At 72.0% G+C, this 57,023-nt stretch carries 50 protein-coding genes, 1 tRNA gene and 1 riboswitch (2 of these 52 running past the window's edge); of the genes, 18 read left to right on the top strand and 33 right to left on the bottom strand.

From position 1 onward, the window contains the following. The 3 genes in view from ACFYMM_RS30335 to ACFYMM_RS30325 are tightly spaced (at most 31 nt apart) and all read left to right on the top strand, a layout consistent with a single transcriptional unit that may run on beyond the window. Window positions 1-584, top strand: partial view of a transcriptional regulator gene (locus tag ACFYMM_RS30335; protein WP_388392069.1) — the 3' portion only. The gene continues 226 nt to the left of window position 1, outside the view; the window shows 584 of its 810 coding nt (coding positions 227-810); the start codon falls outside the window, past its left edge; it ends in the stop codon at window positions 582-584. Between the two features lie 31 nt (window positions 585-615). Next, window positions 616-1,170, top strand: a complete 555-nt coding sequence (locus tag ACFYMM_RS30330) for a roadblock/LC7 domain-containing protein (protein WP_388392067.1) — start codon at window positions 616-618, stop codon at window positions 1,168-1,170. A gap of 25 nt (window positions 1,171-1,195) precedes the next feature. After that, window positions 1,196-1,570 carry a hypothetical protein gene (locus ACFYMM_RS30325; RefSeq protein ID WP_388392065.1) on the top strand — a complete coding sequence of 125 codons (375 nt, stop codon included), beginning with the start codon at window positions 1,196-1,198 and terminating at the stop codon, window positions 1,568-1,570. Window positions 1,571-1,577: 7 nt separating this feature from the next. Here the strand turns inward: ACFYMM_RS30325 and ACFYMM_RS30320 are convergent, their stop codons facing one another. Continuing rightward, window positions 1,578-2,162 carry a hypothetical protein gene (locus tag ACFYMM_RS30320; protein ID WP_388392063.1) on the bottom strand — a complete coding sequence of 195 codons (585 nt, stop codon included), beginning with the start codon at window positions 2,160-2,162 and terminating at the stop codon, window positions 1,578-1,580. 127 nt (window positions 2,163-2,289) lie between these two features. After that, a complete protein-coding gene (locus tag ACFYMM_RS30315; protein WP_388392061.1) occupies window positions 2,290-3,132 on the bottom strand; it encodes a MurR/RpiR family transcriptional regulator in 843 nt (280 codons plus the stop codon). A 162-nt stretch (window positions 3,133-3,294) separates the two neighbouring features. Between ACFYMM_RS30315 and ACFYMM_RS30310 the strand changes: the two genes are divergently transcribed. After that, window positions 3,295-4,011, top strand: coding sequence for a carbonic anhydrase (locus ACFYMM_RS30310; protein WP_388392059.1), 717 nt, complete (start codon window positions 3,295-3,297; stop codon window positions 4,009-4,011). A 59-nt stretch (window positions 4,012-4,070) separates the two neighbouring features. Beyond that, window positions 4,071-4,454, top strand: coding sequence for a hypothetical protein (locus tag ACFYMM_RS30305; protein WP_388392057.1), 384 nt, complete (start codon window positions 4,071-4,073; stop codon window positions 4,452-4,454). Between the two features lie 359 nt (window positions 4,455-4,813). Here the strand turns inward: ACFYMM_RS30305 and ACFYMM_RS30300 are convergent, their stop codons facing one another. Beyond that, entirely contained in the window at window positions 4,814-6,205 is a 1,392-nt protein-coding gene (locus tag ACFYMM_RS30300) for a cystathionine beta-synthase (protein WP_388392055.1), read from the bottom strand. Window positions 6,206-6,363: 158 nt separating this feature from the next. Between ACFYMM_RS30300 and ACFYMM_RS30295 the strand changes: the two genes are divergently transcribed. The 3 genes from ACFYMM_RS30295 to ACFYMM_RS30285 all read left to right on the top strand — a co-directional run bounded on the left by ACFYMM_RS30295 (window position 6,364) and on the right by ACFYMM_RS30285 (window position 9,840). After that, the gene (locus ACFYMM_RS30295) at window positions 6,364-7,392 is read left to right on the top strand and encodes an SGNH/GDSL hydrolase family protein (protein ID WP_388392053.1); all 1,029 of its coding nucleotides are present in this window, start codon (window positions 6,364-6,366) and stop codon (window positions 7,390-7,392) included. A gap of 161 nt (window positions 7,393-7,553) precedes the next feature. Further along, window positions 7,554-8,771: an acetyl-CoA C-acetyltransferase gene (locus tag ACFYMM_RS30290; protein ID WP_388392051.1), complete on the top strand. Its 1,218-nt coding sequence runs from the start codon at window positions 7,554-7,556 to the stop codon at window positions 8,769-8,771. 289 nt (window positions 8,772-9,060) lie between these two features. Then, on the top strand, window positions 9,061-9,840 hold the full coding sequence (locus tag ACFYMM_RS30285) for a hypothetical protein (RefSeq protein ID WP_388392049.1): 780 nt from the start codon (window positions 9,061-9,063) through the stop codon (window positions 9,838-9,840). Window positions 9,841-9,914: 74 nt separating this feature from the next. Here the strand turns inward: ACFYMM_RS30285 and ACFYMM_RS30280 are convergent, their stop codons facing one another. Then, window positions 9,915-10,226 carry a hypothetical protein gene (locus ACFYMM_RS30280; RefSeq protein WP_388392048.1) on the bottom strand — a complete coding sequence of 104 codons (312 nt, stop codon included), beginning with the start codon at window positions 10,224-10,226 and terminating at the stop codon, window positions 9,915-9,917. Window positions 10,227-10,331: 105 nt separating this feature from the next. On the opposite strand from ACFYMM_RS30280, the gene ACFYMM_RS30275 reads away from it, so the two are divergent. Further along, entirely contained in the window at window positions 10,332-10,562 is a 231-nt protein-coding gene (locus ACFYMM_RS30275) for a DUF4287 domain-containing protein (RefSeq protein ID WP_388392046.1), read from the top strand. A 73-nt stretch (window positions 10,563-10,635) separates the two neighbouring features. Here the strand turns inward: ACFYMM_RS30275 and ACFYMM_RS30270 are convergent, their stop codons facing one another. The 6 genes from ACFYMM_RS30270 to ACFYMM_RS30245 form a co-directional block, all read right to left on the bottom strand. Then, window positions 10,636-11,517, bottom strand: a complete 882-nt coding sequence (locus ACFYMM_RS30270; RefSeq protein WP_388392044.1) for a Bax inhibitor-1/YccA family protein — start codon at window positions 11,515-11,517, stop codon at window positions 10,636-10,638. Between the two features lie 145 nt (window positions 11,518-11,662). Beyond that, window positions 11,663-12,838 (bottom strand): 4-hydroxybenzoate 3-monooxygenase, encoded by a 1,176-nt coding sequence (locus ACFYMM_RS30265; RefSeq protein WP_388392042.1) that lies wholly within the window; start codon window positions 12,836-12,838, stop codon window positions 11,663-11,665. A gap of 190 nt (window positions 12,839-13,028) precedes the next feature. Beyond that, window positions 13,029-13,709 (bottom strand): hypothetical protein, encoded by a 681-nt coding sequence (locus ACFYMM_RS30260; protein ID WP_388392040.1) that lies wholly within the window; start codon window positions 13,707-13,709, stop codon window positions 13,029-13,031. A gap of 48 nt (window positions 13,710-13,757) precedes the next feature. Further along, window positions 13,758-15,713: a hypothetical protein gene (locus ACFYMM_RS30255; RefSeq protein WP_388392038.1), complete on the bottom strand. Its 1,956-nt coding sequence runs from the start codon at window positions 15,711-15,713 to the stop codon at window positions 13,758-13,760. A 177-nt stretch (window positions 15,714-15,890) separates the two neighbouring features. Continuing rightward, the gene (locus ACFYMM_RS30250) at window positions 15,891-16,109 is read right to left on the bottom strand and encodes a hypothetical protein (protein ID WP_388392037.1); all 219 of its coding nucleotides are present in this window, start codon (window positions 16,107-16,109) and stop codon (window positions 15,891-15,893) included. A gap of 81 nt (window positions 16,110-16,190) precedes the next feature. Then, window positions 16,191-16,406 (bottom strand): hypothetical protein, encoded by a 216-nt coding sequence (locus ACFYMM_RS30245; protein WP_388392035.1) that lies wholly within the window; start codon window positions 16,404-16,406, stop codon window positions 16,191-16,193. Window positions 16,407-16,641: 235 nt separating this feature from the next. On the opposite strand from ACFYMM_RS30245, the gene ACFYMM_RS30240 reads away from it, so the two are divergent. Together ACFYMM_RS30240 and ACFYMM_RS30235 are read left to right on the top strand one after the other, a co-directional pair. Next, the gene (locus ACFYMM_RS30240; protein WP_388392033.1) at window positions 16,642-17,049 is read left to right on the top strand and encodes a transcriptional regulator; all 408 of its coding nucleotides are present in this window, start codon (window positions 16,642-16,644) and stop codon (window positions 17,047-17,049) included. Window positions 17,050-17,191: 142 nt separating this feature from the next. Next, window positions 17,192-17,452 carry a hypothetical protein gene (locus ACFYMM_RS30235; protein ID WP_388392031.1) on the top strand — a complete coding sequence of 87 codons (261 nt, stop codon included), beginning with the start codon at window positions 17,192-17,194 and terminating at the stop codon, window positions 17,450-17,452. Between the two features lie 13 nt (window positions 17,453-17,465). On the opposite strand, the gene ACFYMM_RS30230 is transcribed toward ACFYMM_RS30235, so the two are convergent. Next, window positions 17,466-17,551: transfer RNA gene (locus tag ACFYMM_RS30230), tRNA-Leu, on the bottom strand. 421 nt (window positions 17,552-17,972) lie between these two features. Here ACFYMM_RS30230 and ACFYMM_RS30225 point away from each other — a divergent pair. Both ACFYMM_RS30225 and ACFYMM_RS30220 read left to right on the top strand, forming a co-directional pair. Then, window positions 17,973-18,773 carry an ABC transporter ATP-binding protein gene (locus tag ACFYMM_RS30225; RefSeq protein WP_388392029.1) on the top strand — a complete coding sequence of 267 codons (801 nt, stop codon included), beginning with the start codon at window positions 17,973-17,975 and terminating at the stop codon, window positions 18,771-18,773. Further along, on the top strand, window positions 18,773-21,301 hold the full coding sequence (locus ACFYMM_RS30220) for an ABC transporter permease (RefSeq protein WP_388392027.1): 2,529 nt from the start codon (window positions 18,773-18,775) through the stop codon (window positions 21,299-21,301). The genes ACFYMM_RS30225 and ACFYMM_RS30220 overlap by 1 nt, the downstream gene beginning before the upstream one ends. A gap of 116 nt (window positions 21,302-21,417) precedes the next feature. Here the strand turns inward: ACFYMM_RS30220 and ACFYMM_RS30215 are convergent, their stop codons facing one another. The 14 genes from ACFYMM_RS30215 to ACFYMM_RS30150 all read right to left on the bottom strand — a co-directional run bounded on the left by ACFYMM_RS30215 (window position 21,418) and on the right by ACFYMM_RS30150 (window position 38,629). Continuing rightward, complete coding sequence (locus ACFYMM_RS30215) at window positions 21,418-22,704, bottom strand: class I SAM-dependent methyltransferase (protein ID WP_388392025.1); 1,287 nt, start codon at window positions 22,702-22,704, stop codon at window positions 21,418-21,420. A gap of 165 nt (window positions 22,705-22,869) precedes the next feature. After that, complete coding sequence (locus ACFYMM_RS30210; protein WP_388392023.1) at window positions 22,870-24,252, bottom strand: NAD(P)/FAD-dependent oxidoreductase; 1,383 nt, start codon at window positions 24,250-24,252, stop codon at window positions 22,870-22,872. A gap of 444 nt (window positions 24,253-24,696) precedes the next feature. Continuing rightward, a complete protein-coding gene (locus tag ACFYMM_RS30205) occupies window positions 24,697-25,638 on the bottom strand; it encodes an exopolyphosphatase (protein ID WP_388392021.1) in 942 nt (313 codons plus the stop codon). Next, on the bottom strand, window positions 25,635-26,174 hold the full coding sequence (locus ACFYMM_RS30200; RefSeq protein WP_388392019.1) for a DUF501 domain-containing protein: 540 nt from the start codon (window positions 26,172-26,174) through the stop codon (window positions 25,635-25,637). The genes ACFYMM_RS30205 and ACFYMM_RS30200 overlap by 4 nt, the downstream gene beginning before the upstream one ends. Window positions 26,175-26,196: 22 nt before the next feature. Continuing rightward, entirely contained in the window at window positions 26,197-26,673 is a 477-nt protein-coding gene (locus ACFYMM_RS30195; RefSeq protein WP_388392017.1) for a septum formation initiator family protein, read from the bottom strand. 202 nt (window positions 26,674-26,875) lie between these two features. Next, the gene (gene eno / locus ACFYMM_RS30190) at window positions 26,876-28,162 is read right to left on the bottom strand and encodes a phosphopyruvate hydratase (protein WP_388392015.1); all 1,287 of its coding nucleotides are present in this window, start codon (window positions 28,160-28,162) and stop codon (window positions 26,876-26,878) included. A 352-nt stretch (window positions 28,163-28,514) separates the two neighbouring features. After that, window positions 28,515-29,219, bottom strand: coding sequence for a transglycosylase family protein (locus tag ACFYMM_RS30185; protein WP_388392013.1), 705 nt, complete (start codon window positions 29,217-29,219; stop codon window positions 28,515-28,517). 3 nt (window positions 29,220-29,222) lie between these two features. Then, a riboswitch (cyclic di-AMP (ydaO/yuaA leader) is annotated at window positions 29,223-29,409 on the bottom strand. A gap of 182 nt (window positions 29,410-29,591) precedes the next feature. After that, window positions 29,592-30,632, bottom strand: coding sequence for a transglycosylase family protein (locus tag ACFYMM_RS30180; RefSeq protein ID WP_388392011.1), 1,041 nt, complete (start codon window positions 30,630-30,632; stop codon window positions 29,592-29,594). A 168-nt stretch (window positions 30,633-30,800) separates the two neighbouring features. Beyond that, on the bottom strand, window positions 30,801-32,108 hold the full coding sequence (locus ACFYMM_RS30175; protein WP_388392009.1) for a cytochrome P450: 1,308 nt from the start codon (window positions 32,106-32,108) through the stop codon (window positions 30,801-30,803). Window positions 32,109-32,377: 269 nt separating this feature from the next. Then, window positions 32,378-33,382, bottom strand: coding sequence for a nucleoside triphosphate pyrophosphohydrolase (locus ACFYMM_RS30170; protein ID WP_388392007.1), 1,005 nt, complete (start codon window positions 33,380-33,382; stop codon window positions 32,378-32,380). A gap of 113 nt (window positions 33,383-33,495) precedes the next feature. Then, window positions 33,496-34,146, bottom strand: coding sequence for a SurA N-terminal domain-containing protein (locus tag ACFYMM_RS30165; protein ID WP_388392005.1), 651 nt, complete (start codon window positions 34,144-34,146; stop codon window positions 33,496-33,498). 145 nt (window positions 34,147-34,291) lie between these two features. Further along, window positions 34,292-35,773 (bottom strand): protein kinase, encoded by a 1,482-nt coding sequence (locus ACFYMM_RS30160; protein WP_388392111.1) that lies wholly within the window; start codon window positions 35,771-35,773, stop codon window positions 34,292-34,294. A gap of 38 nt (window positions 35,774-35,811) precedes the next feature. Beyond that, entirely contained in the window at window positions 35,812-36,432 is a 621-nt protein-coding gene (locus ACFYMM_RS30155; RefSeq protein WP_388392003.1) for a hypothetical protein, read from the bottom strand. Between the two features lie 115 nt (window positions 36,433-36,547). Beyond that, complete coding sequence (locus ACFYMM_RS30150; protein WP_388392001.1) at window positions 36,548-38,629, bottom strand: N-6 DNA methylase; 2,082 nt, start codon at window positions 38,627-38,629, stop codon at window positions 36,548-36,550. Between the two features lie 179 nt (window positions 38,630-38,808). On the opposite strand from ACFYMM_RS30150, the gene ACFYMM_RS30145 reads away from it, so the two are divergent. Then, window positions 38,809-39,531 carry a hypothetical protein gene (locus tag ACFYMM_RS30145; RefSeq protein ID WP_388391999.1) on the top strand — a complete coding sequence of 241 codons (723 nt, stop codon included), beginning with the start codon at window positions 38,809-38,811 and terminating at the stop codon, window positions 39,529-39,531. Window positions 39,532-39,610: 79 nt separating this feature from the next. On the opposite strand, the gene ACFYMM_RS30140 is transcribed toward ACFYMM_RS30145, so the two are convergent. The 4 genes from ACFYMM_RS30140 to ACFYMM_RS30125 all read right to left on the bottom strand — a co-directional run bounded on the left by ACFYMM_RS30140 (window position 39,611) and on the right by ACFYMM_RS30125 (window position 47,712). After that, window positions 39,611-40,375 carry an HNH endonuclease family protein gene (locus ACFYMM_RS30140; RefSeq protein ID WP_388391997.1) on the bottom strand — a complete coding sequence of 255 codons (765 nt, stop codon included), beginning with the start codon at window positions 40,373-40,375 and terminating at the stop codon, window positions 39,611-39,613. Window positions 40,376-40,580: 205 nt separating this feature from the next. Beyond that, window positions 40,581-44,138: a transcription-repair coupling factor gene (mfd, locus tag ACFYMM_RS30135; RefSeq protein WP_388391995.1), complete on the bottom strand. Its 3,558-nt coding sequence runs from the start codon at window positions 44,136-44,138 to the stop codon at window positions 40,581-40,583. Window positions 44,139-44,356: 218 nt separating this feature from the next. After that, entirely contained in the window at window positions 44,357-46,927 is a 2,571-nt protein-coding gene (locus tag ACFYMM_RS30130; RefSeq protein ID WP_388391993.1) for an ABC transporter permease, read from the bottom strand. Next, the gene (locus ACFYMM_RS30125; protein WP_388391991.1) at window positions 46,924-47,712 is read right to left on the bottom strand and encodes an ABC transporter ATP-binding protein; all 789 of its coding nucleotides are present in this window, start codon (window positions 47,710-47,712) and stop codon (window positions 46,924-46,926) included. The genes ACFYMM_RS30130 and ACFYMM_RS30125 overlap by 4 nt, the downstream gene beginning before the upstream one ends. A gap of 569 nt (window positions 47,713-48,281) precedes the next feature. Between ACFYMM_RS30125 and ACFYMM_RS30120 the strand changes: the two genes are divergently transcribed. Continuing rightward, window positions 48,282-48,695 carry a DUF485 domain-containing protein gene (locus ACFYMM_RS30120; protein ID WP_388391989.1) on the top strand — a complete coding sequence of 138 codons (414 nt, stop codon included), beginning with the start codon at window positions 48,282-48,284 and terminating at the stop codon, window positions 48,693-48,695. Next, complete coding sequence (locus ACFYMM_RS30115; protein ID WP_388391987.1) at window positions 48,692-50,311, top strand: cation acetate symporter; 1,620 nt, start codon at window positions 48,692-48,694, stop codon at window positions 50,309-50,311. Before ACFYMM_RS30120 ends, ACFYMM_RS30115 begins: the two co-directional genes overlap by 4 nt. Window positions 50,312-50,373: 62 nt before the next feature. Here the strand turns inward: ACFYMM_RS30115 and ACFYMM_RS30110 are convergent, their stop codons facing one another. From ACFYMM_RS30110 to ACFYMM_RS30095, 4 genes are all read right to left on the bottom strand, one after another. Further along, window positions 50,374-51,261, bottom strand: a complete 888-nt coding sequence (locus ACFYMM_RS30110) for a cellulose-binding protein (protein WP_388391985.1) — start codon at window positions 51,259-51,261, stop codon at window positions 50,374-50,376. A 122-nt stretch (window positions 51,262-51,383) separates the two neighbouring features. Next, window positions 51,384-51,875 carry a peptidylprolyl isomerase gene (locus tag ACFYMM_RS30105; protein WP_388391983.1) on the bottom strand — a complete coding sequence of 164 codons (492 nt, stop codon included), beginning with the start codon at window positions 51,873-51,875 and terminating at the stop codon, window positions 51,384-51,386. A gap of 98 nt (window positions 51,876-51,973) precedes the next feature. Next, a complete protein-coding gene (locus tag ACFYMM_RS30100; RefSeq protein WP_388391981.1) occupies window positions 51,974-54,682 on the bottom strand; it encodes an SUKH-4 family immunity protein in 2,709 nt (902 codons plus the stop codon). Window positions 54,683-54,690: 8 nt separating this feature from the next. After that, the gene (locus tag ACFYMM_RS30095; protein ID WP_388392110.1) at window positions 54,691-55,719 is read right to left on the bottom strand and encodes an SMI1/KNR4 family protein; all 1,029 of its coding nucleotides are present in this window, start codon (window positions 55,717-55,719) and stop codon (window positions 54,691-54,693) included. Window positions 55,720-55,947: 228 nt separating this feature from the next. Here ACFYMM_RS30095 and ACFYMM_RS30090 point away from each other — a divergent pair, with 228 nt between their 5' ends. Together ACFYMM_RS30090 and ACFYMM_RS30085 are read left to right on the top strand one after the other, a co-directional pair. Next, the gene (locus tag ACFYMM_RS30090; protein WP_388391979.1) at window positions 55,948-56,472 is read left to right on the top strand and encodes a YwqJ-related putative deaminase; all 525 of its coding nucleotides are present in this window, start codon (window positions 55,948-55,950) and stop codon (window positions 56,470-56,472) included. Window positions 56,473-56,551: 79 nt separating this feature from the next. Continuing rightward, window positions 56,552-57,023 carry the 5' portion of an SUKH-3 domain-containing protein gene (locus tag ACFYMM_RS30085; RefSeq protein WP_388391977.1) on the top strand. Its footprint extends 20 nt past the window's final position, so only the first 472 of its 492 coding nucleotides appear in the window; the start codon lies at window positions 56,552-56,554; its stop codon lies off the right edge, out of view.

The raw sequence follows: 57,023 nt of genomic DNA, 5'->3' as shown, positions 1-57,023 counted from the left end.
GCACCCTCGACCCGGCCGTGTGGCGGCGGGCCGCCGAAGGGGGCGGCGAGCCGCCGGACACCGCCCGTCTGCTGCTCCACAACGGCCTGCTGACCAGGGGCGCCCTGGAGTTGTGCCACCTGGACGCGCTGTACGACGCCGGGTACTTCGCCCTCGCGCCCAGCAGCACCCCCGGCCGGTTCCGCTACGGCGCCGCACCGCCCACGGCCCCGCTGCGCCCGGTCCCGGTCACCGCGCTGGAGCGCGAGACCCTGCGCCGCCGGGCGCTGCTGCACCGCCTGTGGCCGGACCCGGGGACCGACAGCGCCCCGCTGATCCGGGCCGACCCGGTGGCGGCCCCGCCCCTCACGCCCCGCCAGCGGGCCGTCCTCGACCGGGTGGACGGCGTCCGCACCGCCCCCGAGATAGCGCGGAACCTGGGCCGGCAGGCCTTCCACACGCTGGTGGACGTACGACGGCTGGCGGCGGCCGGACTCATCGCCCCGGCGGCGATGGCCCGGCCCGTCCCGCCGCCCCCGCTCAAGGTCACCGACCCCGACATCGCGCTGCTGAAGAGGCTCAGGGATGCGCTGGAGGCGCTTTGAACGGCACCGCCCCGCCGAGAGGAGACAGCTGATGGTGGCCGAGTCCCAGATCCAGGAGGTTCTCGAAGAGCTGCGCCGGCTCAGGACCCGGGTCCCCCAGCTCACCGGCGCCCTCGCGGCGGGCGTCGACGGCCTCGTCATCGCCCAGGACACCCCGGGGGTCGACCCGGACGGCCTGGCGGCGCTCACCGCCGCCGCGCTCGGCGTCGCCGTACGGGTCGCGGACGCCACCGGGCAGGGCGGCTTCCGGGAACTGCTGGTGCGCGGCGAGCGCGGTTACGTCGCCACCTACGCGGCGGGCCGTACCGCCGTCCTGACGCTGCTCGCCCAGGACCGGGTCAACGTCGGCCGGCTGCACCTGGAGGGCCGCCGCTCCGGCGCCCGCGTCGGGGAGCTGGTCGACGCCGCCGAGGCCGCCGCCCGGGCCGCACGCCCGGCCGCCCGCACGACCGCCGCACGGACCCCGAGAACCCCGCGCGCGTCGCGCACCACCACCGCCACCGAGGCACGCACCGCCCTTGAGGTACGCGACGCCACGGGGGCTCCCACAGCCACCACCGACGCGCGCACCGCAACCGACAGTTGATCAGCCGAAAGGAACCCCAGCAACCATGGCCAACACCGAGACCGCACTGAAAGAGGCGCTGACCTCCATCGAGGGCGCCACCGGCGTCGCGCTCGTCGACTACACCAGCGGTATGGCGCTGGGCACGATGGGCGGCAGCAAGACCTTCGACCTCAACGTGGCCGCCGCCGGCAACACCGACGTGATCCGCGCCAAGATGCGCACCATGGAGCACCTCGGCCTGAAGGCCGAGATCGAGGACATCCTGATCACGCTCTCCGACCAGTACCACCTGATCCGGCTGCTCAAGGGCCGGGGCGGCAACGGCCTCTTCCTCTACCTGGTGCTGGACGCCGCCCGGGCCAATCTGGCGATGGCCCGGCACCAGCTGAAGCGGATCGAGGCGGACCTGGAGGTCTGACCCGGGCTCACACGAGCGCGGCGGTGCGGCGGCGGGCCCCTCCGGGGGCCGCGTCGCCCGCCGCGATGCCCGTGCCCCGGAAAGCCCCGACGGCCTTGCCCGCCGGCCGGCCGCCGCGCCGGTCCAGCCAGTCCACCCGCACCCACAGCAGGGTCTTCCCGGCCCGCTCCAGCCGCCCCAGCCAGGCGGCCTTCAGCCGCAGCCCGGCGCCGGTCCCGGCGAGCAGCAGGCCACCGGCGGCGGGCACGGCGAAGGAGGTGGCGAGCGCCACGGCGAAGGCGAGCAGCAGCCACCAGCGGTGCCCCCGGCGCCAGTTGCGCACGGACACCGCCCGGTCCTGGAGCACGTCGTGCTTGCCGGCGCGGGCGGCCGAACGGGCCAGCGCCCCGTACCGCCCACGGTGGGCGCAGGCCACCACGGCGGCCGCGACGACGAACAGCGCGGCACCGGCCAGCACTCCGATCCGCCGTCCGGTCAGACCCGGCGGCGACACACCGATACCGGCCGCGAACACCCCGCACCACCACAGGGGGGCCGCCCCGGCTCGTACGACGACGGCCACCCGGGCCAGCCCCTGTCCTCCGCGTGCCACGCTCCCGCCTCCTCGTCGTGCGGCGAAGTCCCGTCGGCCGGGCAGGTTAGCGAGCGAAAGTGAGACGCGTCTGAGAACCGCGCCCCGACACGCGGGCTCACGGCGCACCGGCTCACGGCGCACCGGCTCACTCCACGAACAGCCCCCGGGCCGCCGCCCCGGCGTCGAACTCCTCCAGGCGGGCCTGGGCGTCGGGCAGGTCGTCGCAGATGGCTTCCAGCAGGACCCGGCCGAGCAGCATGGGCGCGCACGCGGTGTCGAAGGCGAGGCCCGTGCCGACGGCCGCCGGCAGCAGCAGGTCGGAGCACTTGGCGACCGGTGCGAACGCGGAGTCGGCGACGGTGACGACGGTCAGGCCGGCCCGCTTGGCGTAGCCGAGGGTGTCGACGACCTCGCGCGGGTGCCGGGGCAGCGCGAAGCACAGCAGGGCCGAGGCGCCGGCCCGGACGGCCGCGTCGATACGGTCCTGGATCATCGTGCCGCCCTCGTCGAGCAGCCGGACGTCCGGGTGGACCTTGGCGGCGAAGTAGGCGAAGCCGTAGGCCTGCGAGGCGGCGGCGCGCAGGCCGAGCACCGGCAGCGGGCGGGAGGCGGCCAGGATCCGGCCGGCCTTGCGCACCGGGCGCGGGTCGGCCAGCGCCTGCGCCAGGTGCCGCAGGTTCTCGATCTCGGCCTCGACGGCCTGCTGGTACTCGTTGTAGGACGCGGCGCCCTCGGCCGGTTCGGCGGGCACGACCTCGCGCAGGTGCCTGCGCAGCGCGGGATAGCCGTCGAAGCCGAGGGCGACAGCGAAGCGGGTCACGGAGGGCTGGCTGACCCCGGCCAGCTCGGCCAGTTCCACGCTGGACAGGAACGGCACGTCGGCGGCCCGGCGCACCATGCTGTGCGCGATGCGCCGCTGGGTGGGCGTGAGCCGGTGCCCCTCGAAGAGCGCCTGCAACCGTGTCGCAGGGCTGTCCGTGACACTCATGTCCTGCTCCCCCTCAACTCGTCGCTCCACTGTCGCTCAACTTGTCGACACGCCGGACAGTACGTACTCCCCGACCACCTCTATTCAGACATCAAGAACTCTGCATGAGGTCATACAGGACGAGCAAGGGATCAGCCAAGTGTCGTTAAACACGCACGCTCGGTGAGTGATCGCGTGCGTACGGTGAACAGGCTGCAGGCACGACACCCGAGGAAGCTCATGGTCTCCCACCGCAGGGCCTTCCTGACGGCCACCGCCGCCGGAGCACCGGCCACCGCCCCCGTTCCGGCCGCCGAGCGCCGCCCAGTCCTCCCCCGGACGGCCCGCGCCGCCCTGGACGCGCTGGTCGAGGGCAACCGGCGCTACGCCACCGGACGCCCCCGGCGCCCGGACGAGAGCGCCGGGCGCGGCCACCTGTCCGGCCCACGGCACCCGTTCGCGGTGATCGTCGGCTGTGTCGACTCCCGGGTGCCGCCCGAGCTGGTCTTCGACCAGGCGCTCGGGGACCTGCTGTGCACGAGGACGGCCGGCCAGGTGCTCGACGAGGCGGTGCTCGGCTCCGTCCAGTACGGCGTGCAGGAACTGCGCGTCCCGCTGGTGCTGGTGCTCGGCCACGAGCACTGCGGGGCGGTCGCCGCCACCCTGGAGCACCTGCGGACCGGGGCGCCGGTGCCGGGCCACCTGCAACTGCTGGTCGACGAGATCGCGCCGGCCGCCCGCCGCACCCGGGCACTGGCCGGCGACTGGGCCGAGCACACCATGCGGGCCCACACCGCCTGGGTCCGGGACGCGATCCGCGCCGACCCCTCCTTCACCTCGGCCGAGGTCACGGCCGCCCGCCTCGACCTCGGCACCGGGCTCGTCTCCCTGCTGCCCTGACCACCACAGGGGGGCTATCCCCAGTGCGGCGGGCGCGTCCGTTCCCTAACGTGACCCCCATGAGTGGAACAGACGCGCGGGACGCCGACCTGAAGAAGGAACTCGACGCCACCTTGCGGGCTCGCGGGGAACTCGGCGAGGAGTACGAGTCGGCGCTGGTCGAATCCTTCCTGGAGAAGGTCGACCAGCGCATCGACAGCGCGGTGGACCGGAGGGTGCGGCGGCAGCTCGCCGAGCAGCAGATGGTTCTCGCCCGCGGCGCCAAGGGCGGGGCGGGCGGCGACTCGTGGGGGGAGCGCTTCGGTTTCGCGCTCGTCTCGCTGGTGCTGGCGGTCCCGCTGTCCGCGGTCGCCGGGGCCTTCGCCGGTATGACCGGGATCGTGGCCGCCTGGCTCGGCATCGTCGGCGTCAACGTGGCGCAGGCCGTGCGGCTGAAGCCGTAGGCCGGGCGCCGCCGGCCCTGCCGGGCGGCTGAGAAGGATGTGCGCGGGGACCGCCGCACCCCCGTTGCCGGGGGGCGGGACGACGGCGGTCCCCGCGAGGGACGCGGGCCGGGTCAGGGCCGGGCTTGCGCGTCCATGGCGTCCGTGGAGGTCCGGGAGCCGCTCCGGAGGTCCTTGGCGCCGCTGGGTGCCGGCCGGGCGGGGAGCCGCTCCCGCCTGCCGACACCCACTAATGTGCCGGACCCGTGTTAAGCGAGTGCTGCGCGCACGTGACGCACGCGTACCACTTCCGCGAAGTCCACCATTTCGGTGGGGAACCGCAAGTTCGCCGTGGACACCCGCGGTTCACCGGACGTTCGCTACTGCTTTCCGCCCTTGGCCAGGAAGGCCAGCAGGTCCTGGCGGCCGATCACTCCGGTGGGCTTGCCCTCGACGAGGACGATCGCCGCGTCCGCCGTACCGAGCACGGACATCAGGTCGGCGACGGGTTCGCCGGAGCCGACCTGGGGAAGCGGCGCGCCCATGTGCTTCTCCAGCGGGTCCTCCAGCGAGGCCCGCTTGCTGAACAGCGCGTCCAGCAGCTCCCGCTCCACGACCGACCCGATGACCTCCGCCGCCATCACGTCGGGGTGACCGGCGCCCGGCTTGACCACCGGCATCTGCGAGACGCCGTACTCGCGCAGCACCTCGATGGCCTGGCCGACGGTCTCCTCGGGGTGCATGTGCACCAGGGAGGGGATGTGGCCGCCCTCCTTGTCGCTGAGGACGTCGCCGACGCGGGCGCTGGGGCCCTCGTCCTCCAGGAAGCCGTAGTCGGCCATCCACTCGTCGTTGAAGATCTTGCTGAGGTAGCCGCGCCCGCTGTCCGGGAGCAGCACGACCACGACGTCGTCCGGGCCGAGCCGCTCGGCGACCCGCAGCGCCGCCACGACGGCCATGCCGCAGGAGCCGCCGACCAGCAGGCCCTCCTCCTTGGCCAGGCGCCGGGTCATCTGGAAGGAGTCCTTGTCGGAGACCGCGACGATCTCGTCGGCCACGCCTCGGTCGTAGGCGGTGGGCCAGAAGTCCTCACCGACGCCCTCGACCAGGTAGGGCCGGCCGGAGCCGCCGGAGTAGACGGACCCCTCGGGGTCGGCGCCGACGACCTTGACCCGGCCGTCGCTGGCGTCCTTCAGATAGCGGCCGGTGCCGGAGATGGTGCCGCCGGTGCCCACGCCCGCCACGAAATGGGTGATCTTCCCCTCGGTCTGCTCCCACAGCTCGGGGCCGGTCGAGTGATAGTGCGACAGCGGGTTGTTGGGGTTGGAGTACTGGTCCGGCTTCCAGGCGCCGGGCGTCTCGCGCACCAGTCGGTCGGAGACGTTGTAGTACGAGTCCGGGTGCTCGGGGTCCACGGCGGTCGGGCAGACGACCACTTCCGCCCCGTACGCGCGCAGCACGTTGATCTTGTCGGTGCTCACCTTGTCGGGGCACACGAAGATGCACTTGTACCCCTTCTGCTGGGCCACGATCGCCAGTCCCACGCCCGTGTTGCCGCTGGTCGGCTCGACGATGGTGCCGCCCGGCCTCAGCTCCCCGCTCTGCTCGGCGGCCTCGATCATGCGCAGGGCGATGCGGTCCTTCACGGAACCGCCCGGGTTGAAGTACTCCACCTTGGCCAGGACGGTCGCCTGGATGCCCTTGGTCACGTTGTTGAGCCTCACCAGCGGGGTGTTGCCGACGAGACTGATCATCGAGTCGTGGAATCGCACCGTTGTCTCCGGTCGCTTGCAAAAAGTGTGGTCGTAGTGGTCCCGCCAGCGTAAAGCCCCCGGCAGTCCGGGAGCCGCCGTTCACCGCCCGTCGAGATTGACGCACGCCCTGTACGGGGCAAGGAGTGTGTACGGCTACGAGGAGGTGGCGGCGACGCATGACGAAGATGTCGAGGGCGAGGGTGGCCCGGCGCATCGCGGCCGGCGCGGCGTACGGCGGCGGCGGGGCCGGGCTGGTCGGTGCGGCCGCCGTCGGTCTGGTGCTGGCGGAGCTGCGGATCGCCAGGCGCCACGTGGGCAACGGAAGCGGCGGGCGGGTGCCCCTGGCGGACGGGGTGTACGGCCACGCGTACGACGTCCCCGGCGAGGTCCCGCTGCGGCTGACGATGCTGGGCGACTCCACGGCGGCGGGCCAGGGGGTGCACCGGGCGGGCCAGACGCCGGGGGCACTGCTGGCGTCGGGGCTCGCGGCGGTGGCGGAACGCCCGGTCGAACTGCGTAACGTCGCGCTGCCCGGGGCGCGGTCCGACGACCTCGACCGCCAGGTGGCGCTGGTCCTCTCCGCCCCGGTCCCGGACATCTGCGTGATCATCGTCGGCGCGAACGACGTCACCCACCGGATGCCGCCGACCCGCTCGGTACGGCACCTGTCGGCGGCGGTACGGCGGCTGCGCACGGCCGGTGCGGAGGTGGTCGTGGGCACCTGCCCCGACCTCGGCACCATCGAGCCGGTGCAGCAGCCGCTGAGATGGCTGGCCCGCCGGACCTCCCGACAGCTGGCGGCGGCGCAGACGATCGGGGCGGTCGAACAGGGCGGCCGGACGGTGTCGCTGGGGGACCTGCTGGGCCCGGAGTTCGAGGCGAATCCCAGGGAACTGTTCGGCCCCGACAACTACCACCCCTCGGCCGAGGGCTACGCGACGGCGGCGATGGCGGTGCTGCCGACGGTCTGCGCCGCCCTCGGCCTGTGGCCGGCGGAGGAGGAGCGGCCGGACGTCACCCGCCGGGAGGGCTTCCTGCCGGTGGCGAGGGCCGCGGCGGAGGCCGCCTCCGAGGCGGGCACCGAGGTCACCGCGGCCATGGCGACCGGCCCGCGCGGCCCCTGGGCGCTGCTGAAGCGGCGCCGGCGCCGGCGGGTCCCGGAGGCCACCCCGACCCCCGGCCCCACGCGAAAAGCAAGCGCTTAGAAAACTGCGGTCAGGGTCACACTGCGACACCCGTGACCTGGGCCATACGTACGGGTAACTTCCCAACCAACGAGCCTCGTGCCACCCGTACGCCCACCCGCCGCCCGGCCGCCGCCCCTCGACGAGGCGCCGCGCGCCGCCGCTTCCCGCCTGGAGCCGTGATGCCCGAAGCAGTCATCGTCTCGACCGCCCGCTCCCCCATCGGCCGCGCCGGCAAGGGTTCCCTCAAGGACCTGCGCCCCGACGACCTGACCGCGACCATCATCCAGGCGGCGCTCGCCAAGGTCCCCGAGCTGGACCCGAGGGACATCGACGACCTGATGCTCGGCTGCGGTCTGCCCGGCGGCGAGCAGGGCCACAACCTCGGCCGCATCGTCGCCGTACAGATGGGCATGGACCACCTGCCGGGCTGCACGGTCACCCGCTACTGTTCCTCCTCGCTGCAGACCTCCCGCATGGCCCTGCACGCCATCAAGGCCGGCGAGGGCGACGTCTTCATCTCGGCCGGTGTCGAGATGGTCTCCCGCTACGCCAACGGCACCTCCGACATGCCGGGCACCCACAACCCGCTGTTCGCCGAGGCCGAGGCCCGCACCGCGGCCGTCGCCGAGCAGGAGGGCACGACCTGGCACGACCCGCGCGAGGACGGCCTGGTCCCGGACGCCTACATCTCGATGGGGCAGACCGCGGAGAACCTCGCCCGCTGGAAGGGCGTGAGCCGCCAGGAGATGGACGAGTTCGGCGTGCGCTCGCAGAACCTCGCCGAGGAGGCCATCAAGAACGGCTTCTGGGAGCGGGAGATCACCCCGGTCACGCTTCCCGACGGCACGGTGGTCAGCAAGGACGACGGCCCGCGCGCCGGCGTCACGCTGGAGGGCGTGGCCGGGCTCAAGCCCGTCTTCCGCCCCGACGGCCTGGTCACCGCGGGCAACTGCTGCCCCCTGAACGACGGCGCCGCCGCGGTCGTCATCATGAGCGACACCAAGGCCCGCGAGCTGGGCCTGACCCCGCTCGCCCGGATCGTGTCGACCGGCGTCTCCGGCCTCTCCCCCGAGATCATGGGCCTCGGTCCGGTCGACGCCTCCCAGCAGGCGCTGCGCCGGGCGGGCCTGACCATCGACGACATCGACCTGGTCGAGATCAACGAGGCCTTCGCCGCCCAGGTGATCCCCTCCTACCGCGACCTCGGCATCGACCTGGACAAGCTGAACGTCAACGGCGGCGCCATCGCCGTGGGCCACCCCTTCGGCATGACCGGCGCCCGCATCACCGGCACGCTCATCAACTCCCTCCAGTTCCACGACAAGCAGTTCGGCCTGGAGACGATGTGCGTCGGCGGCGGCCAGGGCATGGCGATGGTCATCGAGCGCCTCAGCTGACCCACCCGCGCAGACGCTCCGGTACGTGACCGGAAGAGCACCAACCGTGAGCCTCTGGCCCGGCGTTCGGGACGAACCCGAACGCCGGGCCGATTTGTGATCCAATCTCCCCCAGGATGTGACCTATCTCCCTCAGGGGAGGTATTCGCGCAGGTCAGGGTCGTATCCATGAGAACGTCAAGGCCAAGGGCCTGTCCGTTTCGTGACGTTACGCACTGACAGCTGGTTAGTCCGCCCTTCAAGCTGATGTAGGAAGTCGGGGGTCGACTTTGAACCGGGAGATACGTCAGTGAGCGCCATGCCGATCGCACTGCTGCTCGCCACGGTCGCCACGGGCGCCGTGGGCGTCGCCGTCCTGCGCACCGTGCTGCAGCTGCGCCGCCAGGTGGCCCAGCTGCACACCCAGCTCGCCGAGAGCCAGGCCGCCGCCACGCGCGCCCTGCTGCCGGCGGCCCGCACGGCGGACACGGAGGAGATACGCGCCGCCGTGGCCGAGGCGCTGGCCGAGGAGCGGGAGCGTGAGCTGGCCGAGGCCCGGGCGTTCTGGGCGGCCCAGGAGGCCCGCGACGCCTCCGACACCCCCTCGCTGCTGGGTCTTTCCGAGGGCGACCTGTTCATGCCCCGGCAGGCCGACTTCGTGGGCCTTGAGCCGGTGACCGAGCCGACCGCGGACGCCGACGAGTTCGCCGGGGAGTCCCCCGAGCTGGCCGCGGCCCGCCGCCGTCACCCCTCGCACCCGGACTTCGTACCGGTCCAGTCGCCGGTGGTGAACGACCACGAGCGCACCGTGTCCACGCTGGACGAGCTGGCGTCCGCCCGCGTCGAACTCTCCGACGTCCGCCCCGGACCGCTCGGCACCCTCGACGTCTACGTCTTCGCCGACGGCACCACCCTGTGCATGACCCCGGGCCACCGGGAGACCGCGGAGCGCCTGGCGGCGGCCCTGCGCGCGGGACGGAAGCCCTACCTGCTGGGCGGCTCGGGAGTCTCCGGCGCGTACACCCTGACGTTCGCCTGCGGCGAGGAGAACGTCTACATCCTGGCGGACCGGGTCATCGCGTCCCTCTAGGGGCGCGGGGAGCCGCAGGCGCCCTCATGCCCCCGAGTGCTCCCCGAGTGCTCCCCGAGCGCTCCCCGAGTGCCTCAGACGGCCGCCCGTTTCTGCGCCTCCGCCACCAGCGCCACCGCCTCGTCGACCTCGGCGTCACTGCCCAGCACCAGCGCCAAGTCATGGGCGGCCACGGTGATCTGGTCGGCGGCGGCGAACATCCCCGCGTCCGGCATCACCCTCGGCTCACACTCCGGCTGCTCGGCCCGCTGGGCGCGCACCGCCAGTTCCCTGGCGAGTTCCAGAGCCTCGGCGGCAGCGCCCCGCTGGAGCCGGCTCTGCGGGGCGGCCCGCAGCCGGTCGGCGAAGTGATCCACGGCACGGGTCAAAGGCGTCGTATCCACCACGCGGTGAGCGTAACGCGCCGCAGCGGGACTGTTGCCAACACGCCGACGCTCAGGCACCGTGACGTGAAGGACCGGCTTACATCCCCTTTGCGTCCGGAGGCGCCGATGTCCCACGTCCTCTCCGAGGAGACCCATCGCAATATGCTCGCCCGCATCCCCCACTGCACCGGTCGTGAAGTCTCCGACTGGTTGCGCACCGTCGAGGAAGGCCCCGCTCTCCCCCGCTTCGAGGAGAAGGTCACCTGGCTCCGGCACGAGTACGACCTCGCGTACGGCCACGCCAAAGCCATCGTCCACGAGTACGACCTGAGGAGGGCCGCGCGCAAACTGCTCTAGCGCGCACCGCCGGAACACGCCGAAGGGCCCCGGCGGAACCGGGGCCCTTCCGACTCAGCCGTGCTGGTCGTCGCTAGTCGTTGCTGCTGAAGATCGCCACCAGCCGCAGCATCTCCACGTAGATCCACACCAGGGTCATGGTGAGACCGAACGCGGCCAGCCAGGACTCGTTGCGCGGGGCGCCGTAGGCGATGCCGTCCTCGATCTGCTTGAAGTCGAGGGTCAGGAAGAACGCCCCGAGCAGGATCGCGATGACACCGACGGCCGCACCGAGCGGACCGAAGCTGCGCAGCCCGCCGTTCTCGGCGACGCCGAACGCGACCAGCAGCAGGTTGACCGCCATCACCACCACGAACGCGATGGCGATGGACATGCCGATGCGGGCGTAGCGGGCGGTGACGCGCACCCAGCCGGCCTTGTAGACGAGCAGGGTCGCGCCCGAGACCGCCATGGTGCCGAGCACCGCCTGGAACGGGGCGCCGCTCCAGCGGCTGTTGTACATCTCGCTGATCACGCCGAGGAAGACGCCCTCGAAGGCGGCGTATCCCAGGATCAGCGCGGGCGACGGGGTCCGCTTGAAGCTCTGGACGAGCGCCAGGACCATCGCGATGATCGCGGCGCCGAAGGCCAGGCCGTAGCTGGTCGCGGAGACCGGCAGCAGCGCCCAGGCGAGCACGGCGCCGACGGCGACCGTACCCAGCGTGATCGCCGAGCGGACGACCACGTCGTCCATCGTCATCCGGTCGGTGGTGACCGGGGCCTGCGGCGGGGCGCCGTGCTGGACGTCCTGCTGCGCGTAGGGGTTCTGGGCGTACGGGTTCTGCGCGTAGGGGTTGCCGCCCTGGGCGTACGGGTTGCCCTGGGCGTACCCGGCCTGCGGCGCGCTGTTGAAGCCCGCGTAGCCGTTGTCGCGGCTGAAGCCCCGTCGCGAGAAGACCGGGTTGCTGCTCCTCATTGCACTCCTCCATGGCCACCCTTCGTGGCCTTGGCTCAAGAGTAATGGCTTGGCAAAAGATGGCTGTAATACCTGGGGAGGATCTTTTCCCCGTCGTGCTGCGCAACACGCTACGCGGAACCCTGATTCCCGGCCATGGAGGGGCTCACTCCAGCGGGAAGCCGGTGTATGCCTCGGCGAGGTCGGTTTCGGCCGCGCGGGAGGAGGCGATCCGGGCGAGGCGGGCGAGCTGGAGGCGGTCGTCGAACGCGGTGGCGTCCGGGGCGCGGTGCAGCAGGGTCGTCATGTCGTACGAGAACCGCTCGGCCTGCCAGACGCGGCGCAGGCAGGTGGCCGAGTAGGCGTCGAGCAGGCTCGGGGAGCCGGTCTCCTTCTCGTGTGCCAGGGCCCGCGCGAAGGTCACCACGTCGCCGACCGCGAGGTTGAGGCCCTTCGCTCCGGTCGGCGGCACGATGTGCGCGGCGTCGCCGGCGAGGAAGAGCCGGCCGTGCCGCATGGGCTCGTGGACGTAGGAGCGCATCGGGGTGACGGACTTCTGGGTGATCGGGCCGCGCTCCAGCCGCCAGTCGTCGTCGGTCTCGAAGCGGCGCTCCAGCTCGTCCCAGATCTCGTCGTCCGCCCAGGAATCGGCGTCGGTGCCCTCGGGGACCTGGAGGTAGAGGCGGGAGACGGACGGGGAACGCATGGACAGCAGGGCGAAGCCGCGGTCGTGGCGGGCGTAGACGAGTTCGTCGTGCGAGGGCGGCACGTCGGCGAGGATGCCGAGCCAGCCGAAGGGGTACGACCGCTCGAAGACACGGGCTGACCCGGCCGGGAGCGCGGCGCGGGAGACCCCCCAGAAGCCGTCGCACCCGACGACGTACTCGCACTCCAGTACGTCCTCGCGCCCCGCGTGCCGGAAGGGGACCCGCGGCCGGCCGGTCCCGGCGTCCTCGACGGCCAGCGCCTCCGCCTCGAACAGCAGCGGGCCGCCCTCCTCGAGCTGGAGGGCGATGAGGTCCTTGCAGACCTCGGTCTGGGCGTAGACCGTCACGGACCGGCCGCCGGTGAGGGCGGGGAAGTCGACCCGGTGGCGCCGGCGGTCGAACCGCAGCTCGATCCCGTCGTGCCGCAGCCCCTCGCGGTCCATGCGCTCCCCGGCCCCGGCCGCGCGCAGCACGTCCACCGTGCCCTGCTCCAGGATTCCGGCGCGCTGGCGGTGCTCGACGTACGCCCGGTCGCGGCTCTCCAGGACGACCGAGTCGATACCGGCGGTGTGCAGCAGCCGCGCGAGGAGGAGTCCGGCCGGGCCGGCTCCGATGATGCCGACGGTGGTACGCATCAGTCGCTCCGCTTCGACAGTGTTCGATGTTCGCGTAGTGAAGTTTTTTTCACTGTCTTCTCGGAGCTGAGTCTGCGGGCGGGCTCCGGTGATGTCAATGGGCCGGTGAACGCACGGCGGCCGGCCGCCGTGCCGCGCGGGAGGCGTTCGCGGGCACGGCGGTCGGCTGTGCGGGACGGCTACGGCGCGGTCAGTGGCCCGGCCAGCCGTCCAGTTGGCGGTGCAGGGTGACGTCCGGCTGCCCGGTGCTCTTCGGGGCGTGGGCGACGGCGTCGCGCAGCACCCCGGTGACCTCGCCGGCCAGCGCGTCCACCTGGGACTTCAGCTCGGCGGCGGGCAGCGAGGAGCGGGTCAGCCCGTCCAGCCGGCGGTGGATGTCGGCGAGTTCGCGCTGGGTGGCGTCGTCGAACCGGAGCGGTACGCGCGTGGAGACGACGAACTGGTAGGCGCCGGCCAGGGTCTGGCAGCCGGTGCACTTCTTGTTGGCGGCGTCACTGAGGTTCACGGCGTCGAGGTGCGTGTGCTCACCGGCGACCGTGACGATCTGGAAGGACAGGGCCACCGAACGGCAGTGGTCGTCGGCGGAGCAGCCGGCCGAGACCGCGTTGGCCTGGTTGCGGGCGGCGGCGGCGTTCACCGTCCCGAACTGGCGGACGGTGAAGGAGTCCCGCGCCTGCGTGTGGTGCGCCCGGTCGACGTGGCTGTACACATGGTCGGAGACGACGGCGGCGGTCTGCGGCAGCGCGGTGGCCGCCTGGGCCGGCACGGCGGTCGCGACTCCGGCCACCCCGGCGGCGAACAGGCCTATGCGGACGGCGCGTTGGGTGAAGGGCGTGGCCGTGGAACGGCGTGGCTTTCGGTGCTGGGTCATGAGGTCTTCCTGTGCTCGATGGATGAGGTACGACTGACTGCGACGGCCTCAGGACACCGCCGGTGCCGGTGACTGGCTCACCGGCGGCGGGGGAGGGCTCGCGGAGGGGGAGGCCGGGATGCTCTCCGACGGGGTCGGGGAGGGATCGGGGCCGGGGCCCGGGCCGGTGCCCGTGCCGCTTCCGGTGCCGGTGCCGGTGCCGGACGAGGACGGCGGAGGCGGGCCGGCGGGCGGACCCTGGCTGGCAGAGGCCGGCTGCCGCGAGGCGCTCCCCGTCGGCTTCACCGACGCGGGCGCGGACGCGGACGCCGGTGCCGAGGCGGACGGACCGCCCGAGACCCCGGCCGACGGCCCCCTGCCCGGCGCCGCGGAGAACCCGGGCAGCGCCGACGGCGACACGGAACCCGCACCTCCGGGGCCGGAGGAGCCGTCCCCGCCCGGCGTCGACGCGTTCCGCGGCTCGGGTTGCTGCGTCGACACCCCCGGCTGCAGGATGGGCGCGATCGGCGGCTTCTTCGGCAGCGGCCGGGGCGTCAGACCGGACACCCAGGCATAGCTGAGCCCGGTCAGACCGGCCAGGGCGAGCACGCACAGCGCCACCCGCAGACGGGGCCGCCCGGCCGTGGAGCGCTTCGCGGCGCGGAGGATGCGGCCGCCCATCTTCAGGGACAGGTAGACCACACCGGCCATCGGGCACAGCAGCATCACGCAGCCGATCACCCCGACCAGCCCCGCGACGACCTGGCCGTGCGCGAACGCCGAGCCGGTGCCGAGCAGTTGCTCGGTCAGCGACCGGGTCATCGTGGCGAGGATCCGCGGCAGGTTCCACAGCGCGTACCCCAGCTCGCCGACCAGCAGCGGCACCATGGTCAGCGCCCAGGTGGCGACGATCGCCCGGGCCGACTTCTTCAGCGCGGCGACCTCCGCCCGCGCCACCCGGCCCCTGTTCCCCGGCACCAGACCGAGCAGGATCGGCCGGATCTTGCCGTAGAGGTCGGGCACCCCGGCGAGGTCGCCCAGGATGTAGTAGCCGTCCAGCCGGACGGCCGGCATCAGCTGCTCCAGGATCTCGAAGTGCCCGAGGTAGACCGCGGCCAGGAAGAACTGCGCCCCGGTGGCGAAGTACGCCCCGGCCATGGCCAGCATGAAGACGACGTTGAAGTACACCCCGCCCAGGTCGGTGCGCAGCCGCCCGGCCCGGCCGATCCGGTAGACGTCGGTGACGTCGGTGTACATCGACGGCCAGATGAGGAAGAGCCCGCACCCGATGCACCCGGGCCGGGCCCCGCCGTACCGGCAGGCGGAGGCGTGGCCGAACTCGTGGAAGACGAGCGAGGCCACGGTGAGCACGAACACGAGCAGGATCAGTACCGGCTGGTCGAGGACCTCCAGCACCGGATCGATCGCCCCGAAGAAGCCGAACAGCCAGACGTCCATGGCGACGGCCGCGAGCAGTACGGCCGCGACCACGGCCGGCCGGTGCAGCCAGGCCAGCGCCCGGGCGATCCCCGCCGTGCGCCGCTCGTCGAAGATCACCCGGTGGCCCTTGAGGGCGAGCAGCAGGTCGGAGCGCGGTGCGTCGACCTCGTCGCTCTCCTGGCCCTCGGGCACCGTCACGCCGAGCGGTTCGAGCTTCTCCTCGACCAGGTAGCGGATGTTGTCCCCGCTGACCTCACGGCCGTATCGCGCGCTGACGCGATGGGCGATGGTGTCGAGGTCGCGGACGCCGTCGACGGACGACGCCACCAGATACAGCAGCCGCGAGAGCTGCACGACCTGCCCGTCCCCCCGACGGGCGATGTACTTGGGCTCGGTGAAGCCCGAGCCCTGGTACTCGCCGTGCAGCCGCAGTCCCGCGCTCAGCCGCGGGACCTGCGCCGGCGGCGGCTCGACGAGGGGCAGGTTGCCCGTCGCCACCTGCTCGTACGTCACCGGCCAGCCGCCCGGCCCGGGGACCGGCCCCGTGTCGTACAGCGCGGCGGCCCCGTCTCCGAGCACCGTCATGCGTGTTCTCCCCCCACGTGCTCCCCACGTCCCGGCCGCTCTCCCCCGGCCGTCTGTCCTCGGCCGATGTCCCCCCCGGCCGTTTTCCCCGGCCGCGTTCCCCCCGGACGGCGACGGGGGCGGACCGCGCCGCGCGCTGCGCGGTCCGCCCCCGTCGCCGCCGTACGCGGCGCGCGGTTACTGCGTGACGGTGATCGTCTGGGCGGCCGAGGACTCGGCGTCGGACCACGAGGAGTGGTCGTTCAGGGCCGCGGACTCGTTGTGCGCCGAGATGTTGGCCACGTGCTTGGTGACGTTGACGGTCTTGCCGAAGCTGAACTTCAGGCGGCCCAGGGCCTCACGGCCCGGCAGCAGCTCGGCCGACTCGGTCTCCAGCTCGTTCATGTCCATGCTCATGACGGATGTCCTTTCGGGTTCTGCGGGTCGTACGGGTTCGGTTCGAGGTGTGCGAGCGAGGCTCGAGGTGGCGCGCGGGCGCTACTGGGTGACGCTGATGGTCTGCGCGGCGCCGGAGTCGGCCACGGACCACGAGGAGTGGTCGTTCATCGCGGCGGACTCGTTGTGCGCCGAGATGTTGGCGACGTGCTTGGTGACGTTGACGGTCTTGCCGAAGCTGAACTTCAGGCGGCCCAGGGCCTCACGGCCCGGCAGCAGCTCGGCGGACTCGGCCTCAAGCTCGTTTGCATCCATCATGATCAATTCCCCCTCAGGGATGGGCATTTCCGGTCGGACCGAGTCAGGTTCCCCCCGGACTCTGTCCAACTTGGTCGGACGGGCTGTCCAACGAGATTGGACACTAGGCCCTCGCGGGCCCTCGGCGCAACCCGTTCGGGGAAACCCCGGGAATCACCCTTTCGGCGGTCCGTGTACCCGCCCGTAGAATCGGCCCCGACATGGACGGTTCCGGCGAGCAGGAAGTGACCCACCAGTGGCCAACGCACTGCAGCAGTTGATCCGGGAGCGCCTGGACCGCAAGGGCTGGTCCTACGGCGACGTGGCGCGCCGGGGCGGCGTCCCGCGTTCCACCGTCCACCACCTGGCCACCACCGACCGCGTCGCCCGCATGCCCCAGTCGGCCACCCTGGAGGGCCTGTCCAAGGGCCTCGAGCTGCCGTTGGACACCATCCGCCGGGCCGCCGCCGAGGCCTGCGGCATCCATGTGTACGGCACCCCGTCCGCCCCGGACGCCGGCGGCCCGGCCGCCCCCTCCGCCGACCCCGAGGTGGACCTGCTCATCGCCAGCGTCCAGCAGTTGTCGGCCGACGACCGCCGCCATGTCGCCGCCCTGGTGGAGTCCCTGCTGGGCCGCTCCGCGCAACGGACGTCGGAGAACTGACCGTACGGGTGTCCGGTACGGCCCGCTTCCGTCATCTCGGGGAAATAAAACAACTCCGCCCGAAACCGCCGAGATCCCCCGCTAGTCTCTCGTCCTGCCCGAGGAGCGAGAGCCGCACGACCCCGGGCTCTCAGGGGGGAATGTGCTGTTCGTGCATGGCGGGCCGGCCACGGCTGTGGTCCGGAATCCCGCCGGTGAATCGGTCGTACTGCTCTCGGGCGAGCTGCCCGAGGTGCTCACCGAGGAGGCGGTCGCCGCGCTCGTGGACCTCGCCGCCGCCATCCTGGACGCGGACGAACTGGACCTGTTCCACGCCTGTCTGCGCACGCTGCGTAGCAACGGGATGCGGGCGGGGCGCCGGATCGAGGTCGACGGCGCCGTACTGACCGTGTACGAGGGGTGACGGTGGACGCGGGTGGTGCCCGGAACCGGACTTGAACCGGTACGCCCGCGAGGGGCAGCGAGGTTTAAGCTCGCCGTGTCTGCATTCCACCATCCGGGCAGGCCATGGGCTCCGCTTCGAGGTCCCGAGCCTATCGGGATGCATCCCCCGAACAGCGGAACGTGGGACCGATGTTGTCTTATTTTATTGACGTCTGAGGGTGCATCAGCCGCCGGAACGAGCCATCCGCACTTGCCAATAGCGTGACGCGCCGTGGGTACGCGCGTACGTGGAATGACGGAATTTCACCGTCCGAACGAGGGGGCTCCACCTGTTCTCGACGGTTTTCCACGGCGTGCTCCCGGGGTCGGCGGTCATCCCCCTCGGGGGCGGCGGTCATCCCCAGGTATGAGACGGCGGCTTCCGGTCCGACCGGAGTCGCCCCCCGGAACCGGAACAGCGGGTGACTACAGGGCGGCGGACGGCCGGGACGATGGACCGGTCCCCAGCAAGCGACCGTCGTCCCAAGGAGCCCCTTCCCGTGACCACCACCCCCACCGCCGGCCGGACCACCACGGTGGCCGCCCGTGCCACGGAGCTGTCGAAGATCTATGGACAGGGTGAGACCCAGGTGGTCGCCCTGGACCGGGTCTCCGTCGAGTTCCGGCAGGCCGAGTTCACCGCGATCATGGGGCCGTCGGGTTCCGGCAAGTCCACGCTGATGCACTGCGTGGCCGGTCTGGACACCTTCTCCTCCGGATCCGTGCGGATCGGCGAGACCGAGCTGGGCTCCCTGAAGGACAAGCAGCTGACGAAGCTGCGCCGGGACAAGATCGGGTTCATCTTCCAGGCGTTCAACCTGCTGCCCACCCTCACCGCGCTGGAGAACATCACCCTTCCGATGGACATCGCGGGCCGCAAGCCCGACAAGCAGTGGCTCGACACCGTCATCCGCATGGTCGGGCTGTCGGACCGGCTGAGCCACCGGCCCTCCCAGCTCTCCGGCGGCCAGCAGCAGCGCGTGGCGGTCGCCCGCGCGCTGGCCTCCCGGCCCGACATCATCTTCGGTGACGAGCCGACCGGAAACCTCGACTCCCGTTCCGGCGCCGAGGTGCTGGGCTTTCTGCGCAACTCCGTGCGGGAGTTGGGCCAGACCGTGGTCATGGTGACCCACGACCCGGTGGCGGCCGCGTACGCGGACCGCGTGGTGTTCCTCGCCGACGGCCGGGTCGTCGACCACATGTACGAGCCGACGGCGGAGGCGGTCCTCGACTTCATGCGGCACTTCCCCGGGGCGGACGCCCAGGCCCCCCGGTCCGACGCGAAGGGCCGTACGAACTGATGTTCCGCACCGCCCTGCGCAACGTCACCGCGCACAAGGCCCGGCTCCTGATGACCGTGCTCGCCGTCATGCTCGGTGTGGCCTTCGTGTCCGGGACACTGGTCTTCACCAACACCGTCTCCGACGCCTACCAGAAGAGTTCGGCCAAGGGCTTCGACCAGGTCGACGTCGCCGTCACACCCCAGAGCCAGGCGGACCGGGGCGACACCGTCGGCAAGACGCCCAGGTTGACCCAGGCGCTGCTCGACCGCAGCGCGAAGGTCCCCGGCGCCGCCTCCGCGACCGGTGTCGTCACCGGCTTCACCGCCATCGCCGGCAAGGACGGCAAACTGATCGGCGGCGGCTTCCGGTCCGAGGGCGGGAACTACTGGGGCACCAGGGACGCCCGCTACCCGCTGGTCGACGGACACGCGCCCAGCGGCAGCGGCCAGGTGCTGATCGACTCCCGGACCGCCGCACGGGCCGGCTACAAGGTCGGCGACACCGTGCGGGTCTCGGTCGACGGCCCGGTCCTCACACCGGTCGTCAGCGGCATCTTCACCACCGACGACGGCAATGTCTCGGCCGGCGGCAGCCTCGCCCTCTTCGACACGGCGACCGCGCAGAAACTGTTCGGCAAGCCGGGCGCCTACGACGAGATCGATGTGAAGGCCGCTCCCGGCACCAGCCAGGACGCGCTGCGGGCCGCGCTCGACAGCGCCCTGCCGAAGAACCTCGTGGAGACCACCACGGGCCGAACGCTCGCCGACGACCAGGCGCGCTCGATCGCCTCGTCGATGAGCGGCCTGAAGCAGACCCTGCTGGTCTTCGCGGGTATCGCGCTCTTCGTCGGCACGTTCATCATCGCCAACACCTTCACCATGCTGGTCGCCCAGCGCACCAGGGAGCTGGCGCTGCTGCGCGCGGTCGGCGCCTCCCGCCGCCAGGTCACCCGGTCGGTGCTGATCGAGGCGTTCGTGGTGGGCGCGGTGGCCGGTGCGGCCGGGCTGGTCGCCGGCATCGGCATCGGCGCGGGTCTGCGTTCGCTGATGGGCTCGCTCGGCGCGACCGTCCCGGACGGCCCGCTGGTCATCTCCTCCGGCACGGTCGCCACGGCCCTCGCGGTGGGCGTCGTCATCACCATGCTGGCCGCCTGGCTGCCCGGCCGGCGCGCCGCGAAGATCCCGCCGGTGGCCGCGATGAGCAGCGTGCACGCGAAGGCCACCGCCAGGTCGCTGGTGCTGCGCAACTCGCTCGGCGCCCTGTTCTCGGCGGGCGGTGTGGCGGTGGTGCTGGCGGCCACCACGATGGACGGCACCGACGGCCAGGCCCCGATGGGTCTGGGTGCCGTCCTGCTGATCATCGGTGTCTTCATCCTGACCCCGCTGCTGTCCCGTCCGCTGATCGCGGCGGCCGCGCCGGCGCTGCGCGTGTTCGGGGTCGCCGGCAAGCTGGCCCGGCAGAACTCGGTGCGCAACCCGCGCCGTACGGCCGCCACCGCCTCCGCACTGATGATCGGACTGACCCTGATCACCGGTATGACGGTGATGGCGGGCAGCCTGCAGAAGTCGATCGACAAGATGGCGAGCGCGGCGATCCGCGCGGACTACGTCGTCTCGATGGCCAACGGCAACGACCTGTCCCCGGACGTGGCCAGGAAGCTCGCCACCGCCGACGGCGTCACCGCCAGCAGCCCGCTGCGGCGCGCGTTCTCCCGCATCGACGGGCAGAGCGAGCTGCTGACCGGCGTCAACGGCTCCGCGATCGGTGCGCTGACCGATCCGAAGGTCGACCACGGCTCGTTCACGGTGGGCGGCTCCCGGGTGGTCGTCGACGACACCACCGCCGCGTCGCACGGCTGGCGGACCGGTTCGCGCTTCACCGTGCACTACGAGGACGGGAAGGCGGGGCGGCTGACCGTCGCCGGGGTGTACGAGGGCAACGAGATGCTCCAGGGCATCATGCTGGACGACAGGACGCTCGCCCCGCACCAGAGCGAGCCGGCCGACGCGCGGGTCATGGTCAAGACGGCGGGCGGCGCGTCCGGCGCTGCGAAGGACCGGCTGGTGAAGGTGCTGGGCGACAACCCGGCGATCAGGGTCCAGGACAAGAAGGACCTGTCCGACTCCGTCGCGCAGGTGTTCACCCTGATGCTGAACATGGTCTACGGCCTGCTGGCGATGGCGGTGATCGTGGCGGTCCTCGGTGTCGTCAACACCCTGGCCATGTCGGTCTTCGAACGCTCCCAGGAGATCGGCATGCTCCGCGCGATCGGCCTGGACCGCAAGGCGGTCAAACGGATGGTCCGCCTGGAGTCCCTGGTGATCTCCCTGTTCGGCGGGGTGCTGGGCATCGGTCTGGGCGTGTTCTTCGGCTGGGCGGCCGGTGAGCTGCTCGGCACCAAGATGCCGACCTACGAACTGGTCCTGCCCTGGGGCCGGATGGCGCTCTTCCTGCTGCTGGCCGGCACGGTCGGCATCCTGGCGGCCCTGTGGCCGGCCCGGCGCGCGGCCCGGCTGAACATGCTCACGGCCATCAAGTCCGAGTAGCCGCACGCGGCCACCAGGGCGGCGGGGAGCGGGGAGAGCCGCCAGGAGTCGCCAGGAGTCGTAAAACCGTCGAGGGCCCGGTTTCCCGCAGGGGGCGAACCGGGCCCTCTTCGCGTTCAGTGCCAGGTGCGGGGGCGCGGCGGCAGCCCGGACCCGCCCGACTCGGGGGTGCGGACGGCCAGGACCTGGTTGACGCCGATGCGGTTGTGTTCGAAGGCGAGGGCGCAGGCGGCCATGTACAGGCGCCAGACCCGGGCACGGCCCGGACTGGTCAGGCGTACCGCGCGGTCCCAGCCGTCCTCCAGGTTGGCGACCCACCGGCGCAGGGTGCGGCCGTAGTGCTCGCGGAGCGCCTCCACGTCCCGCACCTCGAAGCCGGCCCGCTCCAGCAGGGTCACCGTGGTGCCGACCGGGGCGAGTTCGCCGTCGGGGAAGACGTAGGCGTCGATGAACTCGTCCACCTGGTACGTCACCTCGTCCCGCTGGGGGCGGCGGCCGATCTGGTGGTTGAGCAGCCGCCCGCCGGGCTTCAGCAGGGCGTACAGAACGTTCGCGTACTCCAGGTACCGCTCGGCGCCCACGTGTTCGGCCATGCCGATGGAGGAGATGGCGTCGTAGGGGCCGTCGGCGACGTCGCGGTAGTCCTGGACCCTGATCTCCACCCGGTCGGTCAGGCCCTCGTCGGCGACCCGCTTACGGGCGTAGGCGGCCTGTTCCTGGGAGAGGGTGACGCCGACGACGCTCACGCCGTGCTCGCGGGCCGCGTGGATCGCCATCGAGCCCCAGCCGCAGCCCACGTCGAGCAGTCGCTGACCGGGGGTCAGGCCGAGCTTGCGGGAGACGAGTTCGAGCTTGTCGCGCTGGGCGGACTCCAGGGTGCCGTCCTCCTCCCAGTAGGCGCAGGAGTACACCATGGAGGGGCCGAGCACGATTTCGTAGAAGTCGTTGCCGACGTCGTAGTGATGGCTGATGGCGCGTTTGTCGCTGTGCTTGGTGTGCAGATGGCGGCGTCTGCGGACCTCCTCGCGGGGCGGGCTGGGCCAGATCGGCGGGCCGGCGAGTTTCAGCAGGTCGCGGGCGGCGGCCCGGACGCCGGGGGCGCGCAGTGCCTGGGCGAGGGTACGGGCGTCCTCCCCGCGCTCCCACACCAGTGCCGACATCGCGTCCAGGGCGGCGTACAGGTCGCCCTCGATCTCCAGGTCCCCGGCCACCCAGGCGCGGGCCAGGCCCAGTTCACCGGGTTTGAACAACAGCCGGCGCAGGGCGCGCCGGTTGCGGATCACCAGGGCCGGTGCACCCGGCGGACCCGCCTGCGAACCGTCCCAGGCGCGGATGCGCAGCGGGAGCGGGGTTCCCAGCAACTGCTCGGCGATACTCGTCAGCCGCGACGCGGCTTCGGGCATGGCGCACACCTCCGTGACGACGGATCCCGGATGTTCGGTCACCACGTAAACACCCGAGGTGCCCCGCCGCAGTCCCGCCAACAGGGTGAAAATCCCGTTCAACGCCGAAGGACCTCCCGCACCACGGATGGCGGGAGGTCCTTCGGTTCGTACGGTGGCCGGAGGTCAGGAGGCCTTGGCCTTCTCCTCGGTCTTCTTCGCGGCGGCCACGGGGGCGGGCTTGGCGGCCTCGTAGAACTCCTCGCGCGGGTTCTCCATGGCGCCCAGGGAGACGACCTCGCGCTTGAGGAACATGCCGAGCGTCCAGTCGGCGAAGATGCGGATCTTGCGGTTCCAGGTCGGCATCGCCAGGCCGTGGTAGCCGCGGTGCATGTACCAGGCGAGGCGGCCCTTGAGCTTGATCTTCATCTTGCCCATGACGATCATCGCCACGCCCTTGTGCAGGCCGAGACCGGCCACCGCACCCTTGTTGGCGTGCTCGTACTCCTTCTGCGGGAAGCCCCGCATACCGGAGATCACGTTGTCGCCGAGGACCCGCGCCTGGCGCAGGGCGTGCTGGGCGTTCGGCGGGCACCAGGCGTTCTCGTTGCCCGCCTTGCGGCCGACGATGTCGGGAACCTGGGCGTTGTCACCGGCGGCCCAGATGTAGTCGGTGCCCGCGACCTGGAGCGTGGGCTCGCAGTCGACGTGACCGCGGGGGCCGAGCGGCAGACCGAAGCGGGACAGCGCCGGGTTCGGCTTGACGCCCGCCGTCCACACGATCGTGTTGGAGTCGACCTCGAGGCCGTTCTTCAGCACCACGTGGCCGTCGACGCAGGAGTCCATGGAGGTGGACAGGTAGATCTCGACCCCGCGGCTCTCCAGGTGCTCCTTGCCGTACTGGCCGAGCTTGGGGCCGACCTCGGGGAGGATCTTGTCGGCGGCGTCGACGAGGATGAAGCGCATGTCCTCGCGGGACACGTTCTTGTAGTACTTGGCGGCGTCCCGGGCCATGTCCTCGACCTCGCCGATGGTCTCCGCGCCCGCGAAGCCACCGCCGATGAAGACGAAGGTGAGCGCCTTGCGGCGGATCTCCTCGTCGGTCGTGGAGTCGGCCTTGTCCAGCTGCTCCAGGACGTGGTTGCGCAGCCCGATGGACTCCTCGATGCCCTTCATGCCGATGCCCTGCTCGGCGAGGCCGGGGATCGGGAAGGTGCGGGAGACCGCGCCGAGCGCGATCACCAGGTAGTCGAAGGGCAGCTCGTACGCCTCGCCGACCAGCGGGGCGATCGAGGCGACCTTGCGGTCCTGGTCGATGGTGGTGACCCGGCCGGTGAGGACCTCCGCCTTCGGCAGCACGCGTCGCAGCGGGACGACGACGTGGCGAGGGGAGATGCTGCCGGCGGCGGCTTCGGGGAGGAAGGGCTGGTAGGTCATGTACGACCGGGGGTCGACGACCGTGACGGTCGCCTCGCCGTAGCGCATCTTCTTGAGGATGCGCCGAGCTGCGTACAGGCCTACGTACCCACCGCCTACTACGAGGATCCTGGGACGCTCCGTGGTGCTCATGCCATCGAGTATCCACCCGCTCCTGGAGGGTCGCTCGTGCGCCCCTTCACAAGGTTGTGGAGGCCCTGTGCTAAACTCCGCGGCCCGCGTGACGCAGGTCATGGCGTCCAGGCGGAACCCAGGGGTACTTCGACCCGTTGTCAATGCCGCGTGAGCTGCCTCTCCTTCACTTCGGGGCCCCTGTGGGGCACCCGCGCGACGCGCCCTCGACACCCTTCCGAAACACCCTCGCCACACGCTCCCGAGAGCGCTTTCGGGGCCGTGGGGCGCCCGAACGGGTCAACAGGAGCCGTCCGATCGCTCAAGTGGGCCGAATTCCTTGTGAAGAACTTCACGAAGTTTTCCGGCGATCTGCCGTGGAGTGGTGTGTCACCACTCCACGGGGGCGCTCATACGTTATCCGACCTGCTCAGCCGATAGCTACCGATCGGTAACAAAAGAGAGCTAGGCCACGGACCACGCGATGCCGTCGAGGATGTCGTGCTCGCTCACGACGACCTCCTCGGCCCCGGTCCGCTCCATGATCGCGAGCAGTACGAGGGCGCCCGCGGCGATGACGTCGACCCGGCCCGGGTGCATGGAGGGAACGGCCGCCCGCTCGGCGTGCGTGGAGCGCAGCAGCCACTCGGTGATCCCGCGGACGCGGTCGTGGGAGATCCGGGAGTGGTGGATGCGCGCGGAGTCGTACTCGGGCAGGTCCTGGGCGATGGCGGAGACCGTGGTGACCGAGCCGGCCAGCCCCACCAGGGTGTGCGCCTCGCGCAGCGGGACCGTCTCCTCGGCGAGGTCGAGGGCGGCCTCGATGTCGGCCCGCATGGCGGCTGTCCGCTCGGCGCTCGGCGGGTCGTCGACGTGCCCCTCGTGCACCAGGTGCCGTTCGGTCATGCGCACGCACCCGACGTCCACGGAGCGGGCGGCGCGCACGTGCTCGTCGCCGACCACGAACTCGGTGGAGCCGCCGCCGATGTCCACGACCAGGAACGGCTTGGCGAGGTCCGCGCGTCCGGCCAGCTCCCTGGTGGCGCCCGTGAAGGAGAACTCGGCCTCCTGGTCGCCGGAGATCACCTCGGGCTCGACGCCCAGGATGTCGAGGACGCCCCGCACGAACTCGTCGCGGTTCTCGGCGTCCCGGGAGGCGGAGGTGGCGACGAAGCGGAGGCGTTCGGCGCCGTGCCGCTTGATGATCCCGGCGTACTCGCGGCAGGCGGCGAAGGTCCGCTGCAGTGCCTCGGGGGCGAGCCGGCCGGTGCGGTCGACGCCCTGGCCGAGCCGCACGATCGTCATACGGCGGTCCAGGTCGACGAGTTCACCGGTGAGCGGGTCGGCGTCGGCGACGAGCAGCCGGATGGAGTTCGTACCGCAGTCGACGGCGGCCACCCGGGTCACCGCGCCACCTCCTTCTCGTCCTGCGGGAGCGTCACGCAGGCGCCCTTGCGCCACCACTCGGGCAGCATGGCGAGGGCCTCGTCGCCGAGCGGGTTGACGCCCGGCCCCGCGGCCAGCGAGTGCGCCACCAGGACGTGCAGGCACTTGACCCGGTCCGGCATGCCGCCCGCGCTCGGAAAGCCCGTCAGCTCCTCGATCTCGTCCCGGCGCCGGATGTAGTCCTCGTGCGCGGCGCGGTACGCGGCGGCCAGCTCCGGGTCGGTGGCCAGCCGCTCCGTCATCTCCTTCATCACGCCGTTCGCCTCCAGCGTGCCGATGGCGGAGGACGCCTTCGGGCACGTCAGGTAGTACAGCGTGGGGAAGGGGGTGCCGTCGGGGAGCCGGGGGGCCGTCTCCACGACGTCCGGCTGCCCGCAGGGGCACCGGTGGGCGATGGCGCGCAGGCCGCGCGGCGGGCGCCCGAGCTGCTGCTTGAAGGCCTCGACGTCCGCGTCGGTGGGTTCGGTGCGCGGGGTGGTCGGCGGAGGCGTTTCCACTACGAACTGTCTCTCTGGTCGGTCACTGGTCGGAGGCGTCGGACTTGTCGACCCCGTCCCAGACGTTGGCGTACCAGGGCCGGTCGGCGGCCCCGCGGTAGGCGCGGGACTGCTGGGCGGCTCCCGGGTCGATCACGATGTAACCGGTCTCGCCGGGCATCACATAGTGCAGCCGGCGCCGGATCTGCTGCTCGGCGTAGGCGTCGTCCTGCCAGCGTGCCTTGAGGTCGCGCAGTTGCTCGACCCGCTGCTGGGCCTTCTGCTGCTGCCGCTGCAGATCGGCGATCTGGGCGCGCTGGGAGACGTACTGCCGCATGGGATAGGCCAGGGCCACCACCATCGTGCACACCACGAGGGCGAGCAGCGCGGCGCGGCCGGTGAGCCGGGAGCGGCGGGCCTGCCGCTTGGTCTGGGAGCGGTAGACACGGGCCGCGGTCTGCTCGCCGAGCAGCCGCAGTCTGGTCGCGGTGGAGAAACGGTCCCGGTCCTTCACGGCCATCTGGCTCTCCGCCTCCCCAAGCCGCCGCTTCTCGGCAGTGCTCTGTGCCTGTGCTCTGTGCCTGTGCTCTGCTCTGTGCCTGTGCTGCGCGCCCGTGCTTCGTGCTGCACACGTGCGTACGTCCCCGGACACGGTACGGGACCGAGTACGGGGACGTACGTACGACTGGCTAAGGCTTACTCCGGGTTGAACCCGGTTTGGGTCAGCCCTTGAAGCGCGGGAAGGCGCTGCGGCCCGCGTACACCGCCGCGTCGTCGAGGATCTCCTCGATGCGCAGCAGCTGGTTGTACTTGGCGACGCGGTCCGAGCGGGCCGGGGCGCCGGTCTTGATCTGACCGCAGTTCACCGCGACGGCGAGGTCGGCGATGGTGACGTCCTCGGTCTCGCCGGAGCGGTGCGACATCATGCACTTGAAGCCGTTGCGCTGGGCCATCTCGACGGCGTCCAGGGTCTCGGTCAGCGAGCCGATCTGGTTCACCTTGACGAGCAGGGCGTTGGCGGTGCCCTCCTCGATGCCGCGGGCCAGGCGCTCGGGGTTGGTGACGAACAGGTCGTCGCCGACGATCTGGACCTTGTCGCCGAGCTTGTCGGTGATGACCTTCCAGCCGGCCCAGTCGTCCTCGAACAGCGGGTCCTCGATGGAGACCAGCGGGTAGTCCGCGACCAGCTCCTCGTAGTACTCGGTCATCTCGGCGGCCGAGCGGGACTTGCCCTCGAACTCGTACCTGCCGTCCTTGTAGAACTCGGACGCGGCGACGTCGAGGGCCAGCGCGATCTGCTCGCCGGGAACGTAACCGGCCTGCTTGACGGCCTCCAGGATGAGGTCCAGGGCGGCGCGGTTGGACTCCAGGTTCGGGGCGAAGCCGCCCTCGTCACCGAGACCGGTGGACAGGCCCTTGCCCTTCAGGACCTTCTTCAGGGTGTGGTAGACCTCGGCACCCCAGCGCAGGGCCTCGGAGAAGGACTCCGCGCCGATCGGGGCGATCATGAACTCCTGGATGTCCACGTTGGAGTCGGCGTGCGAGCCGCCGTTCAGGATGTTCATCATCGGCACCGGCAGCAGGTGCGCGTTCGGGCCGCCCAGGTAGCGGAAGAGGGGGAGGTCGCTGGCCTCGGAGGCGGCGTGGGCGACGGCGAGGGAGACGCCGAGGATGGCGTTGGCGCCGAGCGAGCCCTTGTTGTCGGTGGCGTCCAGGTCGAACATGGCCTGGTCGATCAGGCGCTGCTCGGTGGCGTCGTAGCCGACCAGCTCCGGGCCGATCTGCTCGATGACGGCGAGGACGGCCTTCTCGACACCCTTGCCCTGGTAGCGGTTCGGGTCACCGTCGCGCAGCTCGATGGCCTCGAAGGCACCGGTGGAGGCGCCGGACGGGACGGCGGCACGACCCGTGCTGCCGTCGTCGAGGCCGACCTCGACCTCGACCGTGGGGTTGCCTCGGGAGTCCAGGATTTCCCGGGCTACGACGACGTCGATGGACGGCACGAGCATCTCCTTCTTGGATGTGACGCTGTTGGTGCGGGGCTGTCTGCCTTGCGGCGGTGCCTTGCGACTAGAGCCTAACCGTCCCGGGGGCATCGGCCACCGACCGACCGCCCCGTGGACAAGGAGACGGTACCTATTGTTCACGTCCGGAACAAAGGGGGTCGGCGAAGAAGAGCGGATGGCGGGCGGGCGAAGAAAAAACCCCGCCCCGGTGCGTACGGGGGGGAACGCACCGGGGCGGGGGCCCGTGGGGACGGGAGGGGCGGCCCTCACGCGCTCTCCACCGTTGGGGGGCGGCGGAGGTGAGGACGCTGTGGTTCGGCTGTCGGCCGCGTATCGCCTCGGGGGCGGCCGTCGGTTACTTCAGGTGCAGCTGCTGGCCGGGGTAGATGAGGTTCGCGTCCTGGACGATGTCCTTGTTCAGCTGGAACAGCTTCTCCCAGCCACCGGCGACCTTGTGCTTCTCGGCGATGGAGCTGAGGGTGTCACCCTTGACGACCTTGTACTCGCCGTCGCCCTTCTTGACCTTCTTGCCGGTCGGGGTGGTGACGGTCTTGGTGGCGGCGGGACGCTCGCTGGAGCGGTTGGCGGCCTGCTGCTCGGTGGAGCGGGTGGTGGTGGCGCTCTTCGACGCGCTGGAGTTCGACGAACCGGAGTTCGACGAACCGGCCGCGCCGGCACCGTTGTAGGCGGCGCCGGACAGACCCGTGCCGCAGACCGGCCAGGCACCCTTGCCCTGGGCGGCGAGGACCTTCTCGGCGACGGATATCTGCTGGGCCTTGCTGGCCTGGTTGGCCTGCGCGGCGTACTGCGTGCCGCCGTACGCGGCCCAGGTGGAGGCGGAGAACTGCAGACCGCCGTAGTAGCCGTTCCCGGTGTTGATGGACCAGTTGCCGCCGGACTCGCACTGGGCGACGGTGTCCCACTCGGAGGCGGTGGCGGCGGAGGCGTTGCCGGCCGCCATCAGCGGGGCGGCGACGGCGGCGCCGGTGACACCGGCGAGTGCGATGACGCGAGTGGCCTTGGACGGACGACGGTGCTTGCCCTTGCCGGAAAACAGCATGGTGGATCCCCTCACCGACGCCTGCGAGGTGAGCTGTCGGGTTCGGGCCGGTTGAGTTGCCCGGCCACACCTCCCTGGGAGGCGTGGCTCCACCCCTAGCCGGTTCCGGTCGTGGGCCCCGAAGGGCCTCAACCACCGGACCCGGCACTTACCTTGGGTCCCCCGCTCCTGCCTACGGCGCTTGACGCGACGACTGTTCCCGGGCGGCCGCTGGCAGGATTCGGCGTTGCGACAGCCGGGGCTCGTGGTGACGAGCGGTCATGACCGTAGACAGGTGATCCGGCGAATTTCAAAGACGATCAGGGCTTCTGAGACTCATCCCACACTTTCACCAAACCGGACAATCGGCATGAAGTGGGGCGTCAACTCCGCCTACTTTTGGGCCGTTTCCGTACCGACTTCCAGGGTCTGACCGGGAGCGATGTTGTTCGGGTCGGTACCGATGGCCGCCTTGTTGGCCGCGTAGAGCGCGCGCCATCCGCCGTCGAGGCCGAGGGAGTCGGCGATGGAGGCGAGCGAGTCGCCGTCGCGGACGGTGTAGGTCCCGTCGGCGCGGGAGGCGTGACGGCCCGAGGCGTTGGAGCTTTGACCGTTTGTCACGCTTTTGTCCGTGACCTCGTCGGCACTGTCGCCACGGTGACGGCCGCCGCTGCTGAGCGCCCCGGTGTCGACCAGCGCCCAGGAACCGACGGTCTGCTGTGGATTGTCCGAGTCGTCGGCCTCGGGGGCGACCGTGGGCGAGCTGTCGGTTCCCTGCGAACTTCCGGATCCGGAAGATGCGGACTTGTCCGACTTCGTGCTGCCGGTGGGGGTGTCGGAGGTGCCACTTGCGGCCCCCTTGCCCGCGCTCTCCCCCTTGCCCGTGCTCGCCTTCGCACTCGGCGTCGGAGTGGCGGACGACGAGGAACCGGACGACTTGCCCGACGAGGAATCGGAGGAAGAGGACGAGTCGGACAGGCCCGAGGAGTCGGAGGAGCCCGAGGAGCCGGACGAGCCGCCGGATCCCGTGACGCCGGTGTCCACTGCGACCGAGCCGGAGTTGGAGGTGAGACCGGAGAGCAGGGCGCAGGTGGCCCACGGGGTGGTGCCCTGGTCGGCGAGGATCTTCTCGGCGACCGAGATCTGCTGCGAACGGCTGGCCTGGTCGGGCGTGGACGCGTAGTCGAGACCGCCGTACTTGTCCCAGTTGTCCTGGGTGATCTGGAGGCCTCCGTAGTATCCGTTTCCGGTGTCCGCGCTCCAGGAACCGCCGCTCTCGCACTGGGCCACCTTGTCCCATGTGGTGCCGTCGGCCGCGTTCGCGGAGGCGGCGCCGAGGAGCGGGATGGCGATGGCGGATCCGGTCACCCCGGCCGCGACGAGGAGGGCCGGAGCCTGACGGGGGCGACGGTGACGACCGTTCCCGGAGAGCATGCGGAAGCCTTTCGTGCGACAGCGGTGACCCGCGCGGCGGGTACTGTCGACACCGCCGCGCTGATGGGTGAACGTATCGGCAGACGATCACTTGTCACAAGTTAATGCCGCGCAGATCACGTGAAGATCACAGAGTTGAACTTCCCTCACGTCAGTGCGGCGCGGGCGCTAGCGGACCGGGCCGAACTCCACGGGAAGGGTGCGCAGCCCGCGCATGATGAGCCCTCCCCGCCAGCGCAATTCGGCAGGATCTTCCGCCAGTTGGAGATCGGGCAGCCGGGTGAGGAGAGTTGCCAGCGCGGTCTGTCCCTCCAGCCGGGCGAGCGGGGCGCCGAGGCAGTAGTGGATGCCGTGGCCGTACCCGAGATGCTGGTTGTCCCGGCGGGCGAGGTCCAGGGCGTCCGGGTCGGCGAACCGCTCCGGGTCCCGGTCGGCGGCCGCGAGCACGACGAGGACGGGGTCCCCGGACGCGATGTCCTGCCCCCCGAGGGTGAGCGGCCGGGTCGCGAACCGCCAGGTCGCGATCTCCACCGGGCCGTCGTAGCGCAGCAGTTCCTCGATGCCGGTCTCCAGCAGGTCCCGTTCGCCCCGGGCGAGGGACGCCTGGAGGCGGCGGCGCTGACCGGGGTGGCGAAGGAGCGCGTAGGTGCCGTTGCCGATGAGGTTGACGGTCGTCTCGAACCCGGCGAACAGCAGGATGAAGGCCATCGCCGCGGCCTCGTTCTCGGTGAGGTGCTCACCGTGGTCGGAGGCGCGGATGAGACCGGAGATCAGGTCCTCGCCGGGGGCTGGCGTGGCGGGCAGTGACTCGCGCTTGCGGTGGATCAGCTCGGCGAGATAGCCGCGCATCTTCTTGACCGACCGCGCGACCCCGCCGCGCGGCCCGCCCGCCTGACCGGCCTTCGTGTGGCGCAGCATCATGCCCGCCCAGTCACGGAAGTCGTCCTGGTCCTCGCGCGGGACGCCGAGCAGGTCGCAGATGGCGTAGATGGGCAGCGGGAAGGCGAACTCGTGGATGAGGTCGGCGGACCCCCGCGCGGCGAACTGGTCGATGAGGTGGTCGGTCAGCTCCTGCACCCGGGGCGCGAACTCGGCGACCCGGCGGGGGGTGAACGCCTTGCTGACCAGCCGGCGCAGTCGGGTGTGGTCCGGCGGGTCGATGTTGAGCAGATGTGTCATCAGCTCGGCCTTGCGCTCGCCCGGGATCCCGGTCTTGCCCTTGGCGTGCGCGGGCTCGTCGTGATGCGCCGGGTTCTTGCTCAGCCGGGAGTCGGCGAGCGCCTGCTTGGCGTCGGCGTACCGGGTGACCAGCCAGGCCTCGACCCCACTGGGCAGCCGCGTCCGGTGCACCGGGGCGTGCTCGCGCAGCCAGGCGTAGGCGGGGTAGGGATCGGTGGCGAACTCCCAGCTGAAGAGGGAGGGGGCCGCGGGTCCGGGGATGTCCTGCGCGGTCGGGGGTTGGGGCTGGTTGGTCACCCGTCGACGGTATCCGGCTTCGGGCCGCGGCGAGCCGGGGCCGGTGGCCTGCGGCGGCCGGACCCGTGGAGACGGGACCGTGACCGCTCACCACGCCGACGACCGTGCCGCCGTCGGTGCGCGGTTCCCCGGTGGCCGATACGAACAACCGCTACCTGTGCGGCCGGTGGGTGGGCGGCGCGTCGGCGACCGCCGCTCGCACCCGGGACCACCGGCGGGTGGTCACCCCGCGGCCGGGAGCCGACGGTGCTGACCTCTCGCCTCCTCCGCTAACCTCTCGCCTCCTCCGCCGCCCGCACCGCGTCACGGTAGGCGCGGGCCGCCGCTCTCAGGGCCGTCTCGGGGTCCACGCCGTCCGCCTCGGCCCGGGCCGCCAGGGCCAGCAGTTCGTATCCGACGCCTTCTCCCTTCGGCAGCGGGACGTCCAGCCGGGCCGTGCGGGCGCGGGAGGCGAGTTTCGCGGCGAGGGCGAGGCCGGGCTGGCCCAGCGGGATGCCCTCGGTCACCGAGGTGCGCCGCTTCTCCTCGTCCTTGGTGCGCAGCCAGTGCTCCTTGACCTCCTCGGGGGTCTCGGCCGTCTCGTCGCCGAAGACGTGCGGGTGGCGGTGGACGAGCTTGGCGACTATGCCGCCGGCCACGTCGTCGATGGAGAAGGGGGTCTCGGGATCCTCCTCGGCTATGCGGGAGTGGAAGACGACCTGCAGGAGCACGTCCCCCAGTTCCTCCCGCAGCTCCTCACGGTCGCCGGCCTCGATCGCCTCGACGAGTTCGTACGCCTCCTCGATGCCGTACTTCGCCAGGCCCTCGTGGGTCTGCCGGGACGACCAGGGGCACTCGACGCGGATGCGGTCCATGACCTGGACGAGGTCGAGGAGGCGGGCGCCGGGCAGGTCGTAGGAGGCGGGCAGCAGCTCCAGCTCCGGCATCCGTACGCGGCCCGAGCCGGCCAGGCGGGCCAGACCGTCGGTGAGCGCGGGCTCGCCCTCGCCGGTGGCCACGACCACCACGGTGCGTCCGCCGGCGCAGGCGTCGACCACTTCCTCGGCGGTCGGCGCCGACTCGTCCACCGCTATGCCCGCCTCGCGCAGATAGGGCAGCTGCGGATGCGCGCCGTCCGCGCACAGCACCCGGTCGGCCGCGTGCAGCGCCTGCCAGGCGGGCCAGGACAGCAGGCCGGGTGCGACCCGGTGGCTGGTGGTGAGCAGGACGACCCGGCCGGGGCCGGCCGGGTCCGGGCCCGGTTGCCGGGCACCTTCGAGGCTGGTGGTGTTCACGCATCGAACGTAACGCACACCCGCCGGCGACCTCGCGGGTTGTCCACAGGGCGAGGACGACGATGTGATCGTATGACCGACTACCGTGCCCGCCAGGCACCGCAGTCGCGCGGCTACGCCGGCTGCTGCTGCGTCCCCGTCGCCGTGACCTCCCGTACCCATGGCGTCTTCGCGTCGACCCGGCTGCTCTTCTGCACGTCCCAGGCGCCGTAGCGAGGGTTGAGGTCGACGTGCAGTTCCTGGGACGCGGTGGACAGCGCCTTCCAGAAGGCGGGCTGGCTCGTGTCGGTGCCCAGTCGCGCGGCGAGCTTCTGCGCCTCGAGCTGGATGCGCAGGTTGTCGTCGAGGCGCTGGGGCGCGATGCCGTACTTCTGCAGCCAGGCCGTCTCCAGCCCGCCCGCACCGCCGGCCTGCTGCTCCAGGCGGGCGCGCAACTGCTGGGTCTCCTTGCGGCTGACACTGACGCCCGCGTCCTGCGCGGCGCGGTGCAGCACCTGATCGAGGACCATGTTGTGCAGGGTGTCGCGGGTCAGGGTGCTGGTGGAGGTGAGCACCTGCTGGTACTGCGCCTTGTCCGGGACGGCCGCCCGCTGCGCCTGGCGCACCTCGTCCACCCGGTTCTGCAACTGGGCGACGGAGATCCGCTGACCGCCGACGACGGCCGCCGCACCGGGGTGCGCGCCGTTGCCGCAGGCGGTCAGGAGCGGGGCCGCGGCGGCGATCGCGGCGGAGAGGACGAGCGCGGTGCGACGGCGGCGGTGCAAGGAAACCTCCCGAGGAGATTGTGCGACGGTGCACAAAGTCTTGCGGTGATCGATGGTAGGCAGTGGGCAAGCTCTGGCCAACCCATTCGACCAACGATTCGCGCGCGCTTCGGGCACCGCCCCGGCTCCCCGGACCGGCGCGGGGTCAGCGCACCTGTCCGAGCCACTGCAGAGTGCGCCGGATCTCCGCCGCCAGCGGGTGTCCGGGGCCCTGCAGTCGCTCCACGTCCAGCAGCAGCCGGGCGAGTGTGTCGTGGGCGGCGGGGCGGTCGCCGAGGGCGAGCAGCAGATGGCCGACGCGCCGGCGCACGTCGTGGGCGAGCCCGGGATCGCCGGAGACGTACTGGTTCTCGTAGTACGGCAGCAGCGCGCGGTACTCGGCGAGCGCCGCCGCCGGTTCGCCGAGCTGCTCCAGGCACTGGGCGGCGTCGAGACGGAAGCGCAGGGACTGCGGGTCGGCCTGGCCGGCCTCGGCGGCGCGTTCGTCGGCCAGCCGGCGCAGTTCGGGCAGCGCGCGCCGGTACTGGCCGTCGTCCATCAGGGTCGCCGCGTACTGCTTGCGCAGGGTGCGCACGACCGGGGAGTGCTCACCGTGCTGCTCCGCCGCCGCGGGCAGGATCGCGCCGAGGATGTCGACGGCCTGGGTGATACGGCCCTCGCCGAGCAGGCGCTTGACCTCGTCGACGGCCGCGGCGACATCGGGCTTCTCGGGGGCCGGGGCGAGGGGCGCGGGCTGGGGAGCGGGCGTCCGCGCGCGGTCCGGCCAAGGGGCGTGCGGGCGCAGGAAGGGGCGCATGGGGTCCAGCGGCGCCCCGGTGGGTGTGCCGCGCCCGGGCAGGAGCGGGGCCAGATGCTCGTACACCTCCTGCGCGGAGGCCGGTCGGTGCTGCGGGTCCTTGGCGAGCAGCCGCAGCACCAGCGCCTCCAGCGCCTCCGGGACCTCGGCACGGATCCGGCGCACCGGCAGCGGCGGCTCGTACAGGTGCCGGTGCAGCACCCCGAGCGCCGTCGAACCGGCGAAGGGCACGTCGCCGCTGAGCAGCTCGTGCAGCAGGACCCCGAGCGCGTACAGGTCGGTGTACGGGCCCACCGCGCCGCCCATCGCCTGCTCGGGCGCCATGTAGGCGGGCGAGCCGATCGGGGAGCCGGTGTGGGTGAGGCGGGTGGTGTCCGTGTCCATGACCGACGCCACGCCGAGGTCGAGGACGGTGACCGTGCCGTCCTGCTTCACCATCACATTGCGGGGCTTGAGGTCGCGGTGCACGATCGGCACGGCGTGCACGGCGCTCAGCACGGCGCACAGTTGCGCGGCCACCGCGACCGCCCACTGCCACGGGTACGGATCGTTCTCGGCGAGGTGGTCGGAGAGGTCCGCGCCGTCGACGTACTGCATGACGAGGAACAGCTCCTCGCCCTCGCTGCCCGCGTCGTGCACCGTGACCAGCCCGGGGTGGTCGACCTGCGCGGTCACCCGGCACTCGCGCACGAACCGCCGGCGCAGCTCCTCGGCCTCCTGCCCGGCCACCTTGTCGGGGCGCAGCAGCTTCACCGCCACGCGCCGGTCGAGCCGTCCGTCGTACGCCGTCCACACCTGTCCCATGCCGCCCTGCCCGATGAGCGTGGACAGTTCATAGCGGCCGGCGACGACCCGTCCCGCCGCCACGGTCACCTTCCGCCCTCGAGGCCGCCGCCCTGCTGCCCGGGGTGCTTGCGCAGGTAGTCGCTCAGCTCGTCGAGTTCGGCACGCACCTGGTCGATACGGGCGGGCGCGGGGCGCTGCAAAGGTGCGGGGGCGGGCGGCCCGGGCGGCGGGGTGTAGGGCATCGGAGGCGCGCCGTAGGGGGGTTGCGGTGTGCTCGGCACGGTCGCCGCCGTGTACGGCGAGGCGGGCTGCGGGTATCCGTAGCCCGGCGCCGTCGGCGGCCGGCCGGCGTGGGGCCCGCGGAACGGACTGAAGTGACGTATGTCCGCGTAGAGGTAGTAGCCGACGCAGGCCACGGCGTTCAGCAACAGGATGATCATTCCCGTGTCGCCGTTCGGGGTGCTGAAGTCGTCGGTGTGGTCGGTGCTGAGGAAGGCGAAGCTGATACCGAGGACCACCACCGACCCCGCGAAGACCCACCAGTCGGCGGCCCTGCGGGTCACGATCGCCGCGCGCAGCGTCGCCACCCACGCCAGGAATCCGATGCTGAGGAGCGCCACCGCCACGAAGACCACGCGCAGCACGACCAACACCGCCGTCGAAGGTCGCTTCGGCGGAGGCGGCGCGTAGCCGTGGCCCTGCATGGCTGCTCCCGGAGGCCTGGGGTGTCGGGGTTGAGCGTATAGGCCGACCACGACAACCGGTCCAGGGTTGTGCCGAACCGTTGTCGTGCTGATCACTTCGTACCGGGGGGACGGCTCAGCCGGGCGTCACCGTGCCGTCCGTCAGCCCGTCGTACATCCCGCGCACGAGCTGGTCCCCGAGCCGGCTCGCGTGGCGCAGCGCCCGCTCGAACTCGTCGAGTGCGCGGAACCGTGTGCCGTAGCGCCGCTGTTCGTCGAGCGGGAGCCGGGGCAGCTGGAGGCGGCGCACGTCCAGGCGGGTGGCGGTGGAGGCGTAGCTGCTGGCCTGGCGGTTGTTGGCGGTGCCGCGCAGGAACCCGGCGAGGAACCACGGGTCGAGCGCCGTGGGATCGGGGCGCAGGAGCACGAGGTTGCGCCCCAGGGCGGCGCCCCCGGTCATGTCGTCGACCACGCGCGCCACCGAGCCGCCGCCCAGCACCGGGACGACGACGTCGCCCGGCTCGGTCAGCACGGCCTCCTCGTCGCTCTCGGGGAGCGTCCCGGAGGGTGCCGCGGCGGCGAGCACGTCGTGGTCGGTGAGGACGGGCACGCGCGCGTGGCCGCCGTTTCCGCCGGTGCGCAGCTCCAGGGCGCCCCCGCGCGCGAGTTCGCCGATGGTGGTGAGCGGCCAGCGCGCGGGCCGGCCCGGTTCGGCGGCGGGCGGGGTGAGGTCGGCGGTCAGGCGCAGGGTGGCGCCGAGGCGCTCGCGCACCGCCGTGAGCTGTTCCGCGCCGTCGGCCGCGGCCGGGGGCGGCAGATGGCGGGCGGGGGCGAGATCCACGTCGTCGTCGAGCAGCGCGATCACCGGCACGGAACGGGCCAGCCCCGGCCGCTCGTCGAGCGTGCCCGTACGTTCGAAGGAGCGCCAGGCGTCGAGTACGGCGTCCCGCATCGCCTGCCAGTCCGGGCCGCCGCGCCCCTCGGTGGCGAACCGCCCGGTGTCCGCGAGCAGCACCTCGGGCGCGGCCGGCGTCCTGTCCGGCCGGCGCAGCACCCATACGTGCAGCGGGATGTTGTACGGCGGTGCCGCGCCGACCGGCAGTGCGACGACCGCCCGCAGGGCGCCCCGGCGCAGCAGGTCGGCGCGGATCCGGCGGCCGGAGCGGCGGGAGGCGGCGGCGGGCGGCATGAGCAGGACGGCGGTGCCGCCGTCCGTCAGCCGGGCCAGCGCGTGCTGCACCCAGGCCAGCTCGGACTCGGTGCGGGCCGGGAAGCCGTACTCCCAGCGGGGGTCGTAGGCGAGTTCGTCATGCCCCCAGTTGCGCTCGTTGAACGGCGGGTGGCACAGGACGGCGTCCGCGCGCAGCCCCGGGTGGGCGTCGGCGCGCAGGGTGTCCCCGGCGGCGGCGCGTACGGCGGCCCGGGAGTGCAGCGCCAGGCGCAGCGCGGTGAGCGCGGCCAGGTCGGGGGCGCTGTCCTGGGCGTACAGCTCCTGTTCGGGGCGGGTGTCCACGGCGCGCAGCAGGGCTCCGGTGCCGCAGGCCGGGTCGAGGACGGTGCGGGCGGGGCCGGCGAGGTCGGCCATGAGCCGGGCGAGTTCGGCCGGGGTCAGGGTGTACTGGCGCGGGTTGGCGTCCAGGTGCCGCCCGAGCAGGAACTCGAAGGTCTGCCGCGCCCCCAGCTCGGCCGCCAGCTCGGCGGCGCCGCGCAGGAGAGGAGCGGAGAGGAGGAGGGCGGGGCCGGCCGGGGTGTGAACCGCAGGGGTGCTGTGCGCATGGGGCGAGGGGTTCACAGCGTGAACGCGGCGGTCCCGTGCCGCGCCCGCGCCGAAACGCGGGGTCAGCACCTGATCGAGCGCCGCGGGCAGCAGCGCGGCCAGGCGTTCGTCGGACCCGGCGCCGACCTCCAGCCACACGGGGGGCCGCTCCTGGATGAGCAGCAGCACGCAACCCACGTGCACCAGGGCCGTGACGGGGCCCTCGGGGTGACCGGCCAGTTGCTGCCAGACGCGTTCGCGCAGCGGGACCTCGGCGAGTTTTCCCTGTTCGCGCAGCCAGGCCTCCACTTCCGCGAGGGCGAAGGACGGGCTGGTCTCGGTGCCGCCGACCGGCTTGGGGAAGTCGGCGTGCCGACGGCGCCAGTTGCTGACGGCGGCGCGGCCCACGCCGGCGAGCCGTGCGATGCCGGCGGCGGTCACCTCTGTCGCGTGGTCCTGCACGGCCCCACTCCCCCTCGTCGCACGTGTGACATCGAGCATACCGAGACGCGCAAGATCTACGCATTCACACCGTGTACGCGTCCCGCTCCGTGAATCATGTTGACTCGGTTCACAAGCTCTGTTCTTATTGACCCCGCCAACGCCAAGACCCCCGCCACCCAATCCCCTGAAGGACCGTCATGCGCCACTCGTCCCGTCTCGTCACGCTGCTCGCCGTCGCGGCGCTCCCCCTGGCCCTCTCCGCCTGCTCCTCCGGTTCTTCCGGGTCCTCGGACACCGGCGCGAGCGTCAAGCCGGACAAGGCCAAGGACCCCAACGCCGGCCTGCTCACCGGTACGCAGCTGAAGAAGGCGCTGGCGCCCGCGTCCACCTTCCCGGCCGGGCTGGCCCCCGAGGCCGACGGCGCCTCGGACAGCGCCGGTGACTTCCTCTCCCCGTCCGGCAGGAGCGCCGCGAAGCCGGACTGCTCCAGGCTGGAGGGGACGGCCTGGATCCAGGTGACCGGCCTCAAGGGGGGCGTGTCGTTCGCGCAGAACGACTACGCGAACCACGACAAGACCGAGGAAGTGGCCCAGGAGATCGACGAATTCCAGGGCACCGCGGCGACCGAGGTGATGAAGGACCTGCGGACCGTCGCCACCGAGTGCGCCGCCTTCACGGACACCGACGCACACGCCAAGGTGAAGGTCGCGGGCCGGTCCACGGCCGGGCTCGGTGACGAGGCCTACACGATGACGCTGACCAGCGGCGCCTGGCAGAACGGCACCACGCTCGTCGCGGCTCGTTCCGGCAACGCCGTCGTCACCGTCCTGTCCACGGCGGGCGGCGACAACGGCGTCGCGGCGGCGAAGAAGGTGACGACCCGGATCCTGGGCTCGCTGAAGAGCGAGAAGTCCGCGTGACCGGCGAGGGCATCTGATCCACGGGGCCGACGAGGCTGTCGGCCCCCGCGCTCTCAGGCGCGAGCCGCGACCGCCCCCGTCAGCCGCCGCACTGCTTCAGCATCATCTGCTTGTCGGCGGCCGTCACCGCAAGGCCGTACTTCAGCGACACCTGGGCGAAGCGCAGCACGTAGGAGCAGCGGATCTGCTTGTTCGGGGGCAGCCAGGCCGCCGGCCCCGAGTCGCTCTTGGCACCGTTGGTGGGGCCGTCCACGGGAATCAGGTTGAGCGGGTCGTTGGCTATGTCCTCCCGCTTGTCCTTCGTCCAGCCGGACGCGCCCATCTGCCAGTCGTACGACAGCGGCATGACGTGGTCTATCTGCACCGTCGTGGCGTGCGACTTGGTCCACTCGATGGTTTTGCCGGTGTAGGGGTCGTGCAGCGTCATGGAGGTGACGACGCAGTCGGAGCCGGCCCGGAAGCGGACCTTCTCGCCGTCGCGTTTCAGGAGGTCGTTGCGCGAGTCGCACCCGTTGTGGGAGAAGGGGATGCCACCGGGGGCCGAGTCCGTCCAGGCGTAGCCGAAGTCGGACCTCTTGTACCCGGTCTTGGGGCCCCGGCCCTTCGTCGCGACTTTACCGATCACCGACCTGGCCTTCGCCTCGTCCGCGCTGGACGTGATCGGCGCCAGCCCCGGCTTCGTGCCGTCCGGATTGTCCAGCGGGCTCACGGCCCGGCCGTTCCCGGCGGTCGGGACGGCGGAACCGGAGGGTCCGCCGCCCGCGGACGGAACAGCGCCCTTGCATCCGGCCACGGCGACCATCATGACGACAGCGGCGGCCGCCCCGCCCCTCAGACGCGTCATGCGCGTCCCCTCCCTTGTCCTGTCGGCCCCCGGCCGGGGTCGTCCCGGTTCCCACGGTAGCGGCCGTACGGCGCGACACAGAGAGGGCGTAAAGGGAACGGTTTGCGCAAATCGGGCTTGACTTGGGTCACTTGGCGCCTTCGGCCGGGGCCCGGCGACCGGGCCCGTGCGCCCGCTCACACCTCGCCGACGCGCACGGACCCGCCTACGACCCCAGGATGGACGCCAGGAACTCCCCGACCCAGCCCAGCAGTTCCCGGCCGACCAGCGGCTTGCCGCCGACCTTCGCGGTCTTCGGGCGCGGTACCAGCACCTGGTGCACGGCGGGCTTGATGACCGTGCCCGGGTAAAGCCGCTTGAGCCGCAGCTCCTGCGACTCGCGCAACTCCACCGGGGCGAAGCGGATGTTGGTGCCCTGCAGGACGACCTCGCCGACGCCGCACGCGCGCGCCAGCATCCGCAGACCGGCCACCAGCAGCAGGTTCTCCACCGGCTCGGGCAGCTTGCCGTAGCGGTCGGTGAGTTCCTCGCGGACGGCCTTGATGTCCTCCTCCGTGTTGGCGGAGGCGATGGCCCGGTAGGCCTGCAGGCGCAGCCGCTCGCCGGGCGCGTAGTCGTGCGGGACGTGCGCGTCGACGGGCAGCTCGATCTTGACCTCCAGCGGAGGCTCCTCCTGGATCTCCCCTGTCTCCAGCTGCCGCCGGTAGTCCGCGACCGCCTCGCCGACCATGCGCACGTACAGGTCGAAGCCGACGCCCGCGATGTGCCCGGACTGCTCGCCGCCGAGCAGGTTGCCCGCGCCGCGGATCTCCAGGTCCTTCATCGCCACGTACATGCCCGCGCCCATCTCCGTGTGCTGGGCGATGGTGGCGAGCCGTTCGTGCGCGGTCTCGGTCAGGGGCTTCTCCGGCGGGTACAGGAAGTACGCGTACCCGCGCTCGCGGCCACGGCCGACCCGGCCGCGCAGCTGGTGCAGCTGGGACAGGCCGAAGGTGTCCCCTCGTTCGACGATGAGGGTGTTGGCGTTGGAGATGTCGATGCCGGACTCGACGATCGTCGTCGAGACGAGCACGTCGAACTTCTTCTCCCAGAAGTCGACGACCACCTGTTCCAGTGCCGACTCGGACATCTGGCCGTGCGCGGTGGCGATGCGCGCCTCGGGGACGATCTCGCGCAGTCGGGAGGCCGCTCGGTCGATGGACTCGACCCGGTTGTGGATGTAGAAGACCTGGCCCTCGCGCAGCAGTTCGCGGCGGATGGCGGCGCCGATCTGCTTCTCCTCGTAGGGGCCGACGAAGGTCAGGACGGGGTGCCGCTCCTCGGGAGGTGTGGTGATGGTCGACATCTCCCGGATGCCGGTCACCGCCATCTCCAGCGTCCTCGGGATCGGGGTCGCGGACATCGTCAGGACGTCGACGTTGGCGCGGAGCTTCTTCAGCTGCTCCTTGTGCTCGACGCCGAAGCGCTGCTCCTCGTCGACGATGACCAGGCCGAGGTCCTTGAACTTCGTCTCCGAGGAGAACAGGCGGTGGGTGCCGATGACGACGTCGACCGCGCCCTCGCGCAGGCCTTCCAGGACGGCCTTGGCCTCGGTGTCGGTCTGGAAGCGGGACAGGGCCCGGACGTTCACCGGGAACTGCGAGTAGCGCTCGGAGAACGTCCCGAAGTGCTGCTGCACCAGCAGGGTGGTCGGCACCAGGACGGCGACCTGCTTTCCGTCCTGTACGGCCTTGAAGGCGGCGCGGACCGCGATCTCCGTCTTGCCGTAGCCGACGTCGCCGCAGATCAGGCGGTCCATGGGGACCGACTTCTCCATGTCCTCCTTGACCTCGGCGATGGTGGTGAGCTGGTCGGGGGTCTCGGCGTACGGGAAGGCGTCCTCCAGCTCGCGCTGCCAGGGGGTGTCGGCGCCGAAGGTGTGGCCGGGGGCGGCCATGCGCGCGCTGTAGAGCCTGATGAGGTCGGCGGCGATCTCCTTGACGGCCTTCTTCGCGCGGGCCTTGGTCTTCGTCCAGTCGGCGCCGCCCAGCCGGTGCAGGGTGGGTGCCTCGCCGCCGACGTACTTGGTGATCTGTTCCAGCTGGTCGGTGGGGATGTAGAGGCGGTCGCCGGGCTGGCCGCGCTTGGCGGGGGCGTACTCGACGACCAGGTACTCGCGGGTGGCGCCCTGGACGGTGCGCTGCACCATCTCGATGTAGCGGCCGACGCCGTGCTGTTCGTGGACGATGTAGTCGCCCGGCTCCAGGGTGAGCGGGTCGATGGTCTTGCGGCGGCGGGCGGGCATGCGGGCGCCGTCGCGGCCGGCCGCCTTCTGCCCGGACAGGTCGGTCTCGGTGAGGACGGCGAGCCTGAGCGCCGGGTCGACGAAGCCGTAGTCGATCGAGCCGCAGGCGACGTGCACGAGGGAGGGGGACATCTCCCCCAGGTCGGTGTCCAGGCGGGCGGCGACGCCCTCGCCGCCGAGCACCTCGACGGTGCGGGCGGCGGGGCCGTGGGCCTCGGTGACGAAGACCGTGCGCCAGCCGTCGGCGAGCCAGCCCTTGGTGTCGGCCAGCGCCTTCGCCGTGTCGCCCCGGTAGGTCTCGGGCGCGTGCATCCCGAGCTTCAGGGTGTCCGCGTCGCCCGCCCCGTCGGTGGCGGACGTGAACGACTCGTCGGCGGCGAACGGCGACACCGACCACCACATCATGTCCAGCTCGCGCGCGCGGTGGCGGACGTCCGCGAGGGACCACAGGGAGGCCGCGCCGACGTCGATGGGCGCCTCGCCCCCGCCCGCCGTGGCCGCCCAGGAGGCCTGCAGGAACTCCTGGCTGGTGGCGACGAGGTCGGTGGCGCGCGTGCGGACCCGCTCCGGGTCGCACACGACGGTCATGGCGCCCTTGGGGAGCACGTCGAGGAGCAGTTCCATGTCGTCGACCAGGACGGGGGCCAGGGACTCCATGCCCTCGACGGCGATGCCCTCGGCGATCCTGCCGAGCAGTTCGCCCAGCTCCGGGTGCTCCTCGGCGAGGGCACGCGCGCGTGCGCGGACGTCGTCGGTCAGCAGGAGTTCACGGCAGGGCGGGGCCCACAGGCCGTGCTCGGCGACTTCGAGGGAGCGCTGGTCGGCGACCTTGAAGTAGCGGATCTCCTCGACGTCGTCGCCCCAGAACTCGATGCGCAGGGGGTGTTCCTCGGTGGGCGGGAAGACGTCCAGGATGCCGCCGCGTACGGCGAACTCGCCGCGCTTCTCGACCAGTTCGACGCGGGAGTACGCGGCCGCCGCGAGGGCTTCGACGACGGCGTTCAGGTCGGCGGTCTGCCCGGTCCTCAGGGCCACCGGTTCCAGGTCGCCGAGCCCCTTGACCTGCGGCTGGAGCACGGAGCGCACGGGTGCGACGACCACCTGGACGGGGCCGGTCTCGGGGTCGTCGGGGCGGGGGTGGGCGAGGCGGCGCAGGACGGCGAGGCGGCGGCCGACGGTGTCGCTGCGCGGGCTGAGGCGCTCGTGCGGGAGGGTTTCCCAGGAGGGGTACTCGACGACGCCCTCCGAGGGCAGCAGCGAGCGCAGGGCGGCGGCGAGGTCCTCGGCCTCGCGGCCGGTCGCGGTGACCGCGAGGACGGGGCGCGAGGCCTCACGGGCCAGGGCGGCGACCGCGAAGGGGCGGGCCGCCGGGGGGCCGACGAGGTCGACGTGCATGCGGTTGCCGTCCGCGGCCGCCTTGATCGCTTCCGCGAGGGCGGGATCCTTGACTACGGCGTCGAGCAGACCGTGCAGGCTCATGGGGGGCTTTCCGTCCGGGGGTGGGCAACGCGAGTTGGGCAACGCGAACAGCCCGACGCTTGTGGCTGCCGGGGGTCTCCAGCCTACGACGATGCGCCGCGGCGTGCGGGGGCTGTGGACAACGGCCCGTGGACAAGCGCCCGGCGCCGGGAAGTCCCCACGGACTTCCCGGCGCCGGTCTCCCCCGTGACCCCCGTGCACGGTGGCCCCTGTGGGTGTTATTCGGTCGCGATCGCGTTCAGTACGTTCATCCGGCCCGCCCGGAAAGCCGGGACCAGCGCGGCGAACAGGCCGACGAAGGCCGAGCCGACGAAGACGCCGATGATCGTGGGCCAGGGGATGTCCAGCACGCCCAGTCCCTCCAGGGCGAGGAGTTTCTGCGCGGTGGCGCCCCAGCCCATGCCCAGGCCGAGGCCCAGCAGTGCGCCGAAGAGGGCGATGACCACGGACTCCATGCGGATCATGCGGCGCAGCTGGCGGCGGGAGAGGCCGATGGCCCGCATCAGGCCGATCTCCCGGGTGCGCTCGACCACCGAGAGGGCCAGGGTGTTCACGACACCGAGGACCGCGACGATGATCGCCAGGGCGAGGAGGCCGTAGACCATGTTCAGGAGCTGGCCGACCTGGTCCTTCAGTTCCTGCTTGTAGTCGGTCTGGTCCCGGACCTGGTAGCTCGGGTACGGCTTCATCGCCTTCTTCAGGGCCGCGTACGCCTGCTTCTCCTGGCCGGCCCTGGCCTTGGCGAACATGATCTCGTTCGGCGGGATCTGGCTCTTGGGGACGTACTTCTCCATGGTGGCGATGCTCAGGTAGCGCGCGCCCTTGTCGATGGCGGTGTTGTCGTCGGTGATCGCGGCGACCTTGAGTTTCGCGCTGCTGCCGCCCTTGAAGGCGACGGTGAGGGTGTCGCCGGCGTGCACGCCGTGCTTCTTGGCGTAGTCGGAGCCGACCGACATGGCGTCGGTGCCGTAGGCGGCGGACAGGGTGCCCTCCGTCGTCGTACGGCGCAGGTCGTCGGCGTAGGAGGGGTCGGCGGCGGTCACCCCGGAGTCGTCGACCTTGCCGTCGGGCGAGGTCAGTTTGGCGTCGAGGACCTTGTAGCGGGTGACGTGGGCGAGGCCCGGGGCGTGTTCCATGGCCTGCTCGGCCTGCGGGACGATCCGCTGCCTGCCCTGGACGATGAAGTCGGCGCCGACGGACTTGTCCAGCTCGCTGGTGGCGGAGGCGACCATGGAGGAGCCGACCACCGACAGACAGGCGACCAGCGCCAGGCCGATCATCAGGGCGGCGCCCGTGGCACCGGTGCGGCGGGGGTTGCGCAGGGCGTTGCGCTCGGCCATCCGGCCGACCGGTCCGAAGGCCCGCAGCAGTACGGCGCTGATCACCCGGACCACCCCGCCGGCGAGCAGCGGGCCGACGACGACGAAGCCGATCAGGGTGAGCACGATGCCGAGGCCGAGGACGGCGGAGCCGTCGCTCGCCTTCTTCGCCGTGGCCGCCGCGTACAGGGCGGCGGCGCCGGCGCCGGTGAGGAGCAGACCGGTCAGGGCCCGGAGCCGGCCGGCCCGGCCGTCGGCCGGGGTGCCGGCGTCGCGCAGGGCGGCCATCGGGGAGACCTTGCCGGCGCGGCGGGCGGGCAGGTAGGCGGCGAGGACGGTGACGATCACGCCGAGCAGCAGGCCGACCGCGGGGGTGGTGGCCTTGACGGTCAGGTCTTTGGTGGAGAGGTCCATGCCCATGGAGCCCATGAGCTTCATCAGGGCGACGGCGATGCCGACGCCGGCGCCGACCCCGAGGACCGAGCCGATGACGCCCAGCAGCGTGGCCTCGACCAGTACGGAACGGTTGACCTGCTTGCGGGAGGAGCCGATGGCCCGCATCAGGCCGATCTCCCGGGTGCGCTGGGCGACCAGCATCGAGAAGGTGTTGATGATCAGGAAGATGCCCACCAGGAACGCGATCCCGGCGAAGCCGAGCATGGCGTACTTGATGACGTTCATGAAGGAGCCGATGCCCTTGCGGTTCTCGTCGGCGTTCTCCTTCGCCGTCTGGACCTTGTAGGCCCCGGACCCGGCGAGCGCCTGGGTGACGTTCCGCTTCAGCGTGGCGTCGGTGACGCCGGACGCGGCGGAGACGTCGAGGTGGGTGAACCGGCCGGTGGTGCCGAGCAGTCGGCGCTGGGCGGTGGGGGTGTCGAACCAGACGATGGCGGCGCCCGGGTTGGTCACCTTGAAGGTGGCGATGCCGACGATGCGCGCCGTGAAGTCACCGGTCTCGGCGATGGTGCGCAACGGGTCGCCGAGCTTGAGGTGGTGCTTGTCGGCGGTGTCCGCGTCGACCATGACCTCGGCCGGCCCGCGCGGGGCGCGTCCGGAGGTGATCTCCATCGACCGCAGGTCGTTGCGGGTCCAGTTGCCGGCGATGGTCGGGGCGCCGGTGCTGGAACCCATGTTGTCGTCGTGGCGGTCGACGACGGTCACGTTCATCGAACTGACGCCGCCCTCGACCGACTTGACGCCCGTCGCCGTCTTCGCCCGGGCGAGGACGGAGGCGGGGAGGGACTCGGGCACCCCGCTCTGCGGGGCGCCGTCGGACGTGGCGGTCTTGGGGGAGACGGTGACGTCGGGGGCGGTGACCGAGAACAGTTTGTCGAAGGTGGTGTTCATGGTGTCCGTGAACACCAGCGTGCCGCACACGAAGGCCACCGAGAGCAGGACCGCGACGGCCGAGAGCGCCATCCGTCCCTTGTGCGCGAAGAAGTTGCGCAGGGAGGTCCTCAGGACGGTCATGACGTACGTCCCCGGGCGTCGAAGTCCTTCATGCGGTCCAGGACCTGGTCGGCCGTCGGCTGGTACATCTCGTCGACGATCCGGCCGTCGGCGAGGTAGAGCACCCGGTCCGCGTAGGAGGCGGCGACCGGGTCGTGGGTGACCATGACGATGGTCTGGCCCAGTTCGTCGACGGACCGGCGCAGGAAGCCCAGCACCTCGGCCCCGGCGCGCGAGTCGAGGTTCCCGGTGGGCTCGTCGCCGAAGATGATCTCCGGGCGGGCGGCCAGGGCGCGGGCCACGGCAACGCGCTGCTGCTGGCCGCCGGAGAGCTGGTTGGGCCGGTGCTTGAGCCGTTCGGCGAGCCCGACGGTCTCCACCACCCGGTCCAGCCACTGCTTGTCGGGCTTGCGGCCGGCGATGTCCATGGGCAGGGTGATGTTCTCTATGGCGTTCAGCGTCGGCAGCAGGTTGAACGCCTGGAAGATGAAGCCGATCCGGTCCCGGCGCAGCCGCGTGAGCTTCTTGTCCTTCAGGCCGGTGATCTCGGTCTCGTCCAGGTAGATCTGGCCGCTCGTCACCGTGTCGAGCCCGGCGAGGCAGTGCATCAGGGTGGACTTGCCGGACCCCGAGGGGCCCATGATCGCGGTGAAGCGACCGCGGGCGATGTCCACGTCGACGTGGTCGAGGGCGACGACGCGGGTCTCCCCCGACCCGTACGCCTTGACGACCTGCCGCGCCCGGGCGGCAACGGCCGTAGGCCCTCCAGTACCCCCGTGCCTGGGAATGGTCACAGCCGATGTCACGGTATATCTCCTATGTCGGTCAGCATCGCTTCGGCACTTCGCCTGGTTCGGTACTTCGCTGTCTCGGTACTTCGCTGCTTCGGTGCCTGGTCGAGTCTCGCGGGCGGCGTGTGTGCCGCGCGCTGGTGCGAAGCCCCGTCTTGTGCTGGGGTAAACCCCACCCCTGCCGGTCCGGTCGACCGGCCCCCAGCGGCGTAAAACCAGGTTAAGGACCACACCCCGGCCGTCTCGTCCTCCAGGGGTACGAGCCCTCCCCGGGCCCTGGTACGGAGGAACCCCTAGGGGCGGTCCACCGCCGGGTGGAGTCCGCCTCAGGGTCGTGTCCACCCTCGGGCCGAGCCAACCTCAACCCGGTACGGCGTCAACGACCCGCACACCGGGGTGGCATGCCGGGTTAATGGGGGTAACACCCGAGGTCAGGACCGTTTTCCCGTAGTAAGCGCATACCGACCGGCCAGTTCGGTGAAAACCCCGCGCGTGCCGGAAACCTGCGAGTAGCGTGCGTGGCTCCGCCCCCCACCTCCCTGCGGTCCGCCGTCGCGGACCCGAGCCACGCAAGGAGCCCCGGGATGTCCTACGACCCGCCGCCCCACCAGCCGTCGTACCTCAGCCACCCCTGGCAGCAGCCCCGGTCGCGACCGGCCCACCCCCACCCGTCCCGGCCCCCACGACCACCCCTCGGACACCACAGCGACCTGCGCGTCCTGCGCTCCGCCTACCGTTGGCAGCGGCGGACCGCCACGTTCACCGCGCTGGGCTACTTCACGCTGTTCCTGGTCCTGTCGGCGTTCGCGCCCACCGTCATGACGAGCACGGTCGCCGACGGCGTGCCCGCCGGACTCCTCCTCGCCCTCCTCCAGCTCCCGGTCACCTGGCTGGCGATCGCCCTCTACGAGCGCACCGCGCGCCGCCGCGTCGACCCGCTCGCGGACCGCATCCGCAGGGAAGCCGAACTCGACGCCCGCCGGGGAGCCGCCCGATGACCGGCCTCACCGGGTTCAGCGGTTCCGCGCAGACCATGTCCCTGGTCGCCTTCTCCGCCGTCGCCACGCTCACCCTCCTGCTGTGCGTGATGACCGGCCCGGACCGCGACGACCTCGACGAGTTCTACACCGGCTACGGCTCGCTGTCGCCCCTGCGCAACGGCCTGGCCATCGCCGGCGACTACATCTCGGCGGCCACCGTGCTGGGCACCGGCGGGGTGATCGCACTGTGCGGCTACGACGGGATCGTGCTCGCGCTCAGTACGACGCTGTCCCTGCTGCTGCTGATGTTCCTGCTGGCCGAACCGCTGCGCAACGCGGGCCGGTTCACCATGGGCGACGCGCTGGCCCGCCGTATGCCGGGGCGCTCGGCGCGGGTCGCCGCCTGTGTGGTGACGATCGCCGCGCTGCTGCCGCTGATGCTCGTCCAGCTCGCCGGCGCCGGACAGCTGATCGCGTTCATCCTGGGCTTCTCCAACGAGTCCCTGAAGACCGGGTGCGTGGTGGGACTCGGCGTGCTGATGATCAGTTACGCGGCGATCGGCGGCATGAAGGGCACCGCCCTCATCCAGATCCTGAAGATCGTCATGCTGCTCGGCTCGGGCGCCGTGGTCGCCGCACTGATCCTGCGTCACTACGCCTGGGACCCGGGCGCGCTGTTCCACGCGGCCGCCCGGTCGAGCGGCGCCGGGAACGCCTTCCTGCACTCCGGGCTCCAGTTCGGCCAGGGCCCCGAGCCACGCCTGGACATGATCACTTCCGAGCTGACCATCGTGCTGGGCGGCGGCTGCCTGCCGCACGTCACGATGCGCATGTACACCGCCTCCAGCGCGCGTCAGGTGCGCCGCTCGATGTCCTGGGCGGTGTCCATCGTGGCCCTGTTCGTCCTGGTCATGACGGTCGTCGGGTTCGGCGCCACGGCCCTGGTCGGCCGTACGGCGATCGCCGCGGCCGACCCGCAGGGGAACACGGCCTATCTGCTCGGCTCACGGGCGGCGTTCGGCCCCGACGTGTCGGCCGCCGAGACGTTCCTGTTCACCACGGTCACCACGGCGATCTTCCTGACCCTGCTCGCCTCGGTCGCCGGGATGATCCTCGCCTGCGCCAACTCCCTGGCGCACGACGTGTTCGCGGCCCGGGTGCGGGAGATGCCGGCCCGCCGCGAGATGGCGCTGGCCCGCGTCTCGGCCCTGGCGATCGGTGTCCCCACCATCGCACTGGCCACCCTCGTCCAGCACCACAGCCTGCAGCCCCTGGTGACCCTCTCCTTCTGCCTGGGCGCCTCCGCCCTCGCCCCCGCCCTGGTCTACGGCCTCTTCTGGCGCCGCTACACCCGCACCGGCCTGCTGTGCACCCTGATCGGCGGCTCCCTCACCGTCCTGCTGCTGATGCCGGGCACGAACCTGGTCTCCGGCTCCCCGGCCTCCGCGTTCCCGCACGCCGACTTCAACTGGTTCCCGTTCACCACGACCGGCATCGTCTCCGTCCCGGCCGGCTTCCTCCTCGGCTGGCTCGGCACGGTGGCCTCCGGCGGCCGGACAGCGCAGCGGGAACGGCACCAGTACGAGGCCGTGGAGGGCCTGATCCTCGCGGGGGCGGTACGCCGGGGGAGCTGAGGGGCGCTCCGCGGGCTCTGCCGCCCCGGGACGTCCCAGGACACCGAGGCCGACGGGGCGGCTCATTCCGCGGTCGCACGGCCCGTCAGCGCCGATAGCCTGCTGCGCACATGGTCCATGTGAGCCTGTACGACGTCCCACGTCTCCCCGTGCTCGCGCAGCAGGTCCTCGGTCTCCCGGGCGATACGGTCCTCCCGCAGGCGCGCCTCGGCGAGGATCTCGGCGGCACGCGCGCGTGCCTCCTCCTGCCACCGGCGCGCCGACTCCTCCGCGTCGCCGAGGGCCTGCCGCGCCTCCGCCAGCGCCGCCTCCGCCCGGGCCAGACGCTCGGCATGGTCCGCCTCGAACGCGGCGACCTGCTCGGCCTCCACGCGTTCCACCTCGGCCCACCGCGCGGCCTGCTCCCGGCCCTGCTCCACGAGCAGGGCGGACGTCCGCTGGCGGATCTCCCGGAGCGCGGCGAGGGCCTCCGCGCGGAACTCCTTCAACCCGAGCCGGGTCCCGACACGGATCTCGTCGGCCTCGGTACGCGCGGCGAGGAAGCACAGCCGGGCATGCTCCTCGGCCTCCGCGTGGAGCGCGTCCGCCGCCTCCTGCGCGGCCCGACGCACGTCGGAAGCGCGCGCTTCCGCGTGCGCGAGCTCAGCCCGCGCCGCGCTCCGCGCGCGCTCCCTGACCTCCGCCGCCTCGTCCAGCACCAGCTGGAACAGGCGCCGCGCCGACTCCCCGAGCGATGCGTAGTCCTGCGGCGCGAGCCCGGCGACGGCCTCGCGCACCCGCCGCAGCTCCGCCTCCATGTCCCTGGCGAGCACGGTCAGCCGCGCGGCCCGTTCCCAGGCGGCGTCCCGGTCCCGCGACAGCGCCTGCGTGTACGCGTCGACCTGCTCGGGACGGTAGCCGCGCCCCCGGACGGTCACGAAGCCATGCGGCGGCACCGATGCGCTGCTCACCCTGGAACCCCTCTCCGCCGGACACGCACGAAATGATGATTTCGCGCACATCTTGATGGATGGGGCTCAAGGGTGCATAACGCGACACTCCGCAGAGCGCCCCCGCACTGTGTGAAGGGCGGTCAGACCGTCCCGCTGTCCGCGATGACGATCTTCTTGCTGGTCCGGCCCGAATCACTGCCGTAGGACTCGATCGTCTTGACGATGTCCATGCCCTCGGTCACCTCGCCGAACACGACATGGGCCCCGTCCAGCCACGACGTGACGACCGTGGTGATGAAGAACTGCGAGCCGTTGGTGTTCTTCCCGGCGTTGGCCATGCTCAGGATGCCGGGCTTGGTGTGCTTGAGCTGGAAGTTCTCGTCCTCGAACCGGTCGCCGTAGATGCTGCGGCCACCGGTGCCGTTGCCCTTGGTGAAGTCGCCGCCCTGCAGCATGAACCCGGGAATGACCCGGTGGAACGCCGACCCCTTGTAGCCGTAGCCGTTCTGCCCGGTGGCCAGTTCCCGGAAGTTGCGCGCGGTCTTGGGCACCACGTCGTCGTACAGCTTGAACACGATCCGTCCGGCGGGCTCGCCGTCGATCGTCACATCGAAGAAAACGTCATTGGTCATGCCCCCATGATCCCCCCTCCGCGCACGCGACAGGGCCGGACCCCCTCGATCGGACGGGTCCGGCCCCACACGTTCACCGCGAACGGACTACACGGCGCCTACAGCAGCCCGTCCCACATCTGCTCCAGCAGCACCGACCACCAGCTCTCCGGCGAACCGAGCGCCGCCGGATCGAGCGAGGCCAGCTGCGCCTGGAAGTCGACCGTCCAGCGGCCCGCCTGCTCCTGGTTCAGACCGAACCGCAGCCGCCACATCCGCCCCAGCAGTGCCAGACACCGCGTGAACTCCGGCAGCCCGGTGTTCACGAACTGCGGCGGCACGGACCCGCCGCCCGGCCCCGCCTCCACCGGTACGGCGACGATGTTCGCGGTGCCGTACTGCACACACACCGCCCGGCCGAAGTCGGTCCCCATGACGAGGTACGAACCCGCGTCCGGCGCCGGCCGCACACCCCGTTCCTGCGCCAGCTCCGCCAGCGTCGGCACCGGACGGCCCGGCTGGGCCTGCGCCCAGAAGAACGGGCCCATGTCCAACGGCAGCCCGGCCGCCATCAGCGTGTGCGCCACGACCGGCGGCACACCCTGCCGCGACACCGCCGCCTGCTCGAACCGGAACACCCCCGGCCCGAACGCCGCCGCCAGCTCCTGCGCGATCCCCTCCGGCGGGACGGGCGGCGCGGCCTGCACCGGCGGCAACGGCGCCCGCACCGGCGCCGGCCGCGCCGGACCGTCCGCCACCTGGTGCAACTCGCCCTGGTGCGCCAGCAACTGCCGCATCCCGGTCTGCCGGCTCGCGTGATCCGTGCCGTACGGCGCGATGCTCGTGATCCGCGCCTGCGGCCACTGCTCCCGGATCATCCGCGCGCAGTACGCGCCCGGCAACTCGCACGACTCCAGCTCCGTGTGCAGCTCCAGCACCTGGTCCGGCGGCACGTTCATGGCACGCAGCTCGTGGAAGATCTGCCACTCCGGATGCGGCGTACCCGGCGCCGAACGCCGGATCAGCTGCTGCTCCGAGCCGTCCTGCGCCCGGAACCGCAGCACCGCCTGATAACCGGGGCCGACCGTGGGCTGCGCCTGCGGCGGATACCCGTACCCCGGAGGCTGCTGCCCCGCCATCGCACCCGGCGGCATCGGCTGCGGGACACCGGCCGGCGGCATCCCGGGAACCCCGGGCGCTCCGAGCCCGACGGGCGCCGGGGGCGGCATGGGCACGCCGGGCCCCTGGGGCGCGAACGGCGCGCCGGACGGGGGCGGTGGCGGGGGCGGGGGCGCGCCCGGGCCGCCCACCGGGGGCGCGGCCAGCACGGTCTCCGCGTGATGCACCGGCCCACGCCCGCCCCCGGAGACACCACCCTGCGGGCCGGGAGCGGCCGGAGCACCCGGCGGCTGGGGACCGGGAGCGCCCGGAGGCTGCGGCGCGCCGGGAGCCGGCGGCATGCCCGGGGCGCCGGGAGCGGCGGGAGGCGGCGGCGCGCCCCCTCCCATCCGGCCCGGATCGGCCAGCATCGTGGCCGCGTGGTGCACGTTCCCCGGAGGCGTACCGCCCGCCGCACCCGGCGGACTGGGGGCCTCCGGACCCGCCGGGCCCTCCGGCCCGTCAGGACCGAGCGCCGACACGAGCTGCGTCGGCACGTACCCGCCCGCGGCCGCACCCGGCGCGGGCGCGGCCCCCGGCCGTGCGCCCGGCGCTCCGGGCGCGCCCGGCGGAGGAGGCGGCGCGCCCGCCCCACCGCGCGCCCTGCGCGGCGGCGGCGCGGCCTTGCTCGTCGCGGCGTCCGCGATCTCCCCGGCGTTCGGCGGGAGGGTCCGCCCCGGAGCACCGGGACCGGCCGGCGGCCGCGGCGCGTTCGGGTCCGCGCCCGGCGCGGGCGGATAACCGTACGACGGCACACCGGGAGGCGGGGTACCAGGAGCCGCGGCCTCCGGATAGCCGTACGACGGCGCACCCGGCACACCCTGCGGAGGCGGCGGAGGCGAGCTGCTCTGCGGGACACCCGGCGCGGCATCCCGCACGCCCGGCGCGAAGCCCTGCCGCTCCGGCGCGTTCGAGTCGTCGAGCGCCGGCGCGAACGCCGTGGCCGGCAACTGGCTGCCCCCCGACATCAGCGCCGTCTTGGCATCCGCTGTGGCCGGAGGTGCCGGCGGACCGCCGTCGGAGTCGCTCAACGGCGGCGCGAACACCGTCGCCGGCAGCGGTACCGAACGGTCCTCGCCGGCATCGCCGTTCGTGTCCGTCCCGGCCCACGGAGTGGCCCCGTCCGGCACCTCCGGCGCGCCGGACGCACCCCGCGCCCCGGCAGCCGGCCACGACGCACCGCCCTCCGGAGCGGCGGCCCCCGCCGGCGCCCCGGCCCGCGTCTCCGCCGGCCCCCCGGAAGCCGCACCGGCACCGGAATCCGCACCCTCGGCCGCGCCCGCGCGCCGATCCGGTATCCCCAGCTTGTCCGCCGCCTCCTGCAACCACTCCGGCGGACTCAACAGGAACGACGTCTGGTTCAGGTCCACCCGCGCCGCCGGCGCCGGCACCGCGTCCTCGACCTCGTCCTCACGGCCGTACTCCTCCTCGTACCGGCGGATCACCTCACCCACCGGCAGCGCGGGCCACAACGTCGCCTCGCCACTGTCCCGGGCGATCACCAGCCGCTGCCCGCCCGCGTCCGACCGCGGCCCCTCCGCCCGGTCCTCGCCCCACACCACGAAGCCCAGCCCGAACTCCCGCACCCGCACCTCACGGTGCTGGTACGCCGGCACGTCCCCGTTGATCCACTCCTCGGCGCGCTCCTGCGCCTGTGCGAACGTCACCACAGCCCAGCTCACTCCCCCACCGGCACGTCGGAAGAGACGTCCACGGCCCGCGCGAAACCGCCGTCCACCATCAGGTTCGCCACCGTCTCCAACTCCGGCGGATTACCCGCCAGCCGCGACAGAAAGGCGTCGAAGTCCTCACCACAAGGCAGCAACAACCGCTCCACCCGCTCGGCCGGGGGACACGACGGATCCACGTCCCGCGCGTCGTCGTACGCGCAGAACCACACCGAACCCGCCCGCTCACCCTTCACCTTCACCGCCAGCAACCCACCCTGCACGAAGGACACCCCGAGGTAATCCTTCGTCAGATGGTCACGCAAACACTTGTTCACATACACCAGGTCATTGACCGCGGCCTCGTCCCGCACCGTGAAGAACGGCTGGTCCAGCAGCAGCCCCAACTCCGCGTCGAGCGCCGCGCCCACCGGCGCACACCCGCCCGCCGCCTTCAGGAAGGAACGGTAGGCACCCGGCAGCCGGAAGCCCAGATCCTCCTCCACCCCCTGCACCTGCTGCTCCGACACCGCCACACCCGACTTCGGCAGCCCGAAATGAGCCGGACGGGTCTCCTGCAACGGCCGCGTCCCACGCTTGCCGTGGTCCACCCCCGACGTCGCCACACCACCGTGATGCCGCAGCAACGCCTTCACCTCGACCGGAACCAGCTCCAGCCGCCGCGAGCCCACCACGTGATGCCACGTCCACCCGTGCGGCGTCGCCACATCCGGCACCGTGTCCCACAACTCGTGCCCCGACGCCGCCAGCGCCGCGTTCGCCGACACATAGTCCGTCAGCCGCAACTCGTCCACGCCGAAACCCTCCGGCGGATCGGCGATCTGGGCCGCCGCACGCGCGTACGCCGAGAAATCCGGGTAACCGCGCTCGTCGACACGTACCCCTCTCGGGTGACGTGCCGCCCGGACCGGATCCGGGAAGTGCACGACCTGCCCGGCGTAGGCGGCGTTCGGCGGCACGGCTTGTCCCCCGGCCTGACGGCTGGGCGGTGCCCCCACCCCGAGCCGACCTGTCGTCATGGCGGTTGCCCCCTGCGGCGTTGTCTCGGGCCTGTACGGCGGTGTCGATCGCGGATGGCGACAGCCTATGCGGTACACCGGCACCGGTCACCGGGCCTCCGCTTCCGTGACCAGCCGTCACCCCGCCGTGACAGCCCGCCCAAACCCGGGCGTGTCGCGCCGCCCCAGCTTCCGCAGCAGCCACGCGATTTGGCACTCTGTCTCCTTCGGGGGACACCCGGGGAGGGGATGAAGACCATGAACGCCACACAGACCGGAGGCGGTGACGTGCGGGTCGGTGACCCCCGCATCGGCTGGAGCAGCACCGACCGACCCGCCGCCCCCACCCTGCAGCACCGCCGCGACGGCATCCTGCCCACCGTCGCCGCCGCCCTCTCCGTCCACGGCGCCACCCTCACCGGCACCGCCGCCCGCGGCGACCAGCCGCCACCCCTGCACCACCTCGTCCAGGACTTCCTCGACACCCTCCCCAGCGCCCAGCGCGACCGCTTCACCGGCCGCTGCGCCGAGACCATCCTCATCTCCCGGCACATCGCCGCCGCCGACGCCACCCGCAGCAGACGCGCCGCGCGCAGACCCATGACCAACGGCGAAGCCCGCAAAGCCCTCAAGCAGGCCAAACTCACCGCCCGCCGCATACGCGAGGACGGCGACCCGCTGCACGGCAGCTTCGCGCCCCCCTGCCGCGCCTGCACCGCCCTCAGCGCCCACTTCGGCGTCCGCATCGTCGATCCGGCCCCCGGCCGCGCCTGACCGCGAGGCACACGGCACCACCAGCACCACCAGCACCACCAGCACCACCAGCACCACCAGCACGACGAACGAAGGGCCGATGCACGCCGACCGCTCCACCACCCGCTTCCCCGTACCCGTCGACGCCGCCCTGCGCGCCGCCGGCTGGCTCCCCGGACGCTGGGACATAAAGCAGGCCGAATACTGGGCCGACGCCCTGCGCGAGCACACCTCACCCGCCGGACACCGGCACACCGTCTTCCCCGCGGCCGTCGAGGCCTGGGCCGAATTCGGCGGCCTCCACATCCGCCCCACCGGCCCCGGCCGCCAGATCGCCCCCGCCACCCTCCACCTCGACCCGCTGCACGGCCTCCACCACGCCCGCACCCTCGGCGACCTCGGCCGCGCCCTCGACACCGAGGTCTGCCCCCTCGGCGAGGAGACCGACACCCACGCCGTCCTCGCCATCGACGCCCAGGGCCGCGTCTACACCCTCGACCACACCGGCGACTGGTACGTCGGCCCCGACATCGACCAAGCCCTCGCCACCCTCGTCGCCGGCGTCGAACCCG

The sequence above is a fragment of the Streptomyces sp. NPDC006739 genome, from assembly GCF_042869815.1.
Taxonomy (GTDB): Bacteria; Actinomycetota; Actinomycetes; order Streptomycetales; family Streptomycetaceae; genus Streptomyces.
Note: the sequence above shows the minus strand (reverse complement) of the source record. Positions and strands in the feature narration are given on the sequence as shown.

Bases quoted from the DNA above. Each gene is read 5' to 3' on its own strand.
- ACFYMM_RS30155 (WP_388392003.1), bottom strand. From the start codon at position 36,432: ATGCAGGGCCACGGCTACGCGCCGCCTCCGCCGAAGCGACCTTCGACG.
- ACFYMM_RS30105 (WP_388391983.1), bottom strand. From the start codon at position 51,875: ATGACCAATGACGTTTTCTTCGATGTGACGATCGACGGCGAGCCCGCC.
- ACFYMM_RS30270 (WP_388392044.1), bottom strand. From the start codon at position 11,517: ATGAGGAGCAGCAACCCGGTCTTCTCGCGACGGGGCTTCAGCCGCGAC.
- ACFYMM_RS30245 (WP_388392035.1), bottom strand. From the start codon at position 16,406: ATGATGGATGCAAACGAGCTTGAGGCCGAGTCCGCCGAGCTGCTGCCG.
- ACFYMM_RS30260 (WP_388392040.1), bottom strand. From the start codon at position 13,709: ATGACCCAGCACCGAAAGCCACGCCGTTCCACGGCCACGCCCTTCACC.
- eno (WP_388392015.1), bottom strand. From the start codon at position 28,162: ATGCTCGTGCCGTCCATCGACGTCGTCGTAGCCCGGGAAATCCTGGAC.
- ACFYMM_RS30090 (WP_388391979.1), top strand. From the start codon at position 55,948: ATGAAGACCATGAACGCCACACAGACCGGAGGCGGTGACGTGCGGGTC.
- ACFYMM_RS30330 (WP_388392067.1), top strand. From the start codon at position 616: ATGGTGGCCGAGTCCCAGATCCAGGAGGTTCTCGAAGAGCTGCGCCGG.
- ACFYMM_RS30325 (WP_388392065.1), top strand. From the start codon at position 1,196: ATGGCCAACACCGAGACCGCACTGAAAGAGGCGCTGACCTCCATCGAG.
- ACFYMM_RS30210 (WP_388392023.1), bottom strand. From the start codon at position 24,252: ATGAGCACCACGGAGCGTCCCAGGATCCTCGTAGTAGGCGGTGGGTAC.
- ACFYMM_RS30145 (WP_388391999.1), top strand. From the start codon at position 38,809: ATGCGCCACTCGTCCCGTCTCGTCACGCTGCTCGCCGTCGCGGCGCTC.
- ACFYMM_RS30250 (WP_388392037.1), bottom strand. From the start codon at position 16,109: ATGAGCATGGACATGAACGAGCTGGAGACCGAGTCGGCCGAGCTGCTG.
- ACFYMM_RS30185 (WP_388392013.1), bottom strand. From the start codon at position 29,219: ATGCTGTTTTCCGGCAAGGGCAAGCACCGTCGTCCGTCCAAGGCCACT.
- ACFYMM_RS30305 (WP_388392057.1), top strand. From the start codon at position 4,071: ATGAGTGGAACAGACGCGCGGGACGCCGACCTGAAGAAGGAACTCGAC.
- ACFYMM_RS30180 (WP_388392011.1), bottom strand. From the start codon at position 30,632: ATGCTCTCCGGGAACGGTCGTCACCGTCGCCCCCGTCAGGCTCCGGCC.
- ACFYMM_RS30195 (WP_388392017.1), bottom strand. From the start codon at position 26,673: ATGGCCGTGAAGGACCGGGACCGTTTCTCCACCGCGACCAGACTGCGG.
- ACFYMM_RS30115 (WP_388391987.1), top strand. From the start codon at position 48,692: ATGACCGGCCTCACCGGGTTCAGCGGTTCCGCGCAGACCATGTCCCTG.
- ACFYMM_RS30095 (WP_388392110.1), bottom strand. From the start codon at position 55,719: ATGACGACAGGTCGGCTCGGGGTGGGGGCACCGCCCAGCCGTCAGGCC.
- mfd (WP_388391995.1), bottom strand. From the start codon at position 44,138: ATGAGCCTGCACGGTCTGCTCGACGCCGTAGTCAAGGATCCCGCCCTC.
- ACFYMM_RS30120 (WP_388391989.1), top strand. From the start codon at position 48,282: ATGTCCTACGACCCGCCGCCCCACCAGCCGTCGTACCTCAGCCACCCC.
- ACFYMM_RS30140 (WP_388391997.1), bottom strand. From the start codon at position 40,375: ATGACGCGTCTGAGGGGCGGGGCGGCCGCCGCTGTCGTCATGATGGTC.
- ACFYMM_RS30295 (WP_388392053.1), top strand. From the start codon at position 6,364: ATGACGAAGATGTCGAGGGCGAGGGTGGCCCGGCGCATCGCGGCCGGC.
- ACFYMM_RS30215 (WP_388392025.1), bottom strand. From the start codon at position 22,704: ATGCCCGAAGCCGCGTCGCGGCTGACGAGTATCGCCGAGCAGTTGCTG.
- ACFYMM_RS30255 (WP_388392038.1), bottom strand. From the start codon at position 15,713: ATGACGGTGCTCGGAGACGGGGCCGCCGCGCTGTACGACACGGGGCCG.
- ACFYMM_RS30130 (WP_388391993.1), bottom strand. From the start codon at position 46,927: ATGACCGTCCTGAGGACCTCCCTGCGCAACTTCTTCGCGCACAAGGGA.
- ACFYMM_RS30220 (WP_388392027.1), top strand. From the start codon at position 18,773: ATGTTCCGCACCGCCCTGCGCAACGTCACCGCGCACAAGGCCCGGCTC.
- ACFYMM_RS30290 (WP_388392051.1), top strand. From the start codon at position 7,554: ATGCCCGAAGCAGTCATCGTCTCGACCGCCCGCTCCCCCATCGGCCGC.
- ACFYMM_RS30275 (WP_388392046.1), top strand. From the start codon at position 10,332: ATGTCCCACGTCCTCTCCGAGGAGACCCATCGCAATATGCTCGCCCGC.
- ACFYMM_RS30265 (WP_388392042.1), bottom strand. From the start codon at position 12,838: ATGCGTACCACCGTCGGCATCATCGGAGCCGGCCCGGCCGGACTCCTC.
- ACFYMM_RS30315 (WP_388392061.1), bottom strand. From the start codon at position 3,132: ATGAGTGTCACGGACAGCCCTGCGACACGGTTGCAGGCGCTCTTCGAG.